We start from the raw sequence: 57,671 nt of genomic DNA on the forward strand, positions 1-57,671 counted from the left end.
GGACTCATCAGTCCGATTTGACGTAGAGCCAAAATAAAATAGTCTGTGAACCTGAAATTGTCGAAATAACTCGCCGGATTGGATCTAGAGTAATTTATTTTTATCCATAAGTGCTTGATGCTTATTAAAAAGTTATTAATAGAATAGATGTATGATAAAGGTCAGCACTCAGAACTTTAGGTGACCAATATAAAAAAGTGTAATATTAAATTATGCAACTTAAAATTCAATATTAACGAGGTAGCGAATGTGATTAACATGATTGCTTAAACTTTTAAGAGGAGATTAAAAGTGGAATTTAATATTAAAGTCACTATAGAAAAACGAGAACCATCTAAAAAAGAAATAATCATAGCCTTCTTTGAATTAATTGTAATTATAGCTGGTATTTATTATAAATTTCATTAAAAACAGGATTTCCTTTTAGGAAGTCCTGTTTTTCAGATGTTAAATTAACCCTAATAACTTATCCACATTTTCTTCGGTCGTAGCCCAACTTGTCGCAAATCTAACTACACGATGATTATCATCATATTTCTCCCAAATCGCGAACTTTACTTTTTGTTTCAATTCTTTAATCTTTTCTTCACTAAGTACAAAAAATTGTTGATTAGTAGGTGAATCAAAGTAAAGTTGATAGCCTTTTTCAAGAAATCCTTTTTTCATTTTATTAGCCATATTAATGGCATGACGGCTAATATCTAAATATAAATTATTAGTGAATAATTCCAGAAATTGTACACCTACTAAACGACCTTTAGCAAGTAAGGCACCATGTTGTTTGATTCGAGTGGTAAAGTGTTTTGGCTCATTATTTTTAGTGAAAACGATGGCTTCACCACATAGCGCACCTATTTTAGTACCACCTATATAAAAGATGTCGCAATATTTAGCAATATCTTCAAATGTTAAATCACTTTGATCGCTCATTAAACCATAGCCCAAACGCGCACCATCCATAAATAAGGGTACATTATGTTCTTTACACACGTCAGCAAGATTCTTCAATTCTTTTTTACTATATAAAGTACCGTATTCTGTAGGGTGTGAAATATAAACCATTCCTGGAAAGACCATATGTTCACGCTTAAAATCATTGTAAAACGTATCTAGATATGCATTAACTTCTTTTGGTCTAATTTTACCTTCGTGAGATGGGACAGTTAAAACTTTATGACCACTAAATTCAATAGCACCGCCCTCATGTACAGCTACGTGACCAGTGTCAGCTGAAATCACACCTTCATATGGCTCTAGTATCGAATTAATAACAACTTGATTTGTTTGCGTACCACCAACTAAGAATCGTACAGTCGCTTCTGGACACTTGATGGCTGATTTAATTTCTTCAGCTGCTTGCTTTGAAAATTGATCATCACCATAGCCAGAGGCTTGGATTAAATTGGTATCAAATAATCGTTGTAATACGTTTTCATGTGCACCTTCAAGGTAGTCATTTTCAAAAGAAATCATATAATACCCCACAATCTAAATAATTTAATTATTCTGAAAATTTAATAGAATGATTTTATTATACAATAATTTATCTCTTATGTGAATTTAATATTTTGAATATATAATTGTAAGCGTTTTAATGAAATGTAAGTTCTAGTATGAATTAATTTGCGATTTAAATGTAAAAAGACTATGATTTAAACAAATAAGTTGAATTGGAGTGTTGTAGAATGAGTAAAATCAAATTTAAAAAGATTCAAGAAAAAACACTGGATGAGTTAGAAAAAGAAATTAATATGTATCTTGAAAGTGATGAAGGAAGTCAATTTGAAGTTCTAAATATTTCAATAGACAAAATAGAAGAACGTAAATTTCCAAATAATGAAGAAGTGCTAAATGCCATTTTAATCTTAAATGCTAAGTAAATAATTTAAATTATAAAATTAAATAGGAGTATTATTTTATGAAATTCATGTTCGGCCCAGATTTGGGAACTGTTTTTACGATTTTATTAGCACTAGGCTTTGTGATAAATCTAGTACTAGCTTTTATTATCATCTTTTTAGAAAGAAATAGAAGAAGTGCGTCTTCTACATGGGCGTGGCTCTTTGTATTGTTTGTTTTACCATTAATCGGGTTTATTCTTTATTTATTTTTTGGCAGAACTGTTTCAAAAAGAAAAATGGAGAAAAATAATGGTAAGGAATTAGATACATTTAAAAGTGTTTTAAAGGATCAAGTTAAACAATTTGATGCACATAATTATCAAACTGATAATCAACAAGTAACAAAACACAGAGATTTAATTAGAATGTTATTAAACAAACAAGATGCATTTTTAACCGAAAATAATCACATTGACTTATTTACAGATGGTCATAAGCTATATGAGAAAGTCATTGAAGACATTTATAACGCTAAGAACTACATACATTTAGAGTATTATACATTTGAACTTGATGGCTTAGGTCATCGTATTCTAGATGCATTAGAAACGAAACTCAAAGAAGGGCTAGAAGTTAAAATATTATATGATGATGTAGGCTCTAAAAAAGTAAGAATGTCTAAATTTCATCACTTTGAATCATTAGGTGGTGAAGTTGAAGCGTTTTTTGCATCTAAGTTTCCACTTATCAATTTTAGAATGAATAACCGTAATCATAGAAAAATTATAGTGATTGATGGTCAAGTAGGTTACATTGGAGGGTTTAATATTGGCGATGATTATTTAGGACTTGGTAAACTAGGATATTGGAGAGATACGCATATACGTGTTGAAGGTGACGTTATAGACGCATTACAAATACGTTTTATATTAGATTGGAATTCACAAGCGCACCGCCCACAATTTGAATATGATGATAAATACTTCCCTAAAAAAAGACAGAATAAAGGGAAATCAGCGATTCAAATTGCTTCAAGTGGTCCAGCATTTGATTTACATCAGATTGAATATGGATATACTAAAATGATTATGAGTGCAAAAAAATCAATATATATGCAAAGCCCTTACTTTATTCCAGATCAATCGTATATCAATGCACTTAAAATGGCAGCGAATGCTGGCGTTGATTTACACTTGATGATTCCATGTAAACCAGATCATCCGTTTGTATATTGGGCGACATTTTCAAATGCTGCTGAATTATTAAGTAGTGGTGCGAAAATTTATACGTATCAAAATGGCTTTATTCATTCAAAAGTCATGATGATTGATGACGAAATTTGTAGTGTCGGTTCAGCTAATATGGATTATCGTAATTTCGCTTTAAACTTTGAGGTAAATGCTTTTATTTATGATAAAGAAATCGCTAAAAAGATCAGAGCAGCATACGAAGAAGATATTAAAAAATCAAAACTATTAACTTTAGAGGAATACAAGAAACGTTCGCTTTCAATTAAAGTTAAAGAAGATATTGCAAAATTAGTATCACCAATTTTATAGCATTAAGAATCTATTTATAATAGTTAAAAATTATGAGATTAAGCAATTTAAAGTTGCTTAATCTCTTTTTTGCTACCTCGTCGTAGTTAATATGACAAATGTCATATTAAAATCGTGACAATTTGAACTAATTTTAATTTCGATAAAAAGATAAAGTAGATATATAAATTAAAAGGACATGAGGTCGTTATGATATATATAAATCAATTAAAGAAATCGTTTGGTAAAAAGACAGTTTTGAATAATATCTCATTAGATATCGAGGAAGGAAAGTGTACTGCATTAATCGGAAAAAATGGTGCAGGAAAGTCCACTTTAATAGATATACTTATTGGTCATAAGCATGCGAATAGTGGAACAGTCGAAGATAAACTTAATTTAATATCCTCAAATAATATGGGCATATTATTTCAAACTACGAATTTACCTAAGCTCATTAAAGTAAAAGAACTATATCATTTATATCAACAATTATATACCAATCCTATGACATCTAATGAGTTTCAAAAATTAACTCAATTTTCTAATCTTCAATTGGAACAATATGCTAATAAATTATCAGGAGGTCAAAAGAGATTATTAGACTTTGTTCTAACTTTAATAGGCAAACCTCAATTTTTAATATTAGATGAACCAACAACGTCAATGGATATTGAAACAAGAGAACACTTTTGGAATCTAATTGAGCAACTTAAAGAAGATGGTATAACTATACTTTACACCTCTCATTATATTGAAGAAGTCGAAAGAATGGCTGATAAAGTTGTCTATTTAGAACAAGGAAGTATCAAAATTAATGATACACCACATAATATCTTGTTTAGCCAAAATAATTCAATTATTGAAATAATGACCTTTACGGAAGAACAATATCAAATACTTTCAGAAACATATGATATAGAAATTACGAATAGTAATCTAAAAATTCAAACAGAAAATGTTGAAGAAATTATTACAAATCTAATTAAAATAAATGTAGATTTAAATCAAGTCACAATTTATAAAAAATCTTTATTGGAACTCATGTTTTCAAAAGAAGAAAGAGTGGTGCAATAGACTATGACGAATATCATAACGTTACTTGATATTGAATACAAATTATTATTTCGACGCAAATTATCATCATTTATGGCTTTTATTTTTCCTTTGGCATTCTATTTATTGTTTACATCATTAATTGATATGCCAGCAGATGCGAAAAAAGTATTTTACAAAGAGTATATGTATAGTATGACGGTATTCAGTTTAATGGGATTTTGTCTGATGCAATTTCCATTAGAAATAATCGAGGAAAGAAACAGTGGTTGGTATAAAAGATTAATTTCTACACCAATCACAGTATTAAATTATTATTTAGCTAAAATTATTAAAACAATGACTTTATTTTTAGCTTCAATATTGCTTTTATTCAGCGTAGCACACTTCTATAGAGGGGTAGATCTAAGTGCAAGTGAATGGATTTTATCTGGTGTTTCTTTATGGTTAGGTGCTAGCATGTTTTTGACATTAGGTTTAATCATTACACAATTTAATGAGACACAGAAAGCAAGTAGCGTAGCTAATCTGTTTAATATTGTATTAGCCATTATTGGTGGATTGTGGTTCCCTGTTAGTACATTTCCTGATTGGATGCAAACAATTGCTAAACTAACACCAACGTATCATTTACGTCATTTAGCGCTTGAACTAGGTAAAGGTAATGGTTTTAATATCCAATCGTTCGTTATATTAGGTATTTATAGCATTATTTTCTTAATTATTGCATTATTAATTAATAAGAGAAAAGAGGTGGAATAAATGAAGCGTAGTTTAGGCGCTAAAATGGGAGAGATTTCATCTTTAATTTACTTAATATTTCCTTACTATGGTTTGTATTTAACATGGCAAGATGATAGCTTTTTATTTAATTTACTTATTGTAATCATTTTTACATTTGCTTATGCTAGTTTAATTCTTTTTCATGAAACATTAAGTCATCGTATTAATTTAATCTTATTTGGTATTCATTTTTTAGCGATTATTTATTTTGTATATGCATACAATCCAGCATTGAGTTTATTTTTCTTCTTTAGTGCATTTGCTATACCATTTTTATTTAAAAAGGGAGTAAAATCAAAAGAGTTTATGTTATTAATAAGTTCAATGATTACATGTATCATCATAACGATTATACAAACGAATCACTTTTATGTCGTGAGTATTATTATTTATTATATTGTTATTTTGGCAATATTATTTGGTAATTTTAAACTAATGAAAGAGAGACAATATCGTCAACAAATTGAAGAAAAAAATAAATATATTAATATTTTGATTGCGGAACAAGAACGTAATCGAATAGGTCAAGACTTACATGACACGTTAGGACATGTATTTGCAAGTTTGAGTGTCAAATCAGAATTAGCTGCAAAACTAATCGATAAAGATCCGCAAGCAGCTAAGAAAGAAATATTAAATATAAACGAAATTTCGAAAGATACATTAGATAAAGTAAGACATATTATTGAAAATTTGAAAGTTCAAACTTTTGAAGAAGAAATTCAATCTATAGAACAAATCTTAAAGGATGCAAATATTCACTTTAACTTTGAAAATATAAGAGGTGCGAGTTCCCTCAACCCAACTAAACAGACGATATTATCAATGATACTTAGAGAAGCGGTTAACAATGTAATTAAGCACGCGGAAGCCTCTGAAATTAATGGGAAAATAGAAAGTTACGATAATGGGATTAAATTAATCATTAGTGACAACGGTATAGGTCTGAAACAACCTAGCGAAGTAAAATTAAAGAGTATTAACGATAGGGTAGCGTTATTGAGTGGCACAGTTAATATCACTTCTAAACAGGGTACGACTATCGATATTATGATTCCGAGAGAAGGTATACAATGATTTCAATAGTAATTGCAGAAGATCAAAATATGTTGCGTAAAGCAATGATACAATTAATTGAATTTCACGACGATTTAAAAGTGATAGATGATTTTGATAATGGTATTGACGCATTACAATCTATTAATAGTCAACAGCCTGACATTGCTATTTTAGATATTGAGATACCAGGAATTACGGGCTTAGAAGTACTATCGCAATTAAGAGAAAATAAAATTAATACAAAAGTGATTATTGTCACGACTTTTAAAAGGCCTGGTTATTTTGAAAGAGCTGTTGCAAACGATGTTGATGCCTATGTGTTAAAAGAACGATCGGTTGATGATTTAGTTGCAACCATCCATAAAGTTTTAAATGGCGAAAAAGAATATAGTACGACTTTAATGACATCTTTGTTTAAAGAGGCTAATCCATTAACGCATAAAGAACAAGTCGTGTTACGTGAAATAGGAGAAGGATTAAGTAATAAAGAAATCGCTGATAAACTCTATCTTTCAAACGGTACGGTAAGAAATTACACGTCTAATATAATTGATAAACTTGAAGCGGAGAACCGCTTTGATGCTTGGAGAAAAGCGAATGATAAAGGATGGATATAGAATTTAATTATGCATATAGTCATGTATAAAGGTCAGAACATCAGTTTGCTCTTGGGAGCATGGATTCCAAGAACGTTAATACTTTAAGTTCTGACCTTTTGCTTACTTTTAACCTAATTATTTAAAGATTAAGAAGTATCTTTACAAACATATTAATTATCTCTTTTTTGAGTTTCTAGATTGTCAACATGAGTGGCTAATAACCGTAACACTTGAGCAACCTTATCTGGAGGTGTATCTTTCGCCAAAGTATGTTCGAATACATGGCCATTTTGTGTTTGTACTTTATAAATTAGACCGTGATTATCTATAATTACGTCTAGAATTTCCATAAAACCACCTCGCTAATTGTTTGATGGTAAGGCTTTTTGATAATTAAAATTGTGATAAATTAATCAATTTTTTTAAATTAATTTTATACATTTAAGGTATTTCTTATACATACCACAATATCTAGAAATTAATCTTAAATATAAAAAATGTGGAAGCGAGAAAGAATTCAATTTGAATTCTTTCTCGCTCCCAATTTACTTTGCTTGTAAAATTTCTATTAAGATTTTCTAATAGAGCTACTTGTTCTTTCTCTTGCGAATTATAGATTGAATGATATAAACAATAAATCCTACTAAGACTCCTAATAATAAAGCTACTACGACAGAGACAATAATAGGTAACTTATAGACAATTTGTAGTATTACACCGACAATTATGGCTATAATTACGGCTATAACTGTCACTAAATTTTCATTTTTCTCAGACATTGATGTCACTCCTAACGCATTTATTATAGCATGATAAGATTAATAATTTCACTTTTTTCGAGTACAGTGGATACTAACATCGTCTAACTAAAACAAGTTGTCATTGACGATTAATTTTAATTTATATATGATATTTATTATTGAAATAAAAAGCGTAGGTGACATCTTTGAACTCGAAAAAATCATTAAGTATCATCGTTTTAGCTGTTTTAGTGGTAGGCGTTTTAGCCTTTCAATTTATGAATCATACAGGACCTTTTAAAAATAATGGTTCTCAATCATCAAACAGTACTAACATTAAGGGTAAAGAAAAAGTACATGTAGACCGAGTAGTAGATGGTGATACCTTTGTTGCTACAAATAGTGAAGGAAAAGAAATTAAAGTTAGACTTATAGGTATAGATACACCAGAAACAGTTAAACCTAACACACCAGTTCAACCATATGGTAAAGAAGCATCTAATTATAGTAAACAACACTTAAATGGGAAAGATGTATATTTAGAATATGACAAGGAAAAAGAAGATAGATATGGTCGGACACTTGCATATGTGTGGCTAGATGAGAACACTATGTACAACGAAGAATTAGTAAAAAATGGATTAGCACGTGAAAAGTACTTCTCACCGAATGGCAAATATCGTCATCTTTTTGAAAAAGATGAACAACAAGCTAAAAAAGATAAAGTGAATTTATGGAGTTAAAAATAAGCGATTGACACGTGTATCTGTATCTAGATTCACTGTCAATCGCTTATTATGTGCATTAATTATTAAAGCTGTTTACGATTTTGGTAACTTGGTCTTCATAAAGTGGATGTTTAGATAAATCAATCGCATTTTTGATTACCGCTTCAAGTGATGATTTAGTTGAAACGGTGTCTACATATTGAGCTCTTTCCTCTGAACCCTCAATGATATTTACGCTACCATCGCTAAAGTAAACGACTCCGATGCTTTGTACTTTATGATTAAAATGATTTTCAATTCCGTCTTTTAAAACTTTTGAATTAATCGCTGCTTGTTCATATGGATCATGATCATAAAACTCATAAATCACACGATTATTTTGAATTTTTTCGACGAAAGTATAAATTTCACTGCGTGGTGAATCAAACTGACTGTGATATTGTTTACTTACATAATGACCGACAATCTGATTTACATCATTTGTGTCAATTTGCATATCGTCGTCTACTGGTGCATCAAAATGGTAAAACGTTTTTTGTTTCCAGTTTTTGACGTCAATATTGATTAAGCCAACATCTGAAACGACAATGTAATCGAATGTTCTAGCGTATTCAAAGAAAGGATGTTTTGTAGCTAAATTACTTGTCGTTATAATATCGTAATACTTTAACTTGCCTTCGTCTTTATACTTTTCAAGAATGCTAGTTAAAACGTGTTTCGCGTTGCGCTTTGCATGTGAACTTACATCATTATTAGAACTAAGCATTTGATTTTTAAGTTCTAAATTTTCATTGCTAAGCGTCGCATTCTTAGTTACCATCTGATTTCTTGCGTACACTTCTGTATCAACTCTATCTTGCATGTAACGTTGATTTAAGATGAACGCCAAAATAAGTATAACGATGATAACAATTAAGATAATTGTTAATGTCATAATTCATCACCTATGTTCGAATTTTAATTTTATATCACTCAATATATTTGAAAGTAATAACGTGAGCAATATGAAATAACATATAAATTATATCTATTATAATTGCGTAGTTCAACAAAATGTAAATTAAGTTAAATTACTAAAATAATAAATATTACCTAATATTAGCAATTTTATTATTTTGTTTAACATCAAATTTAGCAATACTTCACAATTAGTAAATTGAAATCAGAAATAAGGATATGTATAATTAATGTATGAAAGCGTTTCCTTTGGAGGTAGTAATATGGAACATCAACAACATGTAGAAGAGCTAGTTAAAATATTAAAAAATGAATGTCGTACTTCATTCAAATTTCATGGGGAAGTCGCAATGCAGCTATTTTTAAGTGATAATTTTATTCTACCTTCTAGAGTCGACATATGCGTAGAACGTAAACAACTAGTTGAAGTATTAAAAGTAATTCCGTCCACGTATCATTTAAATTATTATGATAAAAATAATAATTTAATGAATCGAGATCAATTAAGTGTACCCGAAATTGCACACATAGATATTACTTTTAACGAGAAATTATTAATAAATATCTTTATTTATGATGTCGTAAATGAAGAGTGGATATTTAGGTTAGATAGTAATATTAGAATTCCTAAGAATAGTATTTATTTTCATTCACTGACATGGGGAGTAGATTATATTAAACCAGAAATCGTGCTAATGTACGACTTATTGGATAATCAAAATTACCATCAATTACCTAATTATAAAAAGGTTTTAGACTCATTAAGTTATTATCAATTTGTTATATTAAAAGTTGTCGTAGGGGAGCAACGAATCAATGAGGCATTAGCTCATAACAAATTATAAAGAAGCATCTAATATTTAAGTGGAATGTACAAAACATGACTACTTAAATATCAGATGCTTTTTAACTATGCTTGCTTATTTAGATTATTCAAACAAATGCCATGATAACAATATTCATATGTAGATAAAACAGCCTTGTCTGCATCTTCAATTGAAATACCGAACATCATTGATATTTCAGACGAGCCTTGGTTAATCATTTTTAAATTGATTTTAGACTCTGCTAACGCATGTGTAATAGTGTTAGCAGTACCGATTGCTTTATTCATTCCTTCACCAACAATCATTAAAATCGCTAAGTCGTGTTCAATACTTAATTCATCAACATCGCAACGTTTACGTATAGCGTTAAGTACATCTTTTTCTTTATCTTTTAATTGATGTGTTCGAAGGATGATACTAATACTATCAATACCTGAAGGCATATGGTCGAAAGAAATATTGTAATCTTCTAATATTTCAAGAATTTTACGTGTGAAGCCGACCTGTCTATTCATTAGATATTTTTTAATATTAATAACACTAAATCCTTTATCACAGCTTATACCTATAATGACATTTTTATCACTTACATCTCTATCATGGCGTATAAATGTACCTTTATCTTGAGGGCGATTTGTATTTTTAATAACCACTGGAATTCTGTGTTTATAGAGTGGCTGCAATGCTTCATCATGGAAGACGCTAAACCCAGCATATGAAAGTTCTCGCATTTCACGATACGTAATTTCTTCAATAAGATCCGGATTGTTAATTATATTAGGGTTTGCCTTATAAATACCTGATACATCAGTGAAGTTTTCATATAAAGACGCTCTAATTCCTCTAGCGATAATTGCACCTGTAATGTCAGAACCACCTCTTGGGAACGTAACGACATAATCATTTTTAGAAACGCCAAAGAATCCTGGGATAATAATTTTACCTTCAATATCTTTTAATTTACTAATCTTCTCATAAGCTTCTTCCAAGATTTGAGCTTGTTGCGGTAAATCTGTAACTAGAATACCTGCATCTTTTGGAGAAAGGTATGTCGTTTTAAAACCTTGTGAATCATTATAAGTTGCAATTAATTGCGCATTAAAATTTTCACCACAAGAAAGAATTGCATCGTATAATCTTAAAGGCTTATCTTTTAAAGTTGAAATAATCTCTTCTAAAGTGTCATCAATTACTTTTAATAATGAATCATCTATATCAAGTTCATGTAAAATATCTGCATAACGTTGAATAATTTCTTTCTTTTTATCTTGATAATTAAGATTATTCATTACTTTTTCATATAATCGAACTAGAAGATCGGTCGTTTTAACATCATCTTTGTGTCTTTTGCCTGGTGCAGAAACAATAATAATTTTACGATCTGAATCGCTATTAACGATATCTAGGACTTTTTTGATTTGTGTTGCATTTGAAACTGAACTACCGCCGAATTTTGCCACTTTCATATACCTAATCAACCTTTCTAAAAAATCAGAAAATTCTATTTAATTTTCTGATACCACATGATAATATAAAGCTAAGTATTTACATTTTATGCTAAAAAGTCCTATCAATTTAATATGGTTTAATAGTATACTAAAATAAAGTATATTTCAATAAAACAATTGTATTTCTCAGTTATACAAATGGGGGAAGATAAAATATGAAAGAATTAAATATTGCTTTGCTTGGTTTAGGAACAGTGGGATCAGGTGTAGTTAAAATAATTGAAGAAAATCGACAACAAATTATAGATACATTAAACAAAGATATTGTTATAAAGCATATTTTAGTGCGTGATAAATCTAAGAAAAGACCTATAAATATTAGTCGATATCATTTAACTGAAGATGTTAATGAAATTTTAAATGATGATTCTATCGATATCGTCATTGAAGTAATGGGTGGCATTGAACCTACTGTCGATTGGTTAAGAGATGCTTTGAAAAGCGGTAAACATGTAATTACTGCAAACAAAGATTTATTAGCCGTACATTTGAAGCTACTAGAAGATTTAGCTGAGGAAAAGGGACTTGCGTTGAAATTCGAAGCGAGTGTTGCCGGTGGTATCCCTATAGTAAATGCTATTAATAATGGATTAAATGCTAATAACATTTCTAAATTTATGGGAATACTAAATGGTACATCTAACTTCATCTTATCTAAAATGACACGTGAACAAACAACGTTTGAAGATGCTCTTGATGAAGCGCAAAGGCTAGGTTTTGCTGAGGCAGATCCGACTGATGACGTAGAAGGTATTGATGCAGCACGTAAAGTTGTTATCACTTCTTATTTATCATTTAACCAAGTCATTAAATTAAATGATGTTAAAGTTCGTGGTATAAGTCAGACAACTTTATCTGATATCAATGTCGCGGACAAATTAGGTTATAAAATTAAATTGATTGGTAAGGGAACTTATCAAAATAGTAAAGTAAACGCATCAGTCGAACCAACATTAATACATAAATCCCATCAACTAGCTACAGTTGAAGATGAATATAATGCAATCTATGTCGTAGGCGATGCAGTGGGCGATACAATGTTCTATGGGAAAGGTGCAGGTAGCTTAGCTACTGGAAGTGCTGTTGTAAGTGATTTACTAAATGTGGCATTATTCTTTGAATCAAATACGCATACATTACCACCTCATTTTGAATTGAAAACCGATGCAACTCGCGAAATTATGGATACGGAAGATGTCATAGCTATTCAAGAGAAGTTAAACTATTATGTTGTTCTTAATAGTGACTTATCAAAAGAAAAATTTGAATCATTATTGAAAGAAACGTTACCTTTCCATAAATCACTACAGGTTGAACAACGTGATGAACAAACGTATGGTGTAGTTATTATAGGTTTAGATCAGTCACCAGAGGACGTTTTAAGTAAAGCTGATTTTAATATCGAGAAAATTTATCCAGTTGAAGGGGTTTAATGTTTATGAAAAGATGGCAAGGTTTAGTTGAAGAGTTTAAAGAATATTTACCAGTTAACAGCGACACACCAAAGTTAACATTAAATGAAGGACATACTCCATTAATTCATTGTGAGAACTTGTCTAAGATGTTGGATATTGATTTATATGTAAAATATGAAGGTGCAAATCCTACAGGTTCTTTTAAAGATAGAGGAATGGTCATGGCTGTTACTAAAGCAAAAGAACAAGGAAAAAAAGTAGTTATCTGTGCATCTACTGGTAATACATCAGCTTCAGCAGCTGCATATGCTGCACGAGCTGGATTAAAATCAATAGTAGTTATTCCAGAGGGTAAGATTGCACTCGGTAAATTATCGCAAGCTGTTATGTATGGTGCTGAAATTGTTTCTATTGAAGGAAACTTTGATGAGGCTTTAGAGATTGTTAAGGAAATTGCTAAAAATGATGAAGAAATTGAGTTAGTTAATTCAGTGAATCCATATCGTATTGAAGGACAAAAAACGGGTGCATTTGAAATTGTTGAACAATTGGAACAAGCTCCAGACGTACTCGCAATTCCAGTTGGAAACGCAGGCAATATTACTGCTTATTGGCAAGGTTTTAAAGAATACCATGAGAAAAAGGGTAGTCAATTACCTCGATTATTTGGCTTCCAAGCAGAAGGTGCGTCACCAATTGTTCAAAATAAAGTGATTAAAAATCCTGAAACAATTGCTACAGCTATTCGAATTGGTAATCCAGCTAGTTGGACTAAAGCTACGAATGCGTTAGACGAATCTAATGGATTGATTGATAGCGTTACTGATGAAGAAATTTTAGAAGCTTATCAATTAATGACTTCTAAAGAAGGGGTATTTAGCGAACCAGCTAGTAACGCCACAATTGCAGGTCTGATTAAATTACATCGAGTAGGACAATTACCTAAAGGCAAAAAAATAGTAGCTATTTTAACTGGTAATGGATTAAAAGATCCTGATACTGCTATTTCAATATTAGATAACCCTATTCAACCGCTTCCTAACGATAAATCAAGTATTATTGATTACATTAAAGGAGCTTTGTAAAAATGACTGAACGGTTGCACTTAAAGATACCAGCGTCTACTGCTAATTTAGGCGTTGGTTTCGACTCGATAGGTATGGCTTTAGATAAATATTTACATCTTTATGTGAAACGAATTGAAGGGGAAAAATGGGAATTTACATATTTAAACTCCGAATTAGATTCACTTCCTAAGAACAAAGACAATTATGTTTTTAAAGTGGCCCAGCAGGTTGCATCTAAATATAATGTAGAATTACCTAGTTTAAGTGTTGAAATGCGAAGTGATATACCATTAGCTAGAGGTTTAGGTTCATCGGCGTCTGCATTGGTAGGCGCTTTATACATTGCAAATTATTTTGGCAATATTCAGCTTTCTAAATATGAATTACTTCAATTAGCTACAGAAATAGAAGGTCATCCAGATAATGTTGCACCTACAATTTATGGTGGCTTATTAGCAGGCTTCTATAATCCAGATACAAAAGAAACGAATGTAGCACATATTGATGTGCCTGATGTTGATATAATTCTAACTATACCTCCATATGAATTAAAGACTGAAGATTCTCGTAACGTTTTACCTGATCAATTTTCTCATAAGTGCGCGGTTGAAAGTAGTGCAATAAGTAATACGATGCTGTGTGCATTAATTCAACATAATTATGAACTTGCTGGGAAAATGATGTCACAGGATGGCTTCCACGAGCCATATCGCCAACATTTAATATCTGAATTTAAAGAGGTTAAAACTATAGCTCAACAATATGGTGCATATGCGACAGTAATTAGCGGTGCAGGGCCTACCATATTAACAATGAGTCCTAAGGAGAAGAGTGGTCAATTAGTTAGAGCGTTAAGACAAGCCGTTACAACATGTCATTCAGAATTAGCAACAATCAATGAAATTGGCGTTGTTGAAGAAATTGTGTATCCTTCATAAAATTTATTGTAAAATATAAACGAGTAAATTTCGAAAGGAGTACACTTCAGATATGAGTAATTATAAAATGATCGTTATGGACATGGACGATACTTTAATTAATAGTGAGAATAAAGTAAGTAAAGAAACTAAAAATTACTTGATAGATATTCAAAATCAAGGCTATAAAGTAGTGTTAGCTTCAGGAAGACCAACTGAAGGTATGCTACCAATTGCAAAAGAATTACAATTAGATATCCATGATAGTTATATCATCAGTTACAACGGCGGTAAAACGATCAAAGTAGCAACAGAAGAAGTAGAAGTGAGTCAAAGTGTATCTAAGAAGAATTTTGACCTTATTGTGGATTTTTGTCGTGAACATAACTTTTTAATCTTGACATATCAAGATGGATATATTATCCATGATGGTGATCATGAATATCGAGATATTGAATCAAAACTTACTGGGCTACCTATGAAACGTGTAGATGATATTAAAGCTTATATTAACGATAGCGTTCCAAAAGCAATGGGAGTTGATTATGCAACAAATATTGCTAAAGTACGTGATGATATGCATGGAAGTTTTAATTCAGAAATCGTTGTAACAACAAGTAAACCATTCTTTTTAGAATTTATGGCAAAGGATGTTTCAAAAGGTAATGCGATTAAAGCATTATGTGAAAAATTAAATGTATCATTATCTGAAGTGATTTGTTTTGGTGATAGTTTAAATGATCAATCAATGTTTGAAGTAGTGGGTTGTGCTATCGCGATGGGAAATGCAAATGAGGAACTGAAGGCTATTGCAGACAAAATAACGTTAGATAACGATTCTAATGGTATTCCCGCAGCTTTAAAAACACTTTTGTAATACAAAATAAGGCATGAGAATACGAATGTTGTTTATTTCATCATAATTACCATGATGAATGATTCATTCGACCTCATGCCTTTTTATTATTTAGCAGTATGTGTCCATTCGTGCTTCCCTTTTGAACGTTTTACATAAGCGTAAACTTGATCAGCAGCATAATCTAAATTTGTATACACTGTAATTGTAAATGCAGACTGGTTTTCACTGAAAGGTTCAGTACTAAATACATCTTTTAAATGTGTAAATAAATTTTCCATTTGGTCATGTTCAAGACTAGGGTACTCTCTTAATGTACGTTTTAGTAATTGACCATTTTTTTCTTCTAGAGATTGTACAACTATAACGAAACGTTCTTCACTCTTAATGACATCATCAAATAAGTTTGTTTGACCAACCATCTTGCTTTCACCTCTAAGTCATTATCTTTACTACTATTATACTAGATAACTGTTTTTTCGAAAATATCAATATGTTGAAACCAAAAATGCGAGTCACTAAAAAGGATTTACTATACTTTCAGTGCTCGCATTTAATTATTTAATTATTTTTATGATAATGATGTGGTGTGATATCCATATCATTTAATTTAACGAACTTCGTTTTTCTTATTAATTTATGAGCTAAGAAAATGAGCCCTAAAATAATGATAGGTAAAATGTTAACGAAAAATTTACCTATATTACCATCGAATAAATCTCCAATTGAATTACCAAAGTATAAGAAAATTAAAGTTGCAAATACTAAAATTGGTCCAAGAGGGTACAATGGTGATTTATAAGGTAAAAGTTGATTGATATCTTGACCTTGACGTTTAATGGCTTTACGCAATCTTACTTGTGCCCATGAACTAGCTGCCCAAACAATGATTACCAATGAACCAATAATATTTAACAAACTAAAAACAGCATTTGAATAAAAATTAGCAATTATAATAATCGCTACAATCAGAATATATGTTGTAACTAATGCTCTTAAAGGTAATTTAGATTTATCGTTTAGCTTACTTAAGAATTTAGGTGCCTGTTTTTCATCACTTAAAGAGAACAACATTCTACTAGTAGTATAAACACCTGAGTTTGTCGCAGATAATAATGATGTCAATATAACAGCGTTAATAACAGAAGCGGCAAAAGCAACACCAATTCTATCAAATACAATTGTGAAAGGACTTTGTGTAACAGATTCATTCTCATTTAACAATAATGGGTCAGTATAAGGAATGATAGCTGCAATAACACCAATTGATAATACATAGAATAATAAAATTCTCCAAAAAACTTGTTTAACAGCTTTAGGCATTGTTTTTTCTGGATTATCAGATTCTCCAGCAGTCACTGCTACAACTTCAGTACCGCCAACTGAGAATCCTGCAACGAGTAAAACACCTAAGAAACCAGATAAACCACCCACGAATGGTGCCTCACCTTTAGTATAATTTTCAAAGCCATAAGAATGGCCACCTAATATACCGAAGATCATCAAGAAACCAACAATAATAAATATAATAATAGTTACAACCTTAATTAGTGATAACCAAAATTCAGTTTCTCCAAAAGCTTTAACCGTGAAGATGTTTAATAAAAATACAATAGTGATAAAGATTAAACTCCAAGTAAGTGGACTAAAGAATTTAAATACATCCCAATAATACAATACGTTTGAAGCAACCATAACATCTACACTGGAAACTAGTGTCCACATAATGTAATATAACCATCCCATTGTAAAACCTAGAGAAGGGTCTACAAATCGCGTTGCGTATGAACTGAATGATCCTGAAACTGGATAAAATGTTGCCAACTCTCCAATTGAAGACATTAAAAAGTAAAGCATTATGCCAATTAATAAATAGGCTAATATAGCGCCCCCAGGACCAGCTTGAGCAACAACACTACCTGTTGCTACAAAGAGCCCTGTACCAATTGCGCCACCTATAGCAATCATAGATATGTGTCTTGAGTTAAGACCTCTTTTCATATTGTTATCTTCCATATGATGTCTCCTAATTCTAAAATTTAAATATACAAACCATTTTAATCTTTTTGGGGACAGTATTCAATAACTTTTAAACAATTTAGCTTGAAAATTTTAAATTTTCTGACACTTTGCAGGTTTTTTTAAAAAAATACTTTAATTATAGGGGTTATGGCTTTAATTATAGTAGATTCTAAATTATAATAATTATAAATAAGTGGAAGGAGAATTATCTATGGCGAAAGATGATAAAAGATTAACTGGTTTGTTTGGGCACCCTGTTTCAGATAGAGAAAATAGTATGACAGCTGGTCCGAGAGGTCCATTATTAATGCAAGATGTATACTTTTTAGAACAAATGTCTCATTTTGATCGTGAAGTAATTCCTGAACGTCGTATGCACGCTAAAGGTTCAGGTGCATTTGGTACATTTACAGTAACAAATGATATTACGAAATATACAAATGCTAAAATTTTTTCAGAAGTAGGTAAACAAACAGAAATGTTTGCACGATTTTCAACAGTTGCCGGTGAACGTGGGGCAGCTGACTTAGAGAGAGATATCCGTGGATTTGCACTTAAATTCTATACAGAAGAAGGTAACTGGGACTTAGTAGGTAACAACACACCCGTGTTCTTCTTTAGAGATCCTAAGTTGTTTGTTAGTTTAAACCGTGCTGTTAAAAGAGACCCACGTACTAATATGAGAAGTCCTCAAAATAACTGGGATTTCTGGACTGGCGTACCAGAGGCACTTCACCAAGTTACAATTTTAATGTCAGATAGAGGTATGCCAAAAGATTTCCGTCATATGCATGGCTTCGGTTCACATACGTATTCTATGTACAATGACGAGGGTGAACGTGTTTGGGTTAAATATCATTTTAGAACTCAACAGGGCATCGAAAACTACACAGATGATGAAGCGGCTGAAATTGTAGGTCAAGATAGAGAATCATCACAACGTGACCTATACGATGCAATTGAAAATGGCAATTATCCAAAATGGAAAATGTATATCCAAGTTATGACTGAGGAGCAAGCTAAAAATCATCCAGATAATCCGTTTGATTTAACTAAAGTTTGGTATAAAGGTGATTACCCATTAATTGAAGTGGGTGAATTTGAGCTAAATAGAAACCCAGAGAATTATTTCATGGATGTTGAACAAGCTGCTTTCGCTCCAACAAACATTATTCCTGGTCTAGACTTCTCACCAGATAAAATGTTACAAGGACGTCTATTCTCATATGGTGATGCGCAACGTTATAGATTAGGTGTCAATCATTGGCAAATCCCTGTTAACCAACCTAAAGGTGTTGGCATTGAAAATATGTGTCCATTCAGTCGTGATGGTCAAATGAGATTCCTTGATGGAAATCAAGGTGGTGGACCTCATTATTATCCAAATAATAAAGGTGTTTACCAATCACAACCTGAATATAAAAAACCAGCATTCCCAGTAGATGGAGACGGTTATGAGTACAATCAAAGACAAGATGATGATAATTACTTTGAACAACCTGGTAAATTATTCCGTTTACAATCTGATGATGCCAAAGAAAGAATCTTTACTAACACAGCAAATGCGATGGATGGTGTGAGTGAAGACGTTAAACATAGACACATTCGTCATTGTTATAAAGCTGATCCAGAATATGGTAAAGGTGTTGCCAAAGCATTAGAAATCGATATTAATGATGTTGATTTAGAAGGTACTAACGACGAAACTTACGAGAATTTTAAATAGCACTAAAAAATTAGATTGCGTAGAGCATTTTAATATGGTAAAATTTTAAATCGTAAGTATTCCTAGTTAAATGAGAAAGGATGTTAATTATGCGCGTTAATGTAACATTAGCTTGCACAGAATGTGGCGATCGTAATTATATTACTACTAAAAATAAACGTAATAATCCTGAGCGTATTGAAATGAAAAAATATTGCCCAAGATTAAATAAATACACGCTACACCGTGAAACTAAATAATCTCTTATCTTTTAAATACGACATTAAAGATAAAGTAAGAACTTGCCGAAGTATAATAATCTTATACTTCGGTTTTTTAATTATTTAAATGAAATTAAGTCATCAGTCTTGTAAATTTAAAATCATGTGTTATTATATAAAACGTAATTATTACGATTTAAAAATAACAGGAGTGATATATATGGCAAAAAAATCTAAAATTGCTAAAGAAATGAAAAGAGAAAAATTAGTTAATCAATATTATGAATTACGCAAAGAATTAAAAGCTAAAGGAGATTATGAAGCATTACGTAAGTTGCCACGTGATTCTTCACCAACGCGTTTAACTCGAAGATGTAAAGTAACAGGACGTCCAAGAGGTGTATTAAGAAAATTTGAAATGTCTAGAATTGCTTTTAGAGAACATGCACACAAAGGACAAATCCCGGGCGTTAAAAAATCAAGTTGGTAAAATACAAATCTAGTACTTTAGTCCATTTACAAGACAATTAAAAAATTGTAAAGTATATAAGGGTGAGAAAATGAATGATTTTTATATTTAATATACTAAACGTTCGTTTTTACTTAATAAATATGATTGTATAGGGGCTAAAAAGTATGAAAATTTTTGATTATGAAGATATTCAATTAATTCCAAATAAATGTATAGTTGAAAGTCGTTCGGAATGTGATACAACTGTTCAATTTGGACCTAAAACGTTTAAGTTACCTGTTGTGCCAGCGAATATGCAAACTGTTATGAGTGAAGAACTAGCGCATTGGTTCGCTAAAAATGATTATTTTTATATTATGCATCGATTTGACGAAGCAGCTCGTATTCCATTTATTCAAAACATGCAAAAAGACGGATTGTTTGCTTCTGTTTCTGTAGGTGTTAAAGCAAATGAATTTAAGTTTATTGAAGAATTAGCTGACAAACAATTAGTTCCTGAATATATTACGATTGATATAGCACATGGTCATTCAGATTCAGTTATTAAAATGATTAAACACATAAAAAAATATATTCCAAAAACATTTGTAATTGCTGGAAATGTTGGTACGCCAGAAGGTGTTAGAGAACTTGAAAACGCAGGTGCAGATGCAACTAAAGTTGGTATTGGACCAGGTAGAGTTTGTATCACAAAAATAAAAACTGGTTTTGGCACTGGTGGTTGGCAATTAGCAGCATTAAATATTTGTAGTAAAGCAGCGCGTAAACCTATAATCGCTGATGGTGGCTTAAGAACACATGGCGATATTGCTAAATCAATTCGATTTGGTGCAAGCATGGTAATGATAGGATCTCTATTTGCGGCTCATGAAGAATCACCAGGTGAAACTGTTGAATTAGACGGCAAACGTTATAAAGAGTATTTTGGTAGTGCATCTGAATTCCAAAAAGGTGAACACAAGAATGTTGAAGGTAAAAAAATGTTTGTTGAACATAAAGGATCATTAAAAGATACTTTAGTTGAAATGCAACAAGACTTACAAAGCTCGATTTCATATGCAGGTGGAAAAGATTTAAAATCATTAACTACTGTCGATTATGTTATAGTGCGAAATTCAATTTTTAATGGGGATAAGGATTAAAACTTGAGTGGTAGGTGTATGTTATTAAAAAATTTCTTTTATTTTCTTTGGTGTTATTAGTTGTAGCTTTATTCATACCATTAAAGGAAAATCAAGCACTAGTAAAATTTCAGAATGACGTAAGAAGTAAAGTTCAGCAAGTTATGAATCAAGATTCGAGTTTAAAAAGCAATTCGCTCAAAACACCTACAAAACAGGACTTTGCTATTAATAATATTCAGATGAATATGTCTAAAGACAAAGTTGAAAATCAATTGGGGAAACCTAAAAGAGTAACATCTAATGAATATGGCACTAAATGGTATACCTATTACAATAATGATTACGATAATTTCATAATGGTTAGCTATTTAGGAAATAAAGTCAATGCTTTATATAGTAATCAAAATGTCATTACATCTAAATCTAAGGTGAAATATAACACCCCTAAAAATGTTGTTGAGGATAGACTTGGTAAACCTTTAAAGGAAATTGTTAAAGGTAGATACCGTGTTGATATAACTAGCGATGAGTATGATGTTTTCCATGAAGATAATATTTATACAACTGTTTTTTATGATAAACATAATGACAATGGAGTTACTGCATTACTTCAAGTTAGTGACGCCATGGAAAAAAGGTTGACTCAACATTACGGTGCACCATCTTCAACATTAGAACAAAGCTTTGAATATCAAAATTATGATTTAGTTAATTCTGAGCGTAAACAGCATGGGTTGAATACACTTAGTTACTCGAAAAATGTGTCCAATACAGCAAGAAATCATAGTGAAGACATGGTAAAACAAAATTACTTTGATCATAACAATTTAGATGGTGAATCTCCTTTTGATCGATTAAAAGATGATGACATTGATTTCAATGCGGCAGCTGAAAATTTAGCGTATGGGCAACAAAATAGTATATTTGCTCATGAGGGCTTAATGAATTCACTTGGTCATAGAAAAAATATATTGAATACAAATTTCAGTACGCTAGGCGTAGGCGTTGATTTTAATGACAAACGACAACCATATTGGACAGAAAATTATACGGGTTAAGTGTTTTAATGCGACTTATTAAGGGTATCTTTTAGTTGATAAGGAAGTTGATATTATGACAACTAAAGATGTTAGTAAACTAGATATTCTAGATAAGGTTAAAGAAATTTTAAATAAAAATGAAAAACAAAAGAACTAGCAAAGTTTACATTGTAGACTTTGCTAGTTCTTTGTATATAGAAATATATAAGAGAGAGGTTAACGTAAATTTTAGAAATTAAAACTACAGTTCTCTGTACAAACCAATAACTTTACCGATAACAGTAACGTTATCAAGATAAATAGGATTCATTGTACTATTTTCAGGTTGTAATCTATAACGTGTTTTTTCTTTATAGAAGCGTTTAACTGTTGCTTCATCATCTTCAGTCATCGCAACAATGATGTCCCCATTTTCAGCAATGGTTTGGCTTCTAACTATAACTTTATCTCCATCTAAAATACCTGCCTCAATCATACTTTCACCCACGACATTTAAAATAAAGATATCACTATTGTGAGTTGATGTTAAGTGTTCTGGTAAAGGGAAATATTCCTCAATATTTTCAACTGCAGTAATCGGAATTCCGGCAGTAACTTTACCAATTACAGGAACATAAATTGTTTCCTCCATATTAACTGCATCGTTAGTTTGTTCGCTAACAATTTCAATGGCTCTCGGTTTCGTAGGGTCTCGTTTAATATATCCTTTTTCTTCTAGTCTAGATAAATGACCATGAACAGTTGAACTTGACGCTAACCCTACTGCTTCACCAATTTCTCGTACGCTTGGTGGATATCCTTTAGTTTGTACTACATGTTTAATATAATCGTATATTTCACTTTGACGTTTAGTTAATTCTCTCATATATAGGCACTCCCTTATTTTATTTAACTATATTATAGCACTGATTTAAATATTGAACAAACATTTGTTCGTTTTTATGTTGACTAAGAACAGGTGTTCTGATAAAGTATGTATACAAACAAATGTTCTAGAGGTGAAAGTAATGTTTAATAAATATAAAAATAAATTATTAACTAATATAGCTGTTGTATCAATATCTTGTGTTGTTTTTATAGTATTTTTCATGAATTTATATCATAACGCTCAAATGGAACAAACGTACGAAATAACTGACCATACTATTTCTAAAAAGGCAATTATTAAAGATGACAATAAGAACGTAAATACTACAAATGGGGAACAAAATGACTACAAAGTGTTCGCGTTTGTAAGATAATTATAAATTTGAGGTCTGTCAAAGCTATTTAAATGTTAATAGCTTTTGTCTAGACCTCTTTTTTGTTATATTCTATGAAGTAAAAGAGAAAATATTAATGGGAATATAGAAAGAGTGATAGTTATGTCTAATGATAATTTAAATATAGATAGAATTAATGAGCTTGCTAAAAAGAAAAAGGAACAAGGTTTAACTGAAGCTGAAGCTAAAGAGCAATCGAAATTACGTAAAAAATACCTCGAAGCATTTAGAAAAGGGTTTAAACAACAAATTGAGAGTACAAAGGTGATAGATCCTGAAGGTAATGATGTGACACCTGAAAAATTAAAAAAGATACAAGAACAAAATAAAAATTAATAAATATTAGATTATAGTTCGTTGAGTTTAAACAATTATCAATTTCAATATTTTTAAGTTATAATATACGAAAGATGATTAAAGTCGAAGGGAAGTATTAAAGATGTTTAACGAGAAAGATCAACTAGCGATTGATACGATTAGAGCTTTAAGTATTGATGCAATCGAAGAAGCTAATTCAGGTCACCCTGGATTACCTATGGGAGCTGCACCAATGGCTTATACCTTATGGACACGCCACTTAAATTTTAATCCTCAATCTAAAGACTATTTTAATAGAGACCGTTTTGTATTGTCGGCTGGACATGGCTCTGCGCTATTATACAGCTTGTTACATGTTTCGGGCAGTCTTGAATTAGAAGAATTGAAGCAATTTAGACAATGGGGTTCTAAAACACCTGGACATCCAGAATTCAGACATACTGATGGTGTTGAAGTTACTACTGGCCCACTTGGACAAGGCTTTGCTATGTCTGTAGGTATGGCTTTAGCTGAAGACCATTTAGCAGGTAAATTTAATAAAGATGATTTCAATATTGTTGACCATTATACTTATGTGCTAGCTTCTGATGGTGATTTAATGGAAGGTATTTCTCATGAAGCTGCTTCATTTGCTGGCCATAACCAATTAGATAAGCTAATTGTTTTATATGATTCAAACGATATTTCATTAGATGGCGAATTAAATAAAGCCTTCTCTGAAGATGTTAAGAAACGATTTGAAAGTTACGGTTGGAATCACATATTAGTAAAAGATGGTAATGATTTAGACGCTATCGATAAAGCAATAACTAAAGCCAAATCTCAAAATGGTCCAACCATGATTGAAGTTAAAACAATTATCGGTTATGGTGCTCCAAACGTGAGTGGTACTAATGGTGTTCATGGTGCACCACTAGGTTCAGATGAGAGAAAATTAACTTTTGAAGCATATGGTTTAGACCCTGAAAAACGTTTCAATGTGCCAGAAGAAGTATATGAAATTTTCCAAACAACTATGTTAAAACGTGCAAATGAGCATGAAGATGCATGGAAAGCATTACTAGAAAATTATTCTAAACAATATCCAGAATTAGCAGATGAATTTAAATTAGCTATTAGTGGTAAACTACCTAAAAACTATAGAGATGAGTTACCACGCTTTGATAGCGATCATAATGCAGCAACACGTGCTGATTCAGGTGAAGTAATTCAAGCATTAAGTAAATCAGTTCCGTCATTCTTTGGTGGTTCTGCTGACTTAGCTGGTTCTAACAAATCTAACGTTAAAGAAGCGACTGATTATGATAGAAATACACCTGAAGGTAAAAATATATGGTTTGGTGTACGTGAGTTCGCAATGGGGGCAGCTGTAAATGGTATGGCAGCACACGGTGGACTACACCCTTATGGTGCAACATTCTTTGTATTTAGTGACTACTTAAAACCAGCGTTGCGTTTATCAGCTATCATGGGATTAAATTCAACATTTATCTTCACACATGATTCAATCGCTGTAGGTGAAGATGGACCTACTCATGAGCCAATTGAACAATTAGCGGGCTTAAGATCAATACCAAATATGAATGTCATTCGTCCAGCTGATGGAAATGAAACAAGAGTAGCATGGGAAGTAGCTCTTGAATCAGAACAAACACCAACTTCTTTAGTATTAACTCGTCAAAATTTACCATATTTAGATGTAGATGAAGAGACAGTTGAACAAGGTGTTCGTAAAGGTGCTTATGTGGTTTTCGAAACTGAAACTAAACCTGAGTATCTATTACTTGCTACTGGTTCAGAAGTTAGCTTAGCAATTGAAGTAGCTAAAGATTTAGATAAACAAGGTAAAGGTGTACGAGTAGTATCAATGCCTAACTGGTTTGCTTTTGAACAACAATCAGAAGAATATAAAGAGTCTGTAATTCCTAAAGAAATTACTAAACGTGTTGCAATTGAAATGGCATCTCCATTAGGTTGGCACAAATATGTAGGCACTGAAGGTAAAGTGATAGGTATTGACCAATTTGGTGCAAGTGCACCTGGCGACTTAGTCGTAGAAAAATATGGTTTCACTAAAGAAAATGTATTAAATCAAATTCGCACATTTTAATATTAGATAAGAAATTAGAGAACTGAGAAGGCTTTCATTGGAAAGTCTTCTTTAATTTGAATGAGCAATACAAAATAATTTTTAAGTTAACTAAAAATAAGTATTACATTTGTTTAAGTATTTGTTATGATAACAGATGGATGCAGAATTACTAACTAGCTCTTGAAAATAGAATAGTAATTTAGTAAAATTCAGTAGGATATAGAAAGTGGGTGAAACAATGGCAACATGGTTAGCAATTTTATTAATCATTGTAGCGCTTATCGGTGGACTAGTTGGTGGTTTCTTTTTAGCACGTAAATATATGATGGATTATTTGAAAAAAAACCCACCTATTAATGAAGAAATGTTACGAATGATGATGATGCAAATGGGTCAAAAACCATCGCAAAAGAAAATCAATCAAATGATGACAATGATGAATAAAAACATGGATCAAAACATGAAAAGTTCAAAAAAATAATTTTTAAATGGATTGTAGTACCTTTAAGGTTTACAATCCTTTATTTTTGTAGTAAAACAACTTTAGTGTTATTAAAAAAGAAAAATATTTAATAATGTAAATAACATACAATGAGTAATAAAGAGTAAGAGTTTATGAATATATAAGAAGGTGTAATGTTGGCGTATTTAATTTTTTCTGTTGTATTTGCTTTATTTATGGGTATAGTAGTAATTTTTATTCGAATGAAAGCTCAAAACTTTCCTGTTAATGAAAAGAAAATTATATTACCACCATTTTTCATGGCTACAGGCGCGTTGATGTATGTGATTCCGTACTTTAGATTGACTGGTACTGAAATTTTAGAGTCGATTATTCTAGGTGTCTTATTCTCAACTGTTCTTATATGGACAAGTCACTTTGAGGTACACGGTACTGAAATTTATATGAAGCGCTCAAAAGCATTTCCAATCATTTTAATTTCCTTATTAATTATACGCACTTTAATTAAAATATTTATCAGTAGTAAAATTGATCCTGGTGAAATTGGCGGCATGTTCTTCTTACTTGCGTTTAGCATGATTGTTCCTTGGAGATTAGCAATGTTATATAAATATAAAAAGTTGAAAAGGTCAACTGTCAAATAATTGAATAATGATTTAAAAAATGATGTATTTTAAATTACTTTGAAAATTTTAGTAGAGCCTGGGACATAAATTAATATCTCAGGCTATAATTACATATTGGAAGTAGTTGAATGAATTAAAAATACACTTGTAACAAGCTTTTTTAATTCGATTCAACCTTGCCGGGCTGAGCGGGGCCCCAACAAAGAGAATTTCAAAATAAGAAATTCTACAAGTAATGCAAGTTGGGGTTGGGGCCCCAACAAAGAGAATTTCAAAAAAAAGAAATTCTACAAGTAAAGCAAGTTGGGGTTGGGGCCCCAACAAAGAGGATTTCAAAATAAGAAATTCTAACAAGTAATGCAAGTTGGGGTTATTAATAGCTGCTCAATAACATAGGTGGGACAATGAATTTAAATTAATCATTGTTCTATCTTTTTTAGTTTGAACAATAGTGTGATTCAAGATATAATATATACGAACAAACGTTCTAAAGGGAGGTCATTATGAAGGTTATTCACACTGCTGATTGGCATTTAGGTAAGATTTTAAATGGTAAGCAATTTTTAGAAGATCAACATTACATATTGAACAAATTTATTGATAATTTGAAGGAAGAGAAACCAGATGTTCTGGTTATTTCGGGTGATATATACGATACGTCTTATCCTAGTAAGGAGACCATTAGACTTTTTGAAGAAACGATTAAAACTATAAATGTAAATATGAAAATTCCTACAATTATAACCAATGGAAATCATGATGGTAGAGAAAGATTAAATTATGGGTCAACATGGTTTGAGTTTTCACAATTATATATTAGAACGCAACTAGAATTAATGTCTACACCTATAACTATTAATAATATTAACTTTTACACACTTCCTTTTGCCACTATTAGTGAAATTAAGGCTTACTTTAATGATGATGATATCAAGACATATGAGCAAGCAACTCAAAAATGTATTAACCACATTTCGAAGATTATAGACCCTAATCAAATTAATATTTTAATTGGCCATTTAACCATAAAAGGTGGTAAAACATCAGAATCTGAAAGGCCACTTACAATTGGATCCGTTGAAAGTGTAGAAAGCGCTAACTTCCAAATTTTTGACAAAGTACTATTAGGACATCTTCATCATCCTTTTAGTATTACAGATAATATTGTTGATTACAGTGGTTCGTTATTACAATACTCATTTTCTGAAGTGAACCAGGCCAAAGGATACAAAAAATTAATGATTAGTTCAAAAAATGACATAAATACTAAGTTTGTACAATTAAAACCTTTAAGAGAGTTAGAGCAAATTGAAGGTGACTACTCGTCTGTTATACAAGGTGACGTTCCTGTGAAAAATAAGGACAATTATTTTCACTTCAAACTTAAAAATATGTCTCATGTCACGGACCCTATCATCCACCTTAAACAGATATACCCAAATACACTTTCGCTTAGTAATATCACTTTTGAAAATCATAATAAATCAACGTACGCAGATTTTAAAACTACAGATGATCCTACAATAATTAAAAATTTCTACAAAACAATTACAGATGAAGATTTAACAAACTATCAAGAGAAGAAAATACTTCAATTATTAAATCAAGTTATCAATAGGGAGGATTAAATAATTGAGACCAACTAAATTAATACTTAATAATTTTGGACCTTTCATACATGAAGTTATTGATTTTGAACAAATAAATAATGAACAGTTATTTTTAATTAGTGGAAAAACTGGTTCGGGAAAAACTATGTTATTTGATGGCATTGTTTATGCTCTATTTGGTAAGGCTTCTACAGAAGGTAGAAATGAGGGAGAATTACGAAGTCATTTTGCTGATGGTAAATCTCCGATGAGTGTAGAATATGAATTTAAAATTAACGATAAAAAATTTAAAATATCTAGACAGGCTGGATTTATTAAAGAGGGGAATACTTCTTTAACACCTGGTAAACTTGATGTTTTTGAATTTGATGAAGAAAGTCAGCTTTACGAACTACGAGAGAGTAAAATCAGCTCTGGTAATGGTTTTATCAAAGATTTGTTAGGTATCAACGCTGAACAATTCAGACAATTATTCATATTACCTCAAGGAGAATTTAAGAAATTTTTAGTATCTAATAGTTCTGATAAACAAAGTATTTTAAGAACATTATTCAATAGTATCCGTTTTGAAGAGATGCAAAATTTATTGTTAAATCAAGTTAAAGACGAGAAGAAGCAAATAGAATCACGTTATAGTCAGATTCAAATACTTTGGGAAGATATTGAAACATTTGAGAATGATGAATTAATTCAATTTAAATCTTTGAATAGTATGCAAACCAAAGACATTATTAATGCAATACCTCAGTTCGAACAAGTAGGTCAACACTTAAATGAAAAATATGAACAATTAAAATCTGAACACCATGATGCGCTTGAAGCTATTAAAAGAAAAATTGAAGAAAACAATAAATTAATAGAATCGCTTAAAGAACTTGATCGAAATAAAAATAAGAAAGTGCAACTAGAAAAAAACAAAGTTAGTATTGAAAAATTAAAAGCTGAATTACGTAAAATTATGGAAATTAAACCCTTGAGTCAATTATATAATCAAAGAAACGCAAAAGAACAAAAATATGAAAATACTAAGGTTAAGCTAAATTCTATTATTGAAGAGTTACATGAACTTAATGATAAATTAGAGAAATTTAAGAAAGAAAAAGAAATTTTAAATGTACAATCAGAAGATATTAACATTAAGTCTATATATATTGATAAAACTAAACAGTTTTATACAAACATAAATAAGTATCGTGAAGCTTTTAACGAAATTAAACAAAATGAAACATACTTAAAAGAGAATAATCAAAAGCAAGAAGAAAATAAGAATTTAATTGATAAATTAAATAATGATATAGCTAAAATAGATGTAAATAACGAGAATGTTGACGAAATAACCCAGGAGATATTCCAATTAAAAAACACTTTTGATAAAAAAGTGACTTTGAGAGAAAACAAGGAAAAATACCAATCTTTAAGTCAAAAATACAACAAAACAGAGAAAAGTATTAAAAAGACTAAAGAACAAATTTCAGATTTAAAACTTCAATTAGAAAATATAGACAAGTCAAATATTGATTTAAATGATAAACAAACATTTGTTCAAGAAATTCAAAATGCACTTCATGTTGGAGATACATGTCCTATATGTGGTAATAAAATTGAGTCTCTCAATGAACATATTAATTTTGATGAAATTGCTAAGAATCAAAATTTAATAAAAGAAGTTAATAATCAGTTAAATAAAAAAATAAATGAGTTAACTAAACTTGAAACCACTTCTGATTATATTAGTAATCAAATGAGTGAGTTAGAAATAAATGATGATGAAATTAGTGATATAGACGAAATAGAACAACAATTAAGAACTAAAAATAAGGAAAAAGAAAAACTACAAATTCAAATTAAGCAATGTGAAAAGTTTAAAAGTGAACTAGATAAGCATAAAGATATTAATCATAGCTTACAAATTAAGCATGAAAAACTTTTATCATTGAAGCATCAATTGGAAACACTAATAAAAGAATTTAAAAGCTACACTAATTATGATGAAACTAATAAATTTGAACAGTGCTTTAAGCAATATGAACAAATAGTAACTGATTATGTATCTAAGAACGAAGTATTAGAGAAAGAAATAAATCAAACAAAACAACAAATTGAAATCGAAACAAATAATTTAAACAATAATCAATTAGTTATTAAAGAACTTGAACAAGAAATTAGTGGTCATAGCGATGAAATTAATCAAGAAATGAAGCGAATTGGACTAAATTCATACAAAGATGTTGAAATTTTATTATCTAAGTTAGACAACAAAGAGCAAATTGAAATGAAAATTCAGCAATATGAGCATGATCATCAAAAACTTACTTTAGAGATTGAACGACTATCTCAACTTACAAAAGACAATAAACCTGAATTGGTTGAAAAATTGGAAGCTACAAAAACTGAAATTGAATCCAACTATAATAAGTACGTTGAAGCGAGTGCTACAATTCAATATCAAGTACAGAAAAATAAAGACAAATTTAATAGTATAATGGATCATATAAATTATTTAGAGAAAGAATTAAAAGAACAACAAGAAATCTTTGAATTATCAGAGGTACTATCAGGAAAAAATAGTAAAAAATTGACGCTTGAAAACTATGTGCTTGTTTATTACTTAGAACGAATCATCCATCAAGCAAATATTCGTTTAGAACGTATGAGTGGGGAAAGATATCAGCTAAAAAGAAGAGAATCTATATCTCATGGTTATAGTGGTTTAGAAATTGAAGTGTTTGATTTTCATTCAAATAAATCTAGACATATTAGTTCATTATCAGGTGGTGAAACGTTCCAAGCATCTCTAGCTTTAGCGCTAGGATTGAGTGAAGTGGTTCAACAAGAATCTGGTGGTATTACCCTTGAGTCGATGTTTATAGATGAAGGCTTTGGTACGTTAGATCAAGAAACATTAGAAACTGCTCTAGATACTTTGGTTAAATTAAAAACTTCAGGCAGGATGGTTGGTATCATATCTCACGTTAGTGAACTTAAACAACGCATTCCATTAATACTTGAGGTAACATCGAATCAATATCAAAGTCAAACTCGATTTAAGTGGAACTAAAAAAAGACCGTATGGCAAAATTAATACAATATTGCCATACGGTCTTAAATTATGATTATTTAGCTCTTAACAAATCGCGGATTTCTGTTAATAAAACAGTATTTTCTTCGATTTCTTCTTCAGGCTCTTCTTTCTTCACTAAAGTATTTGCGATTTTAACAAATATAAATAGTGCGATTGCTACAATTATAAAATCAATAATTGATTGAATAAATAGGCCATATTTAATTCCCCAGAATTCCCAATCTTTAGCAAAATCAACAGAACCGAAAATTTTACCAATTAATGGCATGATAATGTATGTAACTAATGATGTAACAATTTTATTGAATGCTGCACCCATAACTACAGCGATTGCTAAATCTAGCACGTTACCTTTAAGAGCAAACTCTTTAAATTCTTTAAACATAATTCAATACCCCTCACATAAGAATAAAATATATTATACAACATATAAAAATTTTAGTAAATGTTTAATTTAAAAGAAATTTGATATTGTATAAAGGCTTTGTTATCCTTTAATATATCGTTTTAAATTACTTCAATAGTTATTTCAAACTAATTTTTAAATTTAATATGGGAAAGGAGTAAGTAAATTATGAATTCTTCTTCTGAAGAAACAAAACAAAACAAGAAGTTTTCATCGGTTTTTATTTACAGTGCTATCGTAGTAGCCATTGTTGTATTAATCGGTGCATTTTTACCTGAGCAATTTGGTAAAATTACAGGCGACATCAGTAGTTGGATTACTGAAAAGCTTGGCTGGTATTACTTGATTTTGACTACTGTAATAGTGTTCTTTTGTATCTTTTTAATTTTTAGTCCAATCGGTAAACTTAAACTAGGTAAACCTAATGATAAACCTGAATTTAATACTGTTTCATGGTTTGCGATGTTATTTAGTGCCGGTATGGGAATAGGTTTAGTGTTCTACGGTGCAGCTGAACCTATGGCAGATTTTGCCTCACCACCTAATGCTGATCCTAAAACTACTGAAGCATATACAGAAGCATTACGTTCTACATTTTTCCACTGGGGATTCCATGCTTGGGCTGTATATGGTGTAGTTGCATTAGCTTTAGCTTACGCACAATTTAGAAAAAATGAACCAGGTTTAATTTCACGTACACTACGCCCTATTTTAGGTGACAAAGTGGAAGGACCTATAGGAACAATTATTGACGTTCTTTCAGTATTTGCGACTGTTGTAGGTGTAGCCGTTTCACTTGGTATGGGTGCGTTACAAATTAATGGTGGACTTCATTACTTATTTGGTGTTCCAAATAATGTATTGGTTCAATCTATTATAATTGTCGTAGTTACAATATTATTTATTGCTAGTGCATGGTCTGGTTTAAGTAAAGGCATTCAATATTTAAGTAACTTAAATATTGGTTTAGGTACTGTTTTAATGATTATTGCTTTAATTGTTGGACCTACTGTACTTATTTTAAATATGTTTACTAGTTCAACTGGTAGCTTATTAAATACATTCTTATTCAACAGTTTTGACACTGCAGCTTTAAATGGTCAAAAACGTGAATGGATGTCTTCATGGACCCTTTATTATTGGGGTTGGTGGTTAAGTTGGAGTCCATTCGTAGGTGTATTTATTGCACGTGTGTCTAAAGGACGTTCAATTCGTGAATTTATCTCAGGTGTTTTACTAGTACCAGCAATCGTAAGTTTCTTATGGTTCAGTGTATTTGGTGTGTTAGGTATCGAAACAGGTAAAAAACACCCTGAATTATTTAAAATGACACCTGAAACTCAGTTGTTCGGTGTATTCCACCACGTTCCATTAGGAATAGCATTATCATTTATAGCATTAGTACTAATTGCTTCATTCTTTATCACATCTGCCGATTCAGCTACATTTGTGTTGGGTATGCAAACAACATTTGGTTCTCTTGAACCTTCTAGTGCTGTAAAAGTAACATGGGGTGTTTCTCAATCATTAATCGCATTCATCTTATTACTAGCAGGTGGCGGAAACGGTGCTGACGCATTAAATGCTATTCAAAGTGCGGCAATTATAAGTGCGTTCCCATTCTCCTTTGTAGTTATAATGATGATGATTAGTTTCTATAAAGATGCAAACCAAGAACGTAAATTCTTGGGATTAACACTTCAACCAAACAAACATAGACTTCAAGATTATGTTAAATATCAACAACAAGATTATGAATCTGATATTTTAGAAAAGCGTGAATCAAGAAGAAACGCTGAAAAATAATATGAAGTCATCATAATAACATTATTGCCCTTAAGTGCTTTTATAAGTACTTGAGGGTTTTTTTGAATTTTAAAGAGACCATATTATATATTAATGAAAATCATTCTCAATTAATAATATTTACTTATAGTGGTAAGTGCATATGATAAGAATAACTTATATATACTGATTATAAATGCGAAAGCTAAATCACGTGAAATGTAGGTATATACAGTTGTTTTGAAAAACATATAATTATACAATTTATTTAAAGGCATATAAATATGAATTTTAATATTCAAGGGGGATATATAAATGACTTCTAACATTAAGCAACAAGCTAAAAAGACATTTGAAGCAAATGGCCAGTCATATACGTACTATGATTTAAAAAGTTTAGAAGAACAAGGTTTAACAAAAATAAGTAAATTACCTTACTCAATTCGTGTTTTATTAGAATCAGTATTAAGACAAGAAGATGAATTTGTCATTACTGATGAACATATTAAAGCGTTGGGTAACTTTGGCAATGAAGGAAATGAAGGTGAAGTACCTTTCAAACCATCTCGTGTTATTCTGCAAGACTTCACAGGTGTTCCTGCAGTTGTTGATTTAGCATCATTACGTAAAGCAATGAACGATGTTGGTGGGGATATTAATAAAATCAACCCAGAAGTGCCAGTTGACTTAGTCATTGACCACTCTGTTCAAGTTGATAGCTATGCTAATCCAGATGCATTAGAAAGAAATATGAAATTAGAATTCGAACGTAATTATGAGCGTTATCAATTTTTAAATTGGGCGACTAAAGCATTTGATAACTATAATGCTGTTCCCCCTGCAACTGGTATTGTTCACCAAGTAAACTTAGAATATCTTGCAAATGTTGTACACGTTCGTGATGTTGATGGAGAACAGACGGCATTTCCTGACACACTTGTAGGAACTGATTCTCATACTACAATGATCAATGGTATTGGTGTACTAGGTTGGGGTGTTGGTGGTATTGAAGCTGAAGCGGGTATGCTAGGACAACCTTCTTACTTCCCAATCCCTGAAGTAATTGGTGTTCGATTAACTAATTCATTACCACAAGGTTCAACAGCTACTGATTTAGCATTACGTGTAACTCAAGAACTACGTAAAAAAGGTGTAGTTGGCAAATTTGTTGAATTCTTCGGTCCTGGTGTAACTGACTTACCACTAGCGGATCGTGCAACAATCGCTAACATGGCGCCTGAATATGGTGCAACTTGTGGTTTCTTCCCAGTTGATGAAGAATCTCTTAAATATATGAGATTAACTGGACGTAAAGAAGAGCATGTTGAATTAGTTAAAGCTTATTTAGAACAAAATAATATGTTCTTCACTGTAGATAAAGAAGACCCTGAATATACGGATGTCATCGACTTAGATTTATCTACTGTTGAAGCTTCATTATCAGGTCCAAAACGTCCACAAGATTTAATTTTCTTAAGTGATATGAAGAAAGAATTTGAAAAATCTGTTACAGCACCTGCTGGTAACCAAGGACATGGACTAGATAAAAGTGAATTTGATAAAAAAGCAAATATCAATTTTGCTGATGGTTCAACTGCAACAATGAAAACAGGTGATATTGCTATCGCAGCAATCACATCATGTACAAATACATCTAACCCATATGTTATGTTAGGTGCAGGATTAGTTGCTAAAAAAGCCGTTGAAAAAGGTCTTAAAGTTCCTGAATTTGTTAAAACTTCATTAGCACCAGGCTCAAAAGTTGTAACTGGATACTTAAGAGATTCAGGTCTTCAAGAATATTTAGATGATTTAGGATTTAACTTAGTTGGTTACGGCTGTACAACATGTATTGGTAACTCTGGTCCATTATTACCTGAAATCGAAAAAGCAGTGGCTGAAGAAGATTTACTAGTTACATCAGTATTATCTGGTAACCGTAACTTTGAAGGTCGTATCCATCCATTAGTTAAAGCAAACTATTTAGCTTCTCCTCAATTAGTAGTAGCTTATGCATTAGCTGGTACAGTTGATATTGATTTACAAAATGAGCCAATTGGAAAAGGTAAAGACGGTCAAGATGTTTACTTAAACGATATCTGGCCAACAATTCAAGAGGTTGCAGATACTGTAGATAGTGTTGTAACACCTGAACTATTCTTAGAAGAGTATAAAAACGTGTATAATAACAATGAAATGTGGAATAAAATTGATGTAACAGATGCACCATTATATGACTTTGATCCTAATTCAACATATATCCAAAATCCATCATTCTTCCAAGGTTTATCAAAAGAGCCTGGTACAATTGAACCACTTAAAGATTTAAGAGTTATGGGTAAATTTGGCGATTCTGTTACGACTGACCATATTTCTCCAGCCGGTGCAATCGGTAAAGACACACCAGCTGGTAAATATTTATTAGATCATGATGTACCTATTAGAAACTTTAACTCTTATGGTTCTCGACGTGGTAACCATGAAGTAATGGTAAGAGGTACATTTGCTAATATTCGTATTAAAAACCAATTAGCGCCAGGTACTGAAGGTGGATTCACTACTTACTGGCCTACAGATGAAGTAATGCCTATATATGATGCAGCGATGAAATATAAAGAAGACGGTACTGGTTTAGCTGTTTTAGCAGGAAACGACTACGGTATGGGTTCTTCTCGTGACTGGGCTGCAAAAGGTACAAACTTATTAGGTGTGAAAACTGTTATCGCTCAAAGCTATGAACGTATTCACCGTTCTAACTTAGTTATGATGGGTGTTTTACCATTACAATTTAAAGATGGTGAATCAGCAGAATCATTAGGATTAGATGGAAAAGAATCTATCTCTGTTGATATTGACGAAACAGTAAGTCCACGTGATACTGTGAAAGTACATGCTAAAAAAGAAAATGGTGAAGTCGTTGATTTTGAAGCAATTGTACGATTTGATTCACTAGTTGAATTAGATTACTATCGTCATGGTGGTATTTTACAAATGGTTCTAAGAAATAAATTAGCGCAATAATATATGAACTTTAAAGCCATGCTGACTTTATGTTGGCATGGCTTTTTTATGTTAATATGAAATATGAATGATTTTGGAAAAGAGGTACTTAAGAATGATATACAGTATGACTGAAATTGAAGCTAGATATCAAGAAACAGATAAAATGGGTGTGATTTATCATGGTAATTATGCAACATGGTTTGAGGTTGCACGAACAGATTATATCCGAAAGTTGGGTTTTAGTTATGCAGATATGGAAAAAGAGGGCATCATTTCTCCAGTTGTAGACCTTCAAATAAAATATAGAAAATCAATTTTTTATCCTGAAAAAGTGACAATCAAAACATGGGTTGAGCAATATTCAAGACTTAAATCAGTTTATTGTTATGAAGTATATAATGAGAATGGAGAACTTGCCACAACTGGTTCAACTCAATTAATTTGTATGAAATCAAGTAATTTTCGACCAATTAGATTAGACCGTTACTTCCCAGAATGGCATAAGGTTTATAGTCATGTAGATAAATTAAATCAAGATGGAAAAGATTTTGAAGTGACACAATCAAGCGACCTTGAAATATAGATGATATACAAGACTTAGGGAGAGGAATGTATTAACTTAACCCCAGCTTGCTTTGCTTGAAGAATTTCAGAACGAAATTCTCTATGCGGGGGCCGACTATCATTTACCTTACCTTTAAAATTTTTATTGTAATTTCATGCGTTTAGATTTATCACTAATATGTATTAAAAAAACTGAGAAATGCTACATGGGAGCGTCTTCTCAGTTCTTTTATCTTAATATATTTATGTTTAGTTAAATTCAACGGTTTTTATGACTTACTTCAATTTAGAATAGGCAATTTCATCATCATGATCTACTTTTTCAACGAGGACTTCATTGTCCTCGAAATACCATAGATCTTCTTCTGAAACGACTAATATCAAATCATTATAATTTTCTTCGTAACCAATTTCTACATCTTCTCTTGGTTCAACGCGAAAGGCAGGACTGAAACCTTGTTTAAGTTGAAATTCACCACCATAGCGAACGTAAAACTGTAAAACTTTGTTATTTTCAGGTAAGTCTAGTTCATCTTTAAACCATTCTACAGCTTGATCTGTTAGTTTAATTTTCATTACATTATCCTCCTACCTTATTTATCTATTACTTGGATTTTATTTTTTAAATGGAACTCTTAGAATTATAACATATTCATATTTTGAGATAATCCATAAGGTTTCAATGAAGATATAAAAAAGCATTAAGCGAATTGATACGCTTAACGCATTATTATCGGTATTAGATTTACATCCATTTTATTTTTGGCTCTTCGCCTTTAAAAATTCTTACAATATTGGTGCGATGTCTTACTATTAAAATTATGGAAACGAGTAAGCTCATACCAAATAATATGTAATCTTGTATGATGAGAGAGCCAATAACGCAACAAATTGCTGCAATAATACTTGAGAGTGAAACATATTTAAATATATATAATACTCCAAAGAATATAATTGCCAATATAAGTAGCAAGATAGGATTTACGCCTAAGACAACACCAGCACTTGTAGCTACAGCTTTTCCACCCTTAAATCTAAGATATATTGGATATACATGGCCAAGTATTGCGAATAAACCTACAATTAACCCATGTGTGAAGAATGTGCTAAGCGGTCCATCTGCATGCACTGGAAACCAAATAGGAAAGAACACAGTAATAAATCCTTTAAATATATCTAAAAAGGTTACAATAAATCCTGCTGGTTTACCTAGAACTCGGAAACTATTAGTTGCGCCAGTATTACCACTGCCATATTGTCTAATATCTTTTTTGAAAAACAGCTTTCCTATAACATATCCATTAGGAATAGCACCGATGAGATAGCTTAATATGAGCATGACTACTATCATCATATAACTTTACACATCCTTTAATAACGTAGCTATATTTTACCATAATCTAATAGATAACAACGACCAATTTTAAAAATTTGTTCTTAATAGGAACTTTAAATAGATTAGTTTTAACTCACGCTTGCAATTTAGACCGATTTATATAAGAATAACTATTGTATAGTTTTTAAAACGAACGTACGTTTGTAGGAGGCGAACGCATTGGCAACAAAAAATTCAAATCATTACTCAGATGATTCTATTCAAGTATTAGAGGGATTGGAAGCTGTAAGAAAGCGTCCAGGTATGTATATAGGATCTACTGATAAACGAGGACTACATCATTTAGTGTATGAAGTAGTAGATAACTCCGTAGATGAAGTTTTAAACGGATATGGTAACGAAATAAATGTAACAATAAATCAAGATAATAGTATTTCTATTGAAGATAATGGTCGTGGTATGCCTTCAGGAATGCATGCATCAGGTAAACCTACTGTTGAAGTTATTTTCACTGTATTGCACGCCGGCGGTAAATTCGGCCAAGGCGGATATAAAACATCAGGTGGATTGCATGGGGTTGGTGCATCTGTAGTTAACGCATTAAGCGAATGGTTAGAAGTAGAAATACATAGAGACGGGAATATTTACAAGCAAAGCTTTAAAAATGGTGGAGTGCCAGCATCTGGATTAGTTAAATCAGGTAAAATAAAAAAAACGGGAACTAAAGTTACATTTAAACCAGATCCCGAAATATTTAAAGCTACAACTACATTTAATTTTGAAACCTTAAGTGAGAGGTTACAAGAATCTGCCTTCCTATTAAAGAACCTTAAAATAACATTGAAAGATTTACGTAATGGCAAAGAACGTGAAGATGTTTATCATTATGAAGAGGGGATTAAAGAGTTTGTCAGTTATGTAAATGAAGGCAAAGAGGTTCTTCACGACGTAACTATGTTTACAGGTGCTTCAAATGGTATAGAAGTAGATGTCGCTTTTCAATATAATGATCAATATTCAGAGAGTATATTAAGCTTCGTAAATAACGTGCGTACCAAAGATGGCGGAACACATGAAGTAGGATTTAAAACTGCAATGACACGTGTGTTCAACGATTACGCAAGAAGAATCAATGAATTAAAAGAAAAAGACAAGAATTTAGACGGTAATGATATTCGTGAAGGTTTAACTGCAGTTATATCAGTTCGCATACCTGAAGAATTGTTACAATTTGAAGGGCAAACTAAATCTAAATTGGGTACTTCAGAAGCTCGTAGTGCTGTTGATTCAGTAGTTTCTGATAAATTGCCATATTATTTAGAAGAAAAAGGTCAACTTTCTAAATCTCTAGTGAAGAAAGCAATTAAAGCACAACAAGCTAGGGAAGCTGCGCGTAAAGCACGTGAAGATGCACGTTCAGGTAAGAAGAATAAACGTAAAGACACTTTATTATCAGGAAAGTTAACACCTGCTCAAAGTAAAAATACTGAGAAAAATGAATTATATTTAGTCGAAGGTGACTCAGCAGGTGGTTCAGCTAAACTTGGAAGAGATAGAAAATTCCAAGCGATTTTACCTTTAAGAGGTAAAGTTATTAATACTGAAAAAGCAAGACTTGAAGATATTTTTAAAAATGAAGAAATTAATACTATCATTCATACAATTGGTGCTGGTGTTGGAAACGACTTTAAAATAGAAGACAGTAATTATAATAGAATTATTATCATGACTGATGCCGACACAGATGGTGCACATATTCAAGTATTATTATTAACCTTCTTCTTTAAGTACATGAAACCGCTTGTACAAGCTGGAAGAGTATTTATCGCATTGCCGCCACTATATAAACTGGAAAAAGGAAAAGGTAAATCTAAGCAAGTTGAATACGCATGGACTGATGATGAACTTGAAAAACTTCAGAAGAAATTAGGAAAAGGATTTATGTTGCAACGTTATAAAGGTCTAGGTGAAATGAACCCTGAACAGTTATGGGAAACAACTATGAATCCTGAAACTAGAACATTAATTCGTGTTCAAATTGAAGATGAAATGCGTTCGTCTAAACGAGTTACAACTTTAATGGGTGATAAAGTTGCGCCACGTCGTGAATGGATTGAAAGTCACGTTGAATTTGGCATGCAAGAAGATCAAAGTATATTAGATAATACTGAAGTACAAGTACTAGAAACTGAAGAATATACTGAGGAGGAAACAAATTGAGTGAGATAATTCAAGATTTATCACTTGAAGATGTGATAGGTGATCGTTTTGGAAGATATAGTAAATATATTATTCAAGAACGTGCATTACCGGATGTTCGTGATGGCTTGAAGCCAGTACAACGAAGAATTCTTTTCGCAATGCATAGTAGTGGGAATACGTATGATAAGAATTTCCGTAAGAGTGCGAAGACAGTCGGAGACGTTATTGGTCAGTATCATCCTCATGGCGACTCATCAGTATATGATGCAATGGTGCGCTTAAGTCAAGATTGGAAATTACGTCATGTTTTAATTGAAATGCATGGTAATAACGGTAGTATCGATAATGATCCTCCTGCAGCAATGCGTTATACTGAAGCGAAATTAAGCCAATTATCGGAAGAACTTGTCAGAGATATTAATAAGGAAACTGTTGCATTTGTTCCAAACTATGATGATACAACTTTAGAACCAATGGTTTTACCAGCAAGGTTTCCTAATTTATTAGTTAATGGTTCAACAGGGATTTCTTCAGGTTATGCGACTGACATCCCACCTCATAATTTAGCAGAGGTAATTCAAGCAACATTGAAATACATCGATAATCCTGATATTACTGTTACTCAACTAATGAAATATATAAAAGGTCCAGATTTCCCTACTGGCGGTATTATTCAAGGTGTGGATGGCATTAAGAAAGCTTATGAGACTGGTAAAGGTAAAATTGTTGTACGTTCTAAAGTGGATGAAGAAACCCTTCGTAATGGTCGTCAACAACTTATCGTTACTGAGATTCCTTACGAAGTGAATAAAAGTTCACTAGTCAAAAGAATCGATGAGTTAAGAGCAGATAAAAAAGTAGATGGTATTATCGAAGTCCGTGATGAAACTGATCGCACTGGATTACGAATAGCAATCGAACTGAAAAAGGATGTAAATGCAGAAGCTATAAAAAACTATTTATTCAAAAACTCTGATTTACAAATTACTTATAACTTTAATATGGTTGCAATTAGTGACGGTCGTCCAAAACTAATGGGTATTCGCCAAATTATTGATAGTTACTTAAATCATCAAATTGAAGTTGTGGCAAATCGTACGAAATATGATTTAGATCACGCCGAAAAACGCATGCATATTGTGGAAGGTTTAATGAAAGCACTATCAATATTGGATGAGGTTATCACGTTAATTCGTAACTCTAAAAATAAAAAAGATGCTAAAGACAATTTAGTTGCTGAATTTGAATTTACGGAAGCTCAAGCAGAGGCTATTGTCATGCTTCAACTTTATCGTTTAACTAATACAGATATCGTTGCATTGGAAAATGAACATAATGAGTTAGCTAAATTGATTAAAGAATATCGTCATATACTTGATAATCATGATGCATTGTTACAAGTAATTAAAAGTGAATTGACTGATATTAGAAAACGATTTAAATCTGAGCGTTTATCATCAATTGAAGCGGAAATCGCAGAAATTAAAATTGATAAAGAAGTTATGGTTCCAAGTGAAGATGTTGTTTTAAGTATTACACGTCAAGGATATATTAAACGGACATCTACACGTAGTTTCAATGCCAGTGGTGTCACTGAAATAGGGCTTAAAGATGGAGACAGTTTACTCAAATATCAAACAGTTAACACGCAAGATACGGTACTTGTTTTTACAAACAAAGGAAGGTATATATTCATTCCGGTTCATAAATTAGCAGATATCAGATGGAAAGAACTTGGACAGCATGTATCTCAAATTGTTCCCTTAGATGATTATGAAACTGTAGTTGATGTTTACAATGAACAAAGTTTTAAAGATGACGCATTTTATGTACTAGCGACTCGAAATGGAATGATTAAAAAAAGTAACGTTAGCTTATTTAAAACGACTCGTTACAATAAACCATTAGTTGCTATGAAAGTTAAAGATAATGATGAATTAATAAACGTCATTCGATTAAATGAAGATCAACTCATCAATGTATTAACACATAAAGGTATGTCATTAACGTATTCAAGTGAAGAACTATCTGATACGGGATTACGAGCAGCTGGGGTGAAATCTATCAACTTAAAAGATGAAGATTTTGTCGTTATGACGGATGTTGTAGATAATGACAGCTCAATTATAATGGCTACTCAAAGAGGTGCTGTAAAACGAATTAGCTATAAGATTTTACAACAAGCTAAAAGAGCACAAAGAGGTATTACATTACTTAAAGAGTTGAAGAAAAATCCACATCGTGTTGTTGCAGGTTATGTTGTTAAAGATGAAAGTATGTATACTTTATATTCTGAAAGTCACTCTGAAGAAGGACAAATCACTGATATTCATTTATCTGAACAATACACAAATGGGTCATTTGTTGTTGATGTTAAAGAGTTTGGAGACGTCTTAAATATGACAATCGACTAATGGATTATAAAAATTATATTTTCAATTTTAAAAGAAAATGATAAAATTGAACTTGTTATTTTAACCAATTTTAATCTCTCAAGAGATTTATATTGATGTTGTATAACACTCAAACGTAATATGTACTAGTATTATTTTATTGGGTTTATTCAATACAGTATAAATCTCTTGTAGTATATCTTTGGATATTAATTTATTGTAGATGAGAGGGATTTAATGAATGATTTTGATAATTTAATACCTGGATGGTTTAAAACAATTGTTCAGGTAGGTAATGATTTAATTTGGTCGCAATATTTAATTGGATTGCTATTAACTGTAGGGTTCTTCTTTACTATTAGTTCTAAATTCGTGCAATTACGTATGTTGCCCGAAATGTTTAGAGCTTTAACTGAAAAACCTGAAACATTAAATAGTGGTGAAAAAGGTATATCGCCATTCCAAGCATTTGCAATTAGTGCTGGTTCACGTGTAGGTACTGGTAATATTGCAGGTGTAGCTACGGCAATTGTACTAGGTGGTCCTGGTGCAGTATTTTGGATGTGGGTAATTGCTTTTATCGGTGCTGCAAGTGCATTTATGGAGGCAACTTTAGCTCAAATTTATAAAGTTCATGACAAAGAAGGTGGATTCCGAGGGGGTCCCGCATATTACATAACTAAAGGTTTGAACCAAAAATGGTTAGGTATCTTATTCTCAATATTAATTACAATAACATTTGCGTTTGTATTTAATACTGTTCAATCTAATACGATTGCAGAATCATTAAATACTCAGTACAACATAAGTCCAGTTGTAACAGGAATTATTTTAGCTGTTATTACTGCAGCAATTATCTTTGGTGGTGTCCGCAGTATCGCGACATTATCTTCATTGATTGTTCCAATCATGGCTATTATTTATATCGGTATGGTTTTAGTTATCTTATTATTAAATATCGATCAAATTGTTCCGATGATTGGCACAATCATTAAGAGTGCATTTGGTTTCGAGCAAGTTACAGGAGGCGCAGTAGGTGCAGCGATACTTCAAGGTATTAAACGTGGTCTATTCTCTAACGAGGCTGGTATGGGTTCTGCGCCAAACGCAGCAGCAACAGCGGCAGTACCACACCCAGTTAAACAAGGTTTAATTCAATCACTTGGTGTATTTTTCGATACAATGTTAGTTTGTACAGCCACAGCGATTATGATTCTTTTATATTCAGGATTAAAATTTGGAGAAAATGCACCTCAAGGTGTTCAAGTTACACAATCAGCATTAAATGAACATTTAGGTTCAGCTGGAGGTATCTTCTTAACAATCGCAATTACGCTATTTGCATTTTCTTCTGTTGTTGGTAACTATTATTATGGTCAATCAAACATAGAGTTCTTATCTAAAAACAAAGTAGTTATGTTTATTTTTAGATGCTTAGTTGTCTTATTAGTATTTGTTGGATCAGTAGTAAAAACTGAAACTGTATGGAGTACTGCCGATTTATTCATGGGATTAATGGCAATTGTTAACTTGATTTCTATAATTGGTCTTTCAAATATAGCGATAGCTGTAATGAAAGATTACCAAAAACAACGTAAAGCTGGTATGAAACCTGTGTTTAAACCAGAGAATCTTGAAATTAACTTATTTGGTATTGAAACTTGGGGTAGAGAAAATCAACTACCTAAAAAATAATCACTTAAGTGATTGATTAAAATAGAATTTATTCATACTCCTTTCAATGTGTTGAAACTTTCATTCAAAACGTTGAAAGGAGTTTTTACATTAAGTTAGAAATCTTTTCATTTTTAATAAATAGATTTATAATTCATATATTACAGAGAAAGGTGATTATGATGAGTGAGTATACCATTTCTAAAGCTTTAAATAATAACGTCATCATATGCACTTATAATAATCAAGAGGTCATTCTCGTTGGAAAAGGTATTGGCTTTAATAAAAAGGCTGGAATGACCTTAGATGAAAGTGCTTCAATAGAAAAGGTTTATAAATTAGAGCAAAAACAACAGCAAGAATATTACAAATCTTTAGTTGAAATTGCCGATGAAGATGTTCTACAAGCGATTATTGAAGCAGTCAATTTTATTACAAGTACAACTCATACTACAGATGATAAAAACCTTGTTGTTGCATTGACTGATCATATTATATTTGCATATAAAAGATTAAAACAAAATCAAATTATTAGTAATCCATTTGCTATCGAAACCAAACATTTATATAGTGGTGCGTATGCTATTGCAAGTCAAGTTATTGATAAATTGAATCAACGACTAGATGTTAAGTTCCCAGCTGATGAAATTGGATTTATTGCATTACACATTGCTTCAAACACAGAGGATTTAACGATACATGAGATGTCTTTGATTAATAAATTGATTAGTAAAAGTATACTTATTATTGAAAATGATTTAAATCATGAAATCGATAATCATACGGTTCAATATCAACGTTTTATAAGACATATTCAATTTTTAATTCGACGACTTAATAAAAAAGAATACATATATGCTCAAGATTTTTTTATAGATATGGTTAAAAGTCATTACCCAAATGCATATAATACTGCTTTTAAAATCTCAAAAATGATTCAAAAGCACTTGAATATTCCTATCGATGATTCCGAAATTGTGTATCTTGCATTACATATTTATCATTTTGAAACTCAAATAAGTTCATCGCATAACTAAGGAACACTTAGTTATTTTTTGTGTTATGATGTAAAATAGCTTTAGTTTTAATAGTTAGTTAAGGTATGGTGAAAAACATGGCAATTGAAAATAAGCAAGTTGAAGAAAAAAGCGCAAAAAAATTTAGTTTTACAGAAACGCGTTTTATGAAATTCTTAGGCGGTAAAGATTTATTATTTGCTTTGCTTTCATTAGTGCTCATAGGTATTGTAATATTTATATTTGATAAAGTTTCTTATGTTTTTGAACCATTTATCATCATATTTAATACAATTGTAGCACCAATTATTTTATCGCTTATTTTATTCTATCTTATTAATCCAGTGATTAATTTGATGGAGAGATATAATATTCCAAGATTACTAGGAATCATTATTGTATTTTTAGCTATTGTTGGTGGAGCGACATTAATTATTAATTTATTAATTCCGCTTATTGGAGATCAAATCACACGTTTAGCTAACAACTTCCCTAAATATGTAGATAAATTTAATAACGCAATAGATCAAGTCACACATTTTTCTTTCTTATCATCATTTTATACTCAAATACAAGATTGGTTAGACTCAGTTTCCAATAAGATACCTTCTATGGTTTCAAGTTATTTTGATGGATTTGGAACTAAAATTAGAAGTTTTGCAGAAGCTATTGTTAACGTAGGTGTAGTTCTTGTCACAACACCTTTTGTATTATTCTTCATGTTAAAAGATGGTCACAAATTTAAAGAGTATTCAACGAAGATTATGCCACCTAAATTTAGAAAAGATTACCATGATTTAATGGAAAAAATGAGTGTACAAGTTGGATCATATATCCAAGGTCAAATTATTGTTTCATTTTGTATTGGTATCTTACTCTTTATAGGCTATTCAATTATTGGTCTTGATTACGGTCTTGTACTTGCTTGTATAGCTGCTGTTACAAGTGTTGTACCTTATCTAGGACCAACGATTGCTATTTCACCAGCCATCATTATAGCGATTATTACATCGCCATTCATGTTATTGAAATTAATTGTAGTATGGACGCTTGTTCAATTTATTGAAGGACATTTCATTTCACCTAATGTTATGGGAAAAACATTGAAAATTCATCCTTTAACGATTATTTTCATCTTATTGAGTGCTGGTAATTTATTAGGTATTGTTGGTGTTATTTTAGGTATTCCTGGATATGCAATACTTAAAGTATTAGTCTCACACCTATTCTTATTATTTAAACGTCGTTATAACAAGTATTATGGTGATGATTCAGGAGAATATGAAATTAAAAAAGAAGAAACTAAAGAATATACTAAAGCTGAATAAGCTCTAAACGAGTATTAAGTGTAAAAGCCAGTTTATCTAGCTTTCTCAGTTTTAGTTACCTAAGCGGGAATGAGATAATGAATTCATTTTGGATTCTGTATCATTCCCGCCTTTTTTTAGAAAGTATTTAATCTTACACACATTACAATAATGTTAGTATGAGTTATACATATTCATATGTTCATTCAAATGAAGGTATGATATATTTTTAAATAATCGTAGGTGAAGGTAGAGGTATGACATGACTGAAGAACTTAAGAATAGATTATTATCATTACTCAAATTTGTTTTTGCTGCAGTTTTATTTATAGCAGTTGTTGCAACGCTATATCATGAATTAGCACACATTAATTTTAAACAAACACTTGAAGCATTTAGCAAAATTAATCGTTGGTATCTAGTTGGCTTATTCATTTGCGGTGGTTCAGCTATGATTTTACTAAGTTTGTATGATCTTATCTTAGTAAAAGGGTTAAAACTGGATATACCACTTATTAGGGTTTTTAAAATCAGCTATATCATTAATGCACTTAATGCCATTGTTGGCTTTGGTGGATTTATAGGGGCTGGATTTAGAGCATTTATTTATAAAAATTATACAACTGATAGAAAAAAATTAGTTCATGCCATTTCAATCATACTGATTTCTATGTTAACGGGTTTGAGTCTTTTATCAATCCTTGTCGTGTTACATATCTTTGATGCTTCTCATATAATAAATAAAGTAAGTTGGGTTCAATGGATTTTATATGTTGTTGCATTATTTTTACCTTTATTTATTGCCTATACCATGATTAATCCTATTGATCGTAACAATAAATATTTAGGTGTTTATTGCACACTAGTATCAAGTTTTGAGTGGCTGGCAGCTGCCACAGTACTCTATTTATCAACAGTTATTGTAGATATTAACATAGCATTCACTACTGTTATCGGTATATTCATCATTGCTGCTCTTTCTGGATTGGTTAGTTTCATACCAGGTGGCTTCGGTGCTTTCGATTTAGTTGTATTATTAGGTCTTAAGTCTTTAGGCGTTCCTGAAGAAAAAGTACTATTAGCGTTATTATTATATCGTTTCGCTTATTACTTTGTACCAGTTATTATTGCACTTGTTTTATCTACATTTGAGTTTGGATCATCTGCGCGAAAATACTTCGAAGAATCTAAATATTTTGTACCTGCAAGAGATGTAACATCTTTTTTATTCTCTTATCAAAAAGATATTATTGCTAAGATTCCGTCATTTGCCTTAGCTACGTTAGTACTAATAACAAGTTTTGTTTTCTTTATTAATAACATTACAATTGTTTATGATGGTTTATACGATGATCATCATTTCGCATATTATATTATGTTATCTGTGCATACAAGTGCTTGCTTATTATTACTTATCAATGTTAGAGGTGTATTTAAACAAAGCCGACGTGCTATTTTGTTTGTAATGATTTCACTTGCTTTAATATTTAGTGCAACAGTATATACTTATGCATCTTTAATTCTTTTATCATGGATTTTATTAATATTTGTATTACTTGTTCTCGCTTATCGTCGTTCTAAAGTGATGAAACGACCATTCAGATTAAAACGTTTAATTTTTACAATTATTTTAAGTATGCTGGTATTGTATGTTAATCATTTTATAATTTCAGAAACTTTATATGCACTTGATATTTACCACATTGAAATGGATACTTCTTTATTGAAATATTATTTCTGGTTAACGATTCTTGTCGTAGTCATACTTGTAGGTATCGTCGCATGGTTATTGGGGTCTAGATACACTAGACCACACCAATTAGAAGATTTATCGAGATGTAAATCAATTATTGAAACGTATGGTGGCAATTATTTAAGTCATTTAATCTATAGTGGAGATAAAGATGTCTTTATGCATGAAGCGCAACAAGCTTTTTTAATGTATCGCTACAAAGGTAACGCTCTTGTTGTGTTAGGAGATCCAATCGGTGATACGAAGGCGTTTCAGTCTTTACTTATTGATTTTTATAACTACGGCGAAAAGTTAGGCTATGATATTATATTCTATCAAGTGTCAGATCGCTTTATGCCGCTATATCATAATTTTGGTAATCAGTTTTTCAAACTTGGTGAAGAGGCAATTATAGATTTAACTCAATTTACGACATCAGGAAAGAAACGTCGTGGTTTCCGAGCAACACTTAATAAATTTGATGATTTAAATATTCAATTTGAAATTTTAGAGCCACCTTTTTCGAAAGATTTCATTTTTCAATTAAAACAAGTTAGTGATCATTGGCTAGATGAACGTAATGAAATGCATTTTTCAGTAGGTCAATTTACAGAAGAGTATTTACAACAAGCACCTATTGGAATAATGAAGAATGAAGAAGGTAAAGTCATTGCGTTTTGCACTTTAATGCCTACTTATTATAATGAAGCTATTTCAGTAGATTTAATTCGTTGGTTACCTGATTTAGATTTACCTTTAATGGATGGCCTATATCTACATATGTTACTTTGGGGTAAAGATAAAGGCTATAAAGCATTTAACATGGGTATGGCAACTTTATCAAATGTAGGTCAATTAAATTACTCTTACCCTCGAGAGCGTGTAGCTGGGCGTGTATTTGAACACTTCAATGGTCTATATCGCTTTCAAGGACTACGTAAGTATAAAGAAAAATATAGTCCAAATTGGGAACCAAGATTTTTGGTTTATAGAAAAGATAGTTCACTATGGTATAGCATGTTAAAAGTAATGAGAGTTATTCGTCATAAATAATTGTTAAAAAAGGCATCCAACAAGTGAATGGGTGATAATCACCTTGAAGGGTGCCTTTGATTATTTAAAACTTTAATTGGATTTATAGTTTGCTCGGTCTTGTTGTTCTTGAGCATAACGCTCAGGGTTCTTTTTGTAAAAATCTTGATGATATTCTTCTGCTTTGTAAAAAGTTGAAGCGGGTAATATTTTAGTCGCTATTGCTTTTTCTGAATGAATTGTTTGCTCGAGTTGGTGAACGTATTGCTCAGCAAGTCTTTTTTGATCCTTATTCGTGTAGAATATAGCTGTTCTATATTGTGAACCTCTATCTTGAAACTGGCCACCATCATCAATGGGATCAATAACCGAGAAAAATACTTCTAATAATTTATTATAAGAAAACAATGCAACATCATATTCAATTTTTACAGTTTCATAATGTCCTGTGGTCCCACTTTTCACATCTTCATAAGTAGGGTTGTGAGTTGAACCACCCATATAGCCAGATGTTACTGTTTCTATACCATCGAATTGATCGAAAGGTTTGGTCATACACCAGAAACACCCACCAGCAAAATATGCTGTATTAATATTCATTTATGCCATCCTTTCATTGGACCTTAGTACCATTTATTTAAAAATTACTTGATTTTTCAAAGCAACTTCTATAATTTAATTATATATAATTATAGTACATAGATATACAATTTTGAAGATTTTTACTAGACGTAAGGTAGGTAAATATGACAGAAGAGAAGGATAAGATAGTATACAGGCGACAAGCAGACGCACAGACACCTTCTAAACGACGGAATAAGAAAAAACTACGTAAATTACCTTTTATCATTTTGATTATATTGATATTGCTAATCACAGCTATTATCTATATTGTCCATGGTTATCGTAGTGGTGTTAATTACGCTGAGAAACATGCAAAAGATATCAAAGTACATAAGTTTAATGGACCAGTAAAAAATGACGGTAAGATTTCTGTACTCGTGTTAGGTGCTGACAAAGCTAGCGGTGGTAAGTCGCGTTCAGATTCCATCATGGTAGTTCAATATGATTATATCCATAAGAAAATGAAAATGATGTCAGTGATGCGTGATATTTATGCGGAAATACCTGGATATCAGAATTATAAAATTAATGCAGCCTATTCACTTGGCGGACCCGAACTTCTTAGAAAGACTTTAAATAAGAATTTAGGTATTAATCCTGAATATTATGCAGTCATTGATTTTACGGGTTTTGAAAAGATGATTGATGAATTAGAACCTAATGGCGTTCCTATGGACGTAGAAAAAGATATGTCTGAAAATATTGGCGTATCTCTTAAAAAAGGTCATCATCGTTTAAACGGTAAAGAATTACTTGGATATGCGAGATTTAGACATGATGAGGAAGGAGATTTTGGGCGAGTTAGACGTCAACAACAAGTTATGCAGACGTTAAAAAAAGAGTTAGTTACACCTAGCTCAGTAATAAAATTGCCTAAAGTAGCTGGTATATTAAGGGGTTATATTAATACAAGTATGCCAAATTCAGCTATCTTCCAAACAGGTATTAGTTACGGTTTAAGAGGAGATAAGAACGTAGAATCTCTTACGGTTCCAATTAATAATTCGTACCAGAATATTAATACAAATAACGATGGCAGTGCCTTAGAGATTGATAAGGAGAAAAATAAAAAAGCTGTCAAAGAATTTCTAAATAACTAAAACGTAAAAGAGCGCACTCGATTGGGTGCACTCTTTTTTTACGCTTTCAATAAATACCATAATATTATTATGTAAACTAATAAAAGTTTTATTCTGCGTCTGATTTTCTAACTCCTGCAACGCCATAGTGATTTTTTTGCATTTCTTCAATAATCACATGAATTGCCTCTCTATTAGCTCCAGTAGTTTTTTCAACTGCATTTGTTACTTCTGTTACTAAATTTTTTAATTGTTCATCTGAGCGTCCTTCTAACAATTTAACATTGATGATTGGCATCTTATTTCCTCCTTGAATTAGTAATTTCATCCATAGTATAGCATGTTTTAGGGCAGTACTCCAAAAGAAATTTGAGAACGTTAGTTCTTGTTTTTATTGAAACAGAACAAGTGTTCGTATATAATGAAAATGACTAAGGGAGGTATCTTGGCATGTATGATTATAATTTATTGGAAGAAAGAGACATATTATGTATCGATCAAAAGAGTTTTTTTGCTAGTGTGTCATGTATCCAAAAGGGATTGGATCCTCTAGAAACAAAGTTAGCAGTAGTTGCAGACACTAAAAGACAAGGATCGGTTGTTTTAGCAGCCACACCTAAATTAAAAGAAATTGGTATCAAAACAGGGTCAAGACTATTCGAGATTCCGCATCGTAATGATATTTATATTATCAATCCTAGCATGAGAAAATATTTAGAAGTTTCAATAGCAATTTCTAAAATTGCGCTTAAATATGTACCGGGAGAAGATTTACATCAATACAGTATAGATGAATTCTTTTTAGATGTGACTGATAGCTATCATCGATTTAACTCTACTGTACAATCATTTGCAGAAAGATTACAAAAGGAAATAGAAGATAAAACAGGGATATATTGCACTATTGGTATAGGATCAAACATGTTATTAAGTAAGGTCGCAATGGATATTGAAGCAAAACATACATCCAATGGTATTACAGAATGGAGATATCATGATGTCCCACAAAAGATGTGGAAAATTACGCCATTACGTGATTTTTGGGGCATTAACAAGAAAACAGAAGCAAAGCTCAATAAGAAAGGGATTGTAACTGTTGGAGATTTAGCTCAATATCCATACAGATTTCTTAAAAGAGATTTTGGTGTATTAGGGATAGATATGCATTTACATGCTAATGGTATTGATCAAAGTAAATTGAGGGAAAAATATAATGTTACTAATCCATCCATATGTAAAAGCCAAATACTGATGAGAGATTATCGGTTTGAGGAGTCGAAAATTGTAATGCAAGAATTAATTGAAGACGTTGCTAGTAGAATAAGAGCACGTAAACAACTGGCAAGAACAATTCACTTTTCATTTGGTTATACAGAAGGCGGTGGTGTTCATAAGCAATATACACTAACAGATGCGACAAACTTAGAAAGAGACATCTATAAAGTAGTCAATTATTATGCGAATCAATTGTGTGATAAGAATGCACTGTATCGAACATTGAGCGTATCATTGACTCAACTTATTAATGAGGAAGACCGCCAGCTTAACTTATTTATAGACGAATATGAAAGAAGAAGAGATGAAAAGCTAGCTAAAACCATTGATTACTTACAAAACAAATATGGTAAGGGAATCGTATCTAAAGCGATATCTTACACTGATGCTGGAACAAAGCATGGTCGCTTGGGCTTAATGGCAGGGCATAAAATGTAAAATATATCCTCCTATCAATGAAATGAGCATTTAAAAGAAATCAAGCGCATTTCATTGTATTAGGAGGACATTATTATAGAATGTATGTTTCAAAATCACTGAGCGCCTTAATACCTCGTTCACGATCTTCAGGAGTTTTAAAGCTAATTTGCAAAGCACCTAAAATATCTTCACGAATTTCAAGGATTTTTAAGTTACTTATAGAAATATTATGTAAACTCAAAATAGAAGTTACTTTGCTAATCATACCTGATTTATCTGGAATATCTACATAGAGATCATACGCAATACTTAGTGCACCTTGTTGTTTAACGGGAAGTTGATCCCTAAACTTTTTAGCACCTGAAAAGAAATTATGTACTTCGTCAGTATCATTTAAACGAATATGGGATGAAATTGAAACTAACTGTTGTTGCAACATTTCTAATAGGTGTAATATATTTTCTTGATTACTAAACGTAATATCTCTCCACATATCTGCGTTACTACTAGCTATACGTGTGACATCTCTAAAGCCACCAGCTGCTAATTGTGTTACTAGAGTATGATTCTTTGAGTTTGTTTCACTCAAATGAACTAAGCTTGAAGCGATGATATGTGGAATATGACTCACAACTCCAGTAACATAATCATGCTCTTGTGCCGATGTTGTTATAAATTTTGCAGATGTAGTTGATAACAATGTTTGTAGCTTTTTAGTCGGTTCAGCATTACGTGCATCATCATAAACGAGAATGTAATAAGCATTTTCGAATAAATGCTTTTTTGAATTAAGAACACCAGATTTATGACTTCCAGCCATAGGGTGGCCACCTACAAGATGAATGCTGTTATTTAAGAGAAACTTTTCATAGCTTTGAATATTAGATTTAGTGCTACCAGTATCAGTTACAATTAAATGAGGTTGTGTTTGATAATTAGGTAATTCTTTTAAGTATAATTCAGTTTGTTGTACTGGGGTAGCGTAAATGATGATATCTGCATTTTTTACGCCTTCACTATAGTCTTCAATTTTTTTATCAATTATTCCTATTGATAATGCTTTTTCAAGTTGATCTTTATCAGCGTCGAATGCTGATATTGTTAGATTAGGTTGATAATATTTTAAATTACTTGCTAAACTGCCACCAATCAAACCGAGTCCTATAAATAAAATATTTTTCATGATGAATCACCTTATTTCAAAATTTTCAGAATATGTACATTGTAAGGTAGAGTGTGCAGATAAACAATAGTAAAATGAATGAATTAATAGTGATAGTTCTATAAATACGATAAAATGTTATCAATAATCATTTTAAAAAAGGGGAGATAATGATGACGCAAAAAGTATTGAAAACAATAAAAGAACTTACAGAAATTAATAGCCCATCTGGTAATGCTACGGAAGCAATTAATTATGTTAAGAACAAAGTTGAAGCGTTAGGTTATGATACTAAGACAACCAATAAAGGTGCCTTAATTATCGAAGTACAAGGTGAAAATGATGAACGACAAAGATGCATTACTGCCCATGTAGATACACTAGGCGCGATGGTTAAAGAAATTAAAGAAAATGGTCGATTATCTATTAGTTTAATAGGTGGATTTACATATAACGCGATTGAAGGAGAGTATTGTGAGATACAAACTGATTCAGGACAAGTATATACAGGAACGATTTGTTTGCATGAAACAAGTGTCCATGTTTACAGAAATAATCATGAAATACCTAGAGATGGCGAACATATGGAAATTCGTATCGATGAAAAAACAACGTCTGATCAAGAGACAATAGATTTAGGGATTCAAGTGGGAGATTTTGTAAGTTTTGATCCCAGAACTGAAATTACATCATCAGGATTTATTAAATCAAGACACTTAGATGATAAAGCAAGTGTAGCAATGATACTAGAACTGCTTGAGAAACTTAAACAAGAAGAAACGCAATTACCACATACGACTCAGTTTTATATTTCTAATAACGAAGAAATAGGTTATGGTGCAAATGCATCAATATCCGATAAGATAGTAGAGTTTATTGCATTTGATATGGGAGCGTTAGGCGATGGTCAAACCTCAGATGAATATACTGTATCGATTTGTGCTAAAGATGGATCAGGTCCTTATCATAGAGAATTAAAATCACATTTAATAAATTTATGTAAAATTAATGACATACCTTATAAAGTTGATATTTATCCTTATTATAGCTCTGATGCATCAGCAGCATTAAAAGCAGGTGCAGACATTCGTCATGGTTTATTTGGTGCTGGTATAGAATCATCTCACGCGCTTGAAAGAACTCATATTGAGTCTATTGATGCAACTCAAAATCTTTTATACGCATATTGTTTATCGCCAATAAATTTATAATTGCTTGTTGACAAATAAAATAGAGTTTTGTATTATACTGAATTATAAGAAATATCAGACAACTCTACGAATGAAGTAGATAATATGATTTGTAGCAAATAGAAAGCCAATGGGTGATGTAAATTGGCACAACATATTAATCGAATTGGGTCTAGAATTTTAAATTTTAATAAAGTATGAGTGAACAAAGTATTGTTAACTAAGGTGGCACCACGGTAACGCGTCCTTATAGAGTAAAGCGCGTATGCTGTGGTGTTTTTATGTACAATTAAATAGGCATAAATGAAGTAGTGGTGAGTAAGGTAGTGACAGAAAGTTGATGGTAGATGCAAATCAACACCCCTTATCATGAATTTGGGTTTATGTTGAAAGACAAATCAATAAGACTGAGTGAACGCTTAATATTTCGATTATTCGGAATATTTCGTTAATTAAGGTGGTACCGCGCGTCAGCGTCCTTTAAATAAGGAGGCTGACGTTTTTTTAGTGAAAGGGATGAGAAAATGGAATTTTATTATGAAGTATTAAAAGCTCACATAACGCCTGAAGCTTTAGGACAGTTGAATGAACATAAAATTATATTTGAAAGCACAAGTCAACAACAATTAAAAGGCAGATACTCTATCGTAGCATTCGATTATTGTGGCACCGTCAAATTAAATGATAATGAATTAATTATTAAGACTTTGAAAGAAGATAAAGTTATAACTACTGAGCCATATAATTATTTAAAAACATTCATCAATCAATTTGATTGTGTCATAAATGATGAAAAATTAAAGCAACTGCCATTTATTTCTGGCTTTATGGGAACATGTGGTTTTGATTTAGTGCGACATGAATTTCCAATTTTAAAACGAGTAGCTATTAAGAGTATGAAAACAATATCAGATGTGTCTTTCTACATGATAGAGGATGTATTTGTATTTGATCATTACAAGGATGAATTATACGTGATTGCTTCTAATCAATTTTCAAAAGCAAGTAATGCAGAATTAAAATTAAGAGTGAAGCATAGAATTCAAGCATTGTCTCAAATTAAAGTTTACCAAGAGAATAATAAAATGGTGCCTAAGAGATCAGAGATAAAAGTAAATATTTCTGATAAACAATTTATCGATATTGTTACTCAAATGAAACAATGGATTACTGAGGGAGATATGTTTCAAGTTGTGCCCTCTAGAATATATAGCTACCAACATCATTTCGGAAAAAATAAAAACCAATTGAGTTATCAGCTTTATCAAAATTTAAAACGTAAGAACCCTAGTCCATATATGTATTACATGAACATGGAAAATGAGATTTTAGTTGGAAGTTCACCAGAAAGCTTTGTAGCAGTGCATAACGGCGAAGTAATAACTAATCCAATTGCAGGAACGATTAGACGTGGCACTACCTCAGAGGTAGATGAACGCAATGCACACCGATTAATTACAGATGAGAAAGAAATAAGCGAACATAGTATGCTTGTGGATTTAGGTAGAAATGATATTCATAGAGTAAGTATTACGGGGACATC

51 protein-coding genes (1 of these 51 running past the window's edge) are annotated in these 57,671 nt (G+C 31.5%); 37 read left to right on the top strand and 14 right to left on the bottom strand.

The window, feature by feature from the left end:
- Window positions 1–447: 447 nt before the first annotated feature.
- On the bottom strand, window positions 448–1,473 hold the full coding sequence (locus tag HMPREF2737_RS01870) for a threonine aldolase family protein (RefSeq protein WP_037551302.1): 1,026 nt from the start codon (window positions 1,471–1,473) through the stop codon (window positions 448–450).
- A 212-nt stretch (window positions 1,474–1,685) separates the two neighbouring features.
- Between HMPREF2737_RS01870 and HMPREF2737_RS01875 the strand changes: the two genes are divergently transcribed.
- The 6 genes from HMPREF2737_RS01875 to HMPREF2737_RS01900 all read left to right on the top strand — a co-directional run bounded on the left by HMPREF2737_RS01875 (window position 1,686) and on the right by HMPREF2737_RS01900 (window position 6,894).
- A complete protein-coding gene (locus HMPREF2737_RS01875; protein ID WP_011275881.1) occupies window positions 1,686–1,880 on the top strand; it encodes a hypothetical protein in 195 nt (64 codons plus the stop codon).
- A 38-nt stretch (window positions 1,881–1,918) separates the two neighbouring features.
- Window positions 1,919–3,400: a cardiolipin synthase gene (gene cls, locus HMPREF2737_RS01880; RefSeq protein ID WP_037551305.1), complete on the top strand. Its 1,482-nt coding sequence runs from the start codon at window positions 1,919–1,921 to the stop codon at window positions 3,398–3,400.
- Window positions 3,401–3,589: 189 nt separating this feature from the next.
- Complete coding sequence (locus tag HMPREF2737_RS01885) at window positions 3,590–4,456, top strand: ABC transporter ATP-binding protein (protein WP_037551307.1); 867 nt, start codon at window positions 3,590–3,592, stop codon at window positions 4,454–4,456.
- A 3-nt stretch (window positions 4,457–4,459) separates the two neighbouring features.
- Window positions 4,460–5,197, top strand: a complete 738-nt coding sequence (locus HMPREF2737_RS01890; protein WP_037551309.1) for an ABC transporter permease — start codon at window positions 4,460–4,462, stop codon at window positions 5,195–5,197.
- Window positions 5,198–6,295, top strand: a complete 1,098-nt coding sequence (locus HMPREF2737_RS01895) for a sensor histidine kinase (protein ID WP_037551311.1) — start codon at window positions 5,198–5,200, stop codon at window positions 6,293–6,295.
- Window positions 6,292–6,894, top strand: a complete 603-nt coding sequence (locus HMPREF2737_RS01900) for a response regulator transcription factor (RefSeq protein ID WP_037551313.1) — start codon at window positions 6,292–6,294, stop codon at window positions 6,892–6,894. The genes HMPREF2737_RS01895 and HMPREF2737_RS01900 overlap by 4 nt, the downstream gene beginning before the upstream one ends.
- 152 nt (window positions 6,895–7,046) lie before the next feature.
- Here the strand turns inward: HMPREF2737_RS01900 and HMPREF2737_RS01905 are convergent, their stop codons facing one another.
- Both HMPREF2737_RS01905 and HMPREF2737_RS01910 read right to left on the bottom strand, forming a co-directional pair.
- Window positions 7,047–7,226, bottom strand: a complete 180-nt coding sequence (locus tag HMPREF2737_RS01905; RefSeq protein WP_011275875.1) for a hypothetical protein — start codon at window positions 7,224–7,226, stop codon at window positions 7,047–7,049.
- Between the two features lie 237 nt (window positions 7,227–7,463).
- On the bottom strand, window positions 7,464–7,655 hold the full coding sequence (locus HMPREF2737_RS01910) for a hypothetical protein (RefSeq protein WP_037551316.1): 192 nt from the start codon (window positions 7,653–7,655) through the stop codon (window positions 7,464–7,466).
- Between the two features lie 167 nt (window positions 7,656–7,822).
- Here HMPREF2737_RS01910 and HMPREF2737_RS01915 point away from each other — a divergent pair, with 167 nt between their 5' ends.
- A complete protein-coding gene (locus tag HMPREF2737_RS01915) occupies window positions 7,823–8,359 on the top strand; it encodes a thermonuclease NucI (protein ID WP_037551319.1) in 537 nt (178 codons plus the stop codon).
- Window positions 8,360–8,420: 61 nt separating this feature from the next.
- Here the strand turns inward: HMPREF2737_RS01915 and HMPREF2737_RS01920 are convergent, their stop codons facing one another.
- Window positions 8,421–9,278, bottom strand: a complete 858-nt coding sequence (locus HMPREF2737_RS01920) for a hypothetical protein (RefSeq protein WP_037551322.1) — start codon at window positions 9,276–9,278, stop codon at window positions 8,421–8,423.
- Window positions 9,279–9,564: 286 nt separating this feature from the next.
- On the opposite strand from HMPREF2737_RS01920, the gene HMPREF2737_RS01925 reads away from it, so the two are divergent.
- Window positions 9,565–10,146 (top strand): hypothetical protein, encoded by a 582-nt coding sequence (locus tag HMPREF2737_RS01925; protein WP_037551323.1) that lies wholly within the window; start codon window positions 9,565–9,567, stop codon window positions 10,144–10,146.
- A gap of 65 nt (window positions 10,147–10,211) precedes the next feature.
- Here HMPREF2737_RS01925 and HMPREF2737_RS01930 read toward each other — a convergent pair whose 3' ends face one another.
- Entirely contained in the window at window positions 10,212–11,594 is a 1,383-nt protein-coding gene (locus tag HMPREF2737_RS01930) for an aspartate kinase (RefSeq protein WP_037551326.1), read from the bottom strand.
- A 197-nt stretch (window positions 11,595–11,791) separates the two neighbouring features.
- Here HMPREF2737_RS01930 and HMPREF2737_RS01935 point away from each other — a divergent pair, with 197 nt between their 5' ends.
- The 4 genes from HMPREF2737_RS01935 to HMPREF2737_RS01950 are packed head-to-tail and all read left to right on the top strand — an operon-like array spanning window position 11,792 to window position 15,912.
- Window positions 11,792–13,069 carry a homoserine dehydrogenase gene (locus HMPREF2737_RS01935; protein WP_037551328.1) on the top strand — a complete coding sequence of 426 codons (1,278 nt, stop codon included), beginning with the start codon at window positions 11,792–11,794 and terminating at the stop codon, window positions 13,067–13,069.
- Between the two features lie 5 nt (window positions 13,070–13,074).
- Entirely contained in the window at window positions 13,075–14,136 is a 1,062-nt protein-coding gene (gene thrC, locus HMPREF2737_RS01940) for a threonine synthase (protein WP_037551330.1), read from the top strand.
- Between the two features lie 2 nt (window positions 14,137–14,138).
- Window positions 14,139–15,056: a homoserine kinase gene (gene thrB / locus HMPREF2737_RS01945; protein ID WP_037551332.1), complete on the top strand. Its 918-nt coding sequence runs from the start codon at window positions 14,139–14,141 to the stop codon at window positions 15,054–15,056.
- A 52-nt stretch (window positions 15,057–15,108) separates the two neighbouring features.
- Window positions 15,109–15,912, top strand: a complete 804-nt coding sequence (locus HMPREF2737_RS01950) for a Cof-type HAD-IIB family hydrolase (protein ID WP_037551334.1) — start codon at window positions 15,109–15,111, stop codon at window positions 15,910–15,912.
- A gap of 86 nt (window positions 15,913–15,998) precedes the next feature.
- On the opposite strand, the gene HMPREF2737_RS01955 is transcribed toward HMPREF2737_RS01950, so the two are convergent.
- Together HMPREF2737_RS01955 and HMPREF2737_RS01960 are read right to left on the bottom strand one after the other, a co-directional pair.
- The gene (locus HMPREF2737_RS01955) at window positions 15,999–16,313 is read right to left on the bottom strand and encodes a hypothetical protein (RefSeq protein ID WP_011275865.1); all 315 of its coding nucleotides are present in this window, start codon (window positions 16,311–16,313) and stop codon (window positions 15,999–16,001) included.
- 139 nt (window positions 16,314–16,452) lie between these two features.
- Entirely contained in the window at window positions 16,453–17,907 is a 1,455-nt protein-coding gene (locus tag HMPREF2737_RS01960) for an amino acid permease (protein WP_037551336.1), read from the bottom strand.
- A 217-nt stretch (window positions 17,908–18,124) separates the two neighbouring features.
- Here HMPREF2737_RS01960 and HMPREF2737_RS01965 point away from each other — a divergent pair, with 217 nt between their 5' ends.
- The 5 genes from HMPREF2737_RS01965 (at window position 18,125) to HMPREF2737_RS01985 (ending at window position 22,493) form a co-directional block, all read left to right on the top strand.
- Window positions 18,125–19,639, top strand: a complete 1,515-nt coding sequence (locus HMPREF2737_RS01965; protein WP_037551337.1) for a catalase — start codon at window positions 18,125–18,127, stop codon at window positions 19,637–19,639.
- A gap of 89 nt (window positions 19,640–19,728) precedes the next feature.
- Window positions 19,729–19,878: a 50S ribosomal protein L33 gene (gene rpmG / locus HMPREF2737_RS01970; protein ID WP_001265708.1), complete on the top strand. Its 150-nt coding sequence runs from the start codon at window positions 19,729–19,731 to the stop codon at window positions 19,876–19,878.
- Window positions 19,879–20,059: 181 nt separating this feature from the next.
- The gene (rpsN, locus tag HMPREF2737_RS01975) at window positions 20,060–20,329 is read left to right on the top strand and encodes a 30S ribosomal protein S14 (RefSeq protein WP_011275862.1); all 270 of its coding nucleotides are present in this window, start codon (window positions 20,060–20,062) and stop codon (window positions 20,327–20,329) included.
- 146 nt (window positions 20,330–20,475) lie between these two features.
- Window positions 20,476–21,453 (top strand): GMP reductase, encoded by a 978-nt coding sequence (gene guaC / locus HMPREF2737_RS01980; protein WP_037551339.1) that lies wholly within the window; start codon window positions 20,476–20,478, stop codon window positions 21,451–21,453.
- Between the two features lie 14 nt (window positions 21,454–21,467).
- The gene (locus HMPREF2737_RS01985) at window positions 21,468–22,493 is read left to right on the top strand and encodes a CAP domain-containing protein (protein WP_037551340.1); all 1,026 of its coding nucleotides are present in this window, start codon (window positions 21,468–21,470) and stop codon (window positions 22,491–22,493) included.
- A gap of 223 nt (window positions 22,494–22,716) precedes the next feature.
- Here HMPREF2737_RS01985 and lexA read toward each other — a convergent pair whose 3' ends face one another.
- Complete coding sequence (gene lexA, locus HMPREF2737_RS01990; protein WP_033080040.1) at window positions 22,717–23,340, bottom strand: transcriptional repressor LexA; 624 nt, start codon at window positions 23,338–23,340, stop codon at window positions 22,717–22,719.
- 142 nt (window positions 23,341–23,482) lie between these two features.
- On the opposite strand from lexA, the gene sosA reads away from it, so the two are divergent.
- The 7 genes from sosA (at window position 23,483) to sbcC (ending at window position 31,904) form a co-directional block, all read left to right on the top strand.
- On the top strand, window positions 23,483–23,716 hold the full coding sequence (sosA, locus tag HMPREF2737_RS01995) for a DNA damage-induced cell division inhibitor SosA (RefSeq protein WP_033080041.1): 234 nt from the start codon (window positions 23,483–23,485) through the stop codon (window positions 23,714–23,716).
- A gap of 123 nt (window positions 23,717–23,839) precedes the next feature.
- Window positions 23,840–24,073, top strand: a complete 234-nt coding sequence (locus tag HMPREF2737_RS02000) for a DUF896 domain-containing protein (protein ID WP_016931078.1) — start codon at window positions 23,840–23,842, stop codon at window positions 24,071–24,073.
- A 103-nt stretch (window positions 24,074–24,176) separates the two neighbouring features.
- On the top strand, window positions 24,177–26,165 hold the full coding sequence (gene tkt, locus HMPREF2737_RS02005; protein ID WP_037551343.1) for a transketolase: 1,989 nt from the start codon (window positions 24,177–24,179) through the stop codon (window positions 26,163–26,165).
- A 220-nt stretch (window positions 26,166–26,385) separates the two neighbouring features.
- Window positions 26,386–26,628, top strand: a complete 243-nt coding sequence (locus tag HMPREF2737_RS02010) for a YneF family protein (RefSeq protein WP_011275855.1) — start codon at window positions 26,386–26,388, stop codon at window positions 26,626–26,628.
- Window positions 26,629–26,786: 158 nt separating this feature from the next.
- Window positions 26,787–27,254 (top strand): CcdC family protein, encoded by a 468-nt coding sequence (locus tag HMPREF2737_RS02015; RefSeq protein ID WP_033080043.1) that lies wholly within the window; start codon window positions 26,787–26,789, stop codon window positions 27,252–27,254.
- A 485-nt stretch (window positions 27,255–27,739) separates the two neighbouring features.
- The gene (gene sbcD / locus HMPREF2737_RS02020) at window positions 27,740–28,864 is read left to right on the top strand and encodes an exonuclease subunit SbcD (protein WP_037551344.1); all 1,125 of its coding nucleotides are present in this window, start codon (window positions 27,740–27,742) and stop codon (window positions 28,862–28,864) included.
- 4 nt (window positions 28,865–28,868) lie between these two features.
- Entirely contained in the window at window positions 28,869–31,904 is a 3,036-nt protein-coding gene (gene sbcC / locus HMPREF2737_RS02025; protein ID WP_037551345.1) for an exonuclease subunit SbcC, read from the top strand.
- Window positions 31,905–31,959: 55 nt separating this feature from the next.
- Here sbcC and mscL read toward each other — a convergent pair whose 3' ends face one another.
- On the bottom strand, window positions 31,960–32,313 hold the full coding sequence (mscL, locus tag HMPREF2737_RS02030) for a large conductance mechanosensitive channel protein MscL (protein ID WP_033080045.1): 354 nt from the start codon (window positions 32,311–32,313) through the stop codon (window positions 31,960–31,962).
- Between the two features lie 189 nt (window positions 32,314–32,502).
- Between mscL and HMPREF2737_RS02035 the strand changes: the two genes are divergently transcribed.
- The 3 genes from HMPREF2737_RS02035 (at window position 32,503) to menI (ending at window position 37,705) form a co-directional block, all read left to right on the top strand.
- A complete protein-coding gene (locus HMPREF2737_RS02035; protein WP_037551346.1) occupies window positions 32,503–34,140 on the top strand; it encodes a BCCT family transporter in 1,638 nt (545 codons plus the stop codon).
- 294 nt (window positions 34,141–34,434) lie between these two features.
- A complete protein-coding gene (gene acnA, locus HMPREF2737_RS02040; RefSeq protein WP_037551347.1) occupies window positions 34,435–37,140 on the top strand; it encodes an aconitate hydratase AcnA in 2,706 nt (901 codons plus the stop codon).
- Window positions 37,141–37,234: 94 nt separating this feature from the next.
- Window positions 37,235–37,705 (top strand): 1,4-dihydroxy-2-naphthoyl-CoA hydrolase MenI, encoded by a 471-nt coding sequence (gene menI / locus HMPREF2737_RS02045; protein ID WP_011275848.1) that lies wholly within the window; start codon window positions 37,235–37,237, stop codon window positions 37,703–37,705.
- Window positions 37,706–37,962: 257 nt separating this feature from the next.
- On the opposite strand, the gene HMPREF2737_RS02050 is transcribed toward menI, so the two are convergent.
- On the bottom strand, window positions 37,963–38,262 hold the full coding sequence (locus tag HMPREF2737_RS02050) for a HesB/YadR/YfhF family protein (protein WP_011275847.1): 300 nt from the start codon (window positions 38,260–38,262) through the stop codon (window positions 37,963–37,965).
- Window positions 38,263–38,431: 169 nt separating this feature from the next.
- Complete coding sequence (plsY, locus tag HMPREF2737_RS02055; protein WP_011275846.1) at window positions 38,432–39,040, bottom strand: glycerol-3-phosphate 1-O-acyltransferase PlsY; 609 nt, start codon at window positions 39,038–39,040, stop codon at window positions 38,432–38,434.
- Window positions 39,041–39,241: 201 nt separating this feature from the next.
- Here plsY and parE point away from each other — a divergent pair, with 201 nt between their 5' ends.
- From parE to mprF, 6 genes are all read left to right on the top strand, one after another.
- Window positions 39,242–41,242, top strand: coding sequence for a DNA topoisomerase IV subunit B (parE, locus tag HMPREF2737_RS02060; RefSeq protein WP_037551348.1), 2,001 nt, complete (start codon window positions 39,242–39,244; stop codon window positions 41,240–41,242).
- The gene (parC, locus tag HMPREF2737_RS02065; RefSeq protein WP_037551350.1) at window positions 41,239–43,638 is read left to right on the top strand and encodes a DNA topoisomerase IV subunit A; all 2,400 of its coding nucleotides are present in this window, start codon (window positions 41,239–41,241) and stop codon (window positions 43,636–43,638) included. Before parE ends, parC begins: the two co-directional genes overlap by 4 nt.
- A 216-nt stretch (window positions 43,639–43,854) precedes the next feature.
- Window positions 43,855–45,312 (top strand): glutamine transporter AlsT, encoded by a 1,458-nt coding sequence (locus HMPREF2737_RS02070; RefSeq protein ID WP_037551352.1) that lies wholly within the window; start codon window positions 43,855–43,857, stop codon window positions 45,310–45,312.
- A 161-nt stretch (window positions 45,313–45,473) separates the two neighbouring features.
- The gene (gene glcT, locus HMPREF2737_RS02075) at window positions 45,474–46,328 is read left to right on the top strand and encodes a glucose PTS transporter transcription antiterminator GlcT (RefSeq protein ID WP_037551354.1); all 855 of its coding nucleotides are present in this window, start codon (window positions 45,474–45,476) and stop codon (window positions 46,326–46,328) included.
- 77 nt (window positions 46,329–46,405) lie between these two features.
- Window positions 46,406–47,635 (top strand): AI-2E family transporter, encoded by a 1,230-nt coding sequence (locus HMPREF2737_RS02080; RefSeq protein ID WP_037551357.1) that lies wholly within the window; start codon window positions 46,406–46,408, stop codon window positions 47,633–47,635.
- A 241-nt stretch (window positions 47,636–47,876) separates the two neighbouring features.
- Window positions 47,877–50,399, top strand: coding sequence for a bifunctional lysylphosphatidylglycerol flippase/synthetase MprF (gene mprF / locus HMPREF2737_RS02085; protein ID WP_053026694.1), 2,523 nt, complete (start codon window positions 47,877–47,879; stop codon window positions 50,397–50,399).
- Window positions 50,400–50,471: 72 nt separating this feature from the next.
- On the opposite strand, the gene msrA is transcribed toward mprF, so the two are convergent.
- Window positions 50,472–50,978, bottom strand: coding sequence for a peptide-methionine (S)-S-oxide reductase MsrA (gene msrA, locus HMPREF2737_RS02090; RefSeq protein ID WP_037551362.1), 507 nt, complete (start codon window positions 50,976–50,978; stop codon window positions 50,472–50,474).
- Between the two features lie 146 nt (window positions 50,979–51,124).
- On the opposite strand from msrA, the gene HMPREF2737_RS02095 reads away from it, so the two are divergent.
- Window positions 51,125–52,102, top strand: coding sequence for an LCP family protein (locus HMPREF2737_RS02095; protein WP_037551365.1), 978 nt, complete (start codon window positions 51,125–51,127; stop codon window positions 52,100–52,102).
- Between the two features lie 88 nt (window positions 52,103–52,190).
- On the opposite strand, the gene HMPREF2737_RS02100 is transcribed toward HMPREF2737_RS02095, so the two are convergent.
- Window positions 52,191–52,379 (bottom strand): 2-hydroxymuconate tautomerase, encoded by a 189-nt coding sequence (locus HMPREF2737_RS02100; protein ID WP_011275837.1) that lies wholly within the window; start codon window positions 52,377–52,379, stop codon window positions 52,191–52,193.
- A 152-nt stretch (window positions 52,380–52,531) separates the two neighbouring features.
- On the opposite strand from HMPREF2737_RS02100, the gene HMPREF2737_RS02105 reads away from it, so the two are divergent.
- Window positions 52,532–53,794, top strand: a complete 1,263-nt coding sequence (locus HMPREF2737_RS02105) for a Y-family DNA polymerase (RefSeq protein ID WP_037537127.1) — start codon at window positions 52,532–52,534, stop codon at window positions 53,792–53,794.
- 73 nt (window positions 53,795–53,867) lie between these two features.
- On the opposite strand, the gene HMPREF2737_RS02110 is transcribed toward HMPREF2737_RS02105, so the two are convergent.
- A complete protein-coding gene (locus tag HMPREF2737_RS02110; RefSeq protein ID WP_037551368.1) occupies window positions 53,868–54,959 on the bottom strand; it encodes a prephenate dehydrogenase in 1,092 nt (363 codons plus the stop codon).
- Window positions 54,960–55,111: 152 nt separating this feature from the next.
- Between HMPREF2737_RS02110 and HMPREF2737_RS02115 the strand changes: the two genes are divergently transcribed.
- Together HMPREF2737_RS02115 and HMPREF2737_RS02120 are read left to right on the top strand one after the other, a co-directional pair.
- Entirely contained in the window at window positions 55,112–56,149 is a 1,038-nt protein-coding gene (locus tag HMPREF2737_RS02115) for a M42 family metallopeptidase (protein WP_037551370.1), read from the top strand.
- A 503-nt stretch (window positions 56,150–56,652) separates the two neighbouring features.
- Window positions 56,653–57,671, top strand: partial view of an anthranilate synthase component I gene (locus tag HMPREF2737_RS02120; RefSeq protein WP_037551373.1) — the 5' portion only. The gene runs 391 nt beyond the window's last position; the window shows 1,019 of its 1,410 coding nt (coding positions 1–1,019); the start codon lies at window positions 56,653–56,655; its stop codon lies beyond the right edge, outside the window.

It is taken from the genome of Staphylococcus sp. HMSC069D12 (assembly GCF_001810405.1).
Lineage (GTDB): Bacteria > Bacillota > Bacilli > Staphylococcales > Staphylococcaceae > Staphylococcus > Staphylococcus haemolyticus.

Coding starts and splice junctions, on each gene's coding strand:
- sosA (WP_033080041.1), top strand. CDS start 23,483: ATGTTTAATAAATATAAAAATAAATTATTAACTAATATAGCTGTTGTA.
- thrC (WP_037551330.1), top strand. CDS start 13,075: ATGAAAAGATGGCAAGGTTTAGTTGAAGAGTTTAAAGAATATTTACCA.
- thrB (WP_037551332.1), top strand. CDS start 14,139: ATGACTGAACGGTTGCACTTAAAGATACCAGCGTCTACTGCTAATTTA.
- msrA (WP_037551362.1), bottom strand. CDS start 50,978: ATGAATATTAATACAGCATATTTTGCTGGTGGGTGTTTCTGGTGTATG.
- acnA (WP_037551347.1), top strand. CDS start 34,435: ATGACTTCTAACATTAAGCAACAAGCTAAAAAGACATTTGAAGCAAAT.
- HMPREF2737_RS01960 (WP_037551336.1), bottom strand. CDS start 17,907: ATGGAAGATAACAATATGAAAAGAGGTCTTAACTCAAGACACATATCT.
- HMPREF2737_RS01955 (WP_011275865.1), bottom strand. CDS start 16,313: ATGGTTGGTCAAACAAACTTATTTGATGATGTCATTAAGAGTGAAGAA.
- HMPREF2737_RS01910 (WP_037551316.1), bottom strand. CDS start 7,655: ATGTCTGAGAAAAATGAAAATTTAGTGACAGTTATAGCCGTAATTATA.
- rpmG (WP_001265708.1), top strand. CDS start 19,729: ATGCGCGTTAATGTAACATTAGCTTGCACAGAATGTGGCGATCGTAAT.
- HMPREF2737_RS01930 (WP_037551326.1), bottom strand. CDS start 11,594: ATGAAAGTGGCAAAATTCGGCGGTAGTTCAGTTTCAAATGCAACACAA.
- HMPREF2737_RS02095 (WP_037551365.1), top strand. CDS start 51,125: ATGACAGAAGAGAAGGATAAGATAGTATACAGGCGACAAGCAGACGCA.
- HMPREF2737_RS02010 (WP_011275855.1), top strand. CDS start 26,386: ATGGCAACATGGTTAGCAATTTTATTAATCATTGTAGCGCTTATCGGT.
- HMPREF2737_RS01905 (WP_011275875.1), bottom strand. CDS start 7,226: ATGGAAATTCTAGACGTAATTATAGATAATCACGGTCTAATTTATAAA.
- sbcD (WP_037551344.1), top strand. CDS start 27,740: ATGAAGGTTATTCACACTGCTGATTGGCATTTAGGTAAGATTTTAAAT.
- HMPREF2737_RS02070 (WP_037551352.1), top strand. CDS start 43,855: ATGAATGATTTTGATAATTTAATACCTGGATGGTTTAAAACAATTGTT.
- HMPREF2737_RS02115 (WP_037551370.1), top strand. CDS start 55,112: ATGACGCAAAAAGTATTGAAAACAATAAAAGAACTTACAGAAATTAAT.
- HMPREF2737_RS01890 (WP_037551309.1), top strand. CDS start 4,460: ATGACGAATATCATAACGTTACTTGATATTGAATACAAATTATTATTT.
- rpsN (WP_011275862.1), top strand. CDS start 20,060: ATGGCAAAAAAATCTAAAATTGCTAAAGAAATGAAAAGAGAAAAATTA.
- HMPREF2737_RS02035 (WP_037551346.1), top strand. CDS start 32,503: ATGAATTCTTCTTCTGAAGAAACAAAACAAAACAAGAAGTTTTCATCG.
- HMPREF2737_RS01900 (WP_037551313.1), top strand. CDS start 6,292: ATGATTTCAATAGTAATTGCAGAAGATCAAAATATGTTGCGTAAAGCA.
- lexA (WP_033080040.1), bottom strand. CDS start 23,340: ATGAGAGAATTAACTAAACGTCAAAGTGAAATATACGATTATATTAAA.
- HMPREF2737_RS02080 (WP_037551357.1), top strand. CDS start 46,406: ATGGCAATTGAAAATAAGCAAGTTGAAGAAAAAAGCGCAAAAAAATTT.
- HMPREF2737_RS02110 (WP_037551368.1), bottom strand. CDS start 54,959: ATGAAAAATATTTTATTTATAGGACTCGGTTTGATTGGTGGCAGTTTA.
- HMPREF2737_RS01875 (WP_011275881.1), top strand. CDS start 1,686: ATGAGTAAAATCAAATTTAAAAAGATTCAAGAAAAAACACTGGATGAG.
- guaC (WP_037551339.1), top strand. CDS start 20,476: ATGAAAATTTTTGATTATGAAGATATTCAATTAATTCCAAATAAATGT.
- HMPREF2737_RS01935 (WP_037551328.1), top strand. CDS start 11,792: ATGAAAGAATTAAATATTGCTTTGCTTGGTTTAGGAACAGTGGGATCA.
- cls (WP_037551305.1), top strand. CDS start 1,919: ATGAAATTCATGTTCGGCCCAGATTTGGGAACTGTTTTTACGATTTTA.
- HMPREF2737_RS01895 (WP_037551311.1), top strand. CDS start 5,198: ATGAAGCGTAGTTTAGGCGCTAAAATGGGAGAGATTTCATCTTTAATT.
- HMPREF2737_RS02050 (WP_011275847.1), bottom strand. CDS start 38,262: ATGAAAATTAAACTAACAGATCAAGCTGTAGAATGGTTTAAAGATGAA.
- HMPREF2737_RS01920 (WP_037551322.1), bottom strand. CDS start 9,278: ATGACATTAACAATTATCTTAATTGTTATCATCGTTATACTTATTTTG.
- HMPREF2737_RS01925 (WP_037551323.1), top strand. CDS start 9,565: ATGGAACATCAACAACATGTAGAAGAGCTAGTTAAAATATTAAAAAAT.
- HMPREF2737_RS01870 (WP_037551302.1), bottom strand. CDS start 1,473: ATGATTTCTTTTGAAAATGACTACCTTGAAGGTGCACATGAAAACGTA.
- HMPREF2737_RS01885 (WP_037551307.1), top strand. CDS start 3,590: ATGATATATATAAATCAATTAAAGAAATCGTTTGGTAAAAAGACAGTT.
- mscL (WP_033080045.1), bottom strand. CDS start 32,313: ATGTTTAAAGAATTTAAAGAGTTTGCTCTTAAAGGTAACGTGCTAGAT.
- glcT (WP_037551354.1), top strand. CDS start 45,474: ATGAGTGAGTATACCATTTCTAAAGCTTTAAATAATAACGTCATCATA.
- tkt (WP_037551343.1), top strand. CDS start 24,177: ATGTTTAACGAGAAAGATCAACTAGCGATTGATACGATTAGAGCTTTA.
- HMPREF2737_RS01965 (WP_037551337.1), top strand. CDS start 18,125: ATGGCGAAAGATGATAAAAGATTAACTGGTTTGTTTGGGCACCCTGTT.
- HMPREF2737_RS02105 (WP_037537127.1), top strand. CDS start 52,532: ATGTATGATTATAATTTATTGGAAGAAAGAGACATATTATGTATCGAT.
- HMPREF2737_RS02100 (WP_011275837.1), bottom strand. CDS start 52,379: ATGCCAATCATCAATGTTAAATTGTTAGAAGGACGCTCAGATGAACAA.
- mprF (WP_053026694.1), top strand. CDS start 47,877: ATGACTGAAGAACTTAAGAATAGATTATTATCATTACTCAAATTTGTT.
- HMPREF2737_RS01950 (WP_037551334.1), top strand. CDS start 15,109: ATGAGTAATTATAAAATGATCGTTATGGACATGGACGATACTTTAATT.
- HMPREF2737_RS02000 (WP_016931078.1), top strand. CDS start 23,840: ATGTCTAATGATAATTTAAATATAGATAGAATTAATGAGCTTGCTAAA.
- plsY (WP_011275846.1), bottom strand. CDS start 39,040: ATGATGATAGTAGTCATGCTCATATTAAGCTATCTCATCGGTGCTATT.
- menI (WP_011275848.1), top strand. CDS start 37,235: ATGATATACAGTATGACTGAAATTGAAGCTAGATATCAAGAAACAGAT.